Origin of the sequence: Synechococcus sp. Nb3U1, assembly GCF_021533835.1 — a bacterium.
Taxonomy (GTDB): Bacteria; Cyanobacteriota; Cyanobacteriia; order Thermostichales; family Thermostichaceae; genus Thermostichus.
Map to the genome: position 1 here is coordinate 55,538 of NZ_JAKFYQ010000003.1, position 57,671 is coordinate 113,208.

50 protein-coding genes and 1 riboswitch (2 of these 51 running past the window's edge) are annotated in these 57,671 nt (G+C 54.7%); of the genes, 25 read left to right on the plus strand and 25 right to left on the minus strand.

The window, feature by feature from the left end; all coding sequences use genetic code 11:
* A protein-coding gene (locus L1047_RS14705; RefSeq protein WP_235279755.1) for an RluA family pseudouridine synthase crosses the window boundary here: on the plus strand, positions 1 to 474 show its end. It extends 564 nt beyond the left edge of the window; only the last 474 of its 1,038 coding nucleotides appear in the window; its start codon lies off the left edge, out of view; it ends in the stop codon at positions 472 to 474.
* Between the two features lie 28 nt (positions 475 to 502).
* Here L1047_RS14705 and L1047_RS14710 read toward each other — a convergent pair whose 3' ends face one another.
* The 3 genes from L1047_RS14710 to L1047_RS14720 all read right to left on the minus strand — a co-directional run bounded on the left by L1047_RS14710 (position 503) and on the right by L1047_RS14720 (position 6,769).
* The gene (locus L1047_RS14710) at positions 503 to 2,059 is read right to left on the minus strand and encodes a B12-binding domain-containing radical SAM protein (protein ID WP_235279756.1); all 1,557 of its coding nucleotides are present in this window, start codon (positions 2,057 to 2,059) and stop codon (positions 503 to 505) included.
* A 129-nt stretch (positions 2,060 to 2,188) separates the two neighbouring features.
* Positions 2,189 to 5,377: an efflux RND transporter permease subunit gene (locus L1047_RS14715; RefSeq protein ID WP_235279757.1), complete on the minus strand. Its 3,189-nt coding sequence runs from the start codon at positions 5,375 to 5,377 to the stop codon at positions 2,189 to 2,191.
* Between the two features lie 84 nt (positions 5,378 to 5,461).
* Positions 5,462 to 6,769, minus strand: a complete 1,308-nt coding sequence (locus L1047_RS14720) for an efflux RND transporter periplasmic adaptor subunit (RefSeq protein ID WP_235279758.1) — start codon at positions 6,767 to 6,769, stop codon at positions 5,462 to 5,464.
* Between the two features lie 478 nt (positions 6,770 to 7,247).
* Between L1047_RS14720 and L1047_RS14725 the strand changes: the two genes are divergently transcribed.
* The 4 genes from L1047_RS14725 (at position 7,248) to L1047_RS14740 (ending at position 10,153) form a co-directional block, all read left to right on the plus strand.
* Positions 7,248 to 8,009, plus strand: a complete 762-nt coding sequence (locus L1047_RS14725) for a hypothetical protein (protein WP_235279759.1) — start codon at positions 7,248 to 7,250, stop codon at positions 8,007 to 8,009.
* A gap of 56 nt (positions 8,010 to 8,065) precedes the next feature.
* The gene (locus tag L1047_RS14730; RefSeq protein ID WP_235279760.1) at positions 8,066 to 8,545 is read left to right on the plus strand and encodes a tetratricopeptide repeat protein; all 480 of its coding nucleotides are present in this window, start codon (positions 8,066 to 8,068) and stop codon (positions 8,543 to 8,545) included.
* A gap of 177 nt (positions 8,546 to 8,722) precedes the next feature.
* The gene (locus tag L1047_RS14735) at positions 8,723 to 9,280 is read left to right on the plus strand and encodes a DUF2808 domain-containing protein (protein WP_235279761.1); all 558 of its coding nucleotides are present in this window, start codon (positions 8,723 to 8,725) and stop codon (positions 9,278 to 9,280) included.
* 39 nt (positions 9,281 to 9,319) lie between these two features.
* Positions 9,320 to 10,153 (plus strand): undecaprenyl-diphosphate phosphatase, encoded by an 834-nt coding sequence (locus L1047_RS14740; protein ID WP_235280091.1) that lies wholly within the window; start codon positions 9,320 to 9,322, stop codon positions 10,151 to 10,153.
* Between the two features lie 36 nt (positions 10,154 to 10,189).
* Here L1047_RS14740 and L1047_RS14745 read toward each other — a convergent pair whose 3' ends face one another.
* From L1047_RS14745 to sufB, 6 genes are all read right to left on the minus strand, one after another.
* On the minus strand, positions 10,190 to 10,543 hold the full coding sequence (locus L1047_RS14745) for an STAS domain-containing protein (RefSeq protein WP_235279762.1): 354 nt from the start codon (positions 10,541 to 10,543) through the stop codon (positions 10,190 to 10,192).
* 156 nt (positions 10,544 to 10,699) lie between these two features.
* Positions 10,700 to 11,929, minus strand: a complete 1,230-nt coding sequence (locus L1047_RS14750) for an S-layer homology domain-containing protein (protein WP_235279763.1) — start codon at positions 11,927 to 11,929, stop codon at positions 10,700 to 10,702.
* Between the two features lie 179 nt (positions 11,930 to 12,108).
* Positions 12,109 to 13,464, minus strand: a complete 1,356-nt coding sequence (sufD, locus tag L1047_RS14755; RefSeq protein ID WP_235279764.1) for a Fe-S cluster assembly protein SufD — start codon at positions 13,462 to 13,464, stop codon at positions 12,109 to 12,111.
* The gene (gene sufC, locus L1047_RS14760; RefSeq protein ID WP_235279765.1) at positions 13,461 to 14,282 is read right to left on the minus strand and encodes a Fe-S cluster assembly ATPase SufC; all 822 of its coding nucleotides are present in this window, start codon (positions 14,280 to 14,282) and stop codon (positions 13,461 to 13,463) included. Before sufC ends, sufD begins: the two co-directional genes overlap by 4 nt.
* A 109-nt stretch (positions 14,283 to 14,391) precedes the next feature.
* Positions 14,392 to 14,796 (minus strand): large-conductance mechanosensitive channel protein MscL, encoded by a 405-nt coding sequence (gene mscL / locus L1047_RS14765; RefSeq protein WP_235279766.1) that lies wholly within the window; start codon positions 14,794 to 14,796, stop codon positions 14,392 to 14,394.
* Positions 14,797 to 15,001: 205 nt separating this feature from the next.
* Positions 15,002 to 16,438, minus strand: coding sequence for a Fe-S cluster assembly protein SufB (gene sufB / locus L1047_RS14770; RefSeq protein ID WP_235279767.1), 1,437 nt, complete (start codon positions 16,436 to 16,438; stop codon positions 15,002 to 15,004).
* Between the two features lie 95 nt (positions 16,439 to 16,533).
* On the opposite strand from sufB, the gene sufR reads away from it, so the two are divergent.
* From sufR to L1047_RS14815, 9 genes are all read left to right on the plus strand, one after another.
* Positions 16,534 to 17,310 carry an iron-sulfur cluster biosynthesis transcriptional regulator SufR gene (gene sufR / locus L1047_RS14775; protein WP_328286085.1) on the plus strand — a complete coding sequence of 259 codons (777 nt, stop codon included), beginning with the start codon at positions 16,534 to 16,536 and terminating at the stop codon, positions 17,308 to 17,310.
* 320 nt (positions 17,311 to 17,630) lie between these two features.
* Positions 17,631 to 18,701 (plus strand): 3-deoxy-7-phosphoheptulonate synthase, encoded by a 1,071-nt coding sequence (locus tag L1047_RS14780; protein WP_235279768.1) that lies wholly within the window; start codon positions 17,631 to 17,633, stop codon positions 18,699 to 18,701.
* 213 nt (positions 18,702 to 18,914) lie between these two features.
* Positions 18,915 to 19,361, plus strand: coding sequence for a dihydroneopterin aldolase (gene folB, locus L1047_RS14785; protein ID WP_235279769.1), 447 nt, complete (start codon positions 18,915 to 18,917; stop codon positions 19,359 to 19,361).
* Positions 19,361 to 19,954 (plus strand): tRNA-(ms[2]io[6]A)-hydroxylase, encoded by a 594-nt coding sequence (locus L1047_RS14790; RefSeq protein ID WP_235279770.1) that lies wholly within the window; start codon positions 19,361 to 19,363, stop codon positions 19,952 to 19,954. The genes folB and L1047_RS14790 overlap by 1 nt, the downstream gene beginning before the upstream one ends.
* 40 nt (positions 19,955 to 19,994) lie before the next feature.
* The gene (locus tag L1047_RS14795) at positions 19,995 to 21,329 is read left to right on the plus strand and encodes a sensor histidine kinase (RefSeq protein ID WP_235279771.1); all 1,335 of its coding nucleotides are present in this window, start codon (positions 19,995 to 19,997) and stop codon (positions 21,327 to 21,329) included.
* A 364-nt stretch (positions 21,330 to 21,693) separates the two neighbouring features.
* Positions 21,694 to 23,943 carry a DUF1796 family putative cysteine peptidase gene (locus L1047_RS14800; protein WP_235279772.1) on the plus strand — a complete coding sequence of 750 codons (2,250 nt, stop codon included), beginning with the start codon at positions 21,694 to 21,696 and terminating at the stop codon, positions 23,941 to 23,943.
* A 149-nt stretch (positions 23,944 to 24,092) separates the two neighbouring features.
* Positions 24,093 to 25,985, plus strand: coding sequence for an N-acetylmuramoyl-L-alanine amidase (locus tag L1047_RS14805; RefSeq protein ID WP_235279773.1), 1,893 nt, complete (start codon positions 24,093 to 24,095; stop codon positions 25,983 to 25,985).
* Between the two features lie 93 nt (positions 25,986 to 26,078).
* Complete coding sequence (murI, locus tag L1047_RS14810) at positions 26,079 to 26,996, plus strand: glutamate racemase (protein ID WP_235279774.1); 918 nt, start codon at positions 26,079 to 26,081, stop codon at positions 26,994 to 26,996.
* 78 nt (positions 26,997 to 27,074) lie between these two features.
* Entirely contained in the window at positions 27,075 to 27,893 is an 819-nt protein-coding gene (locus L1047_RS14815; RefSeq protein WP_235279775.1) for an ABC transporter permease, read from the plus strand.
* Between the two features lie 42 nt (positions 27,894 to 27,935).
* Here L1047_RS14815 and L1047_RS14820 read toward each other — a convergent pair whose 3' ends face one another.
* From L1047_RS14820 to metH, 3 genes are all read right to left on the minus strand, one after another.
* Complete coding sequence (locus L1047_RS14820) at positions 27,936 to 28,289, minus strand: type II toxin-antitoxin system VapC family toxin (RefSeq protein ID WP_235279776.1); 354 nt, start codon at positions 28,287 to 28,289, stop codon at positions 27,936 to 27,938.
* 71 nt (positions 28,290 to 28,360) lie between these two features.
* Complete coding sequence (locus tag L1047_RS16830; RefSeq protein ID WP_443081733.1) at positions 28,361 to 28,531, minus strand: FitA-like ribbon-helix-helix domain-containing protein; 171 nt, start codon at positions 28,529 to 28,531, stop codon at positions 28,361 to 28,363.
* 64 nt (positions 28,532 to 28,595) lie between these two features.
* Entirely contained in the window at positions 28,596 to 32,291 is a 3,696-nt protein-coding gene (metH, locus tag L1047_RS14825; protein ID WP_235280093.1) for a methionine synthase, read from the minus strand.
* A 668-nt stretch (positions 32,292 to 32,959) separates the two neighbouring features.
* Here metH and rpoD point away from each other — a divergent pair.
* The 3 genes from rpoD to L1047_RS14840 all read left to right on the plus strand — a co-directional run bounded on the left by rpoD (position 32,960) and on the right by L1047_RS14840 (position 35,725).
* Positions 32,960 to 34,177 carry an RNA polymerase sigma factor RpoD gene (rpoD, locus tag L1047_RS14830; protein WP_235279777.1) on the plus strand — a complete coding sequence of 406 codons (1,218 nt, stop codon included), beginning with the start codon at positions 32,960 to 32,962 and terminating at the stop codon, positions 34,175 to 34,177.
* Between the two features lie 425 nt (positions 34,178 to 34,602).
* Positions 34,603 to 35,019, plus strand: coding sequence for a tellurite resistance TerB family protein (locus L1047_RS14835; RefSeq protein ID WP_235279778.1), 417 nt, complete (start codon positions 34,603 to 34,605; stop codon positions 35,017 to 35,019).
* Positions 35,020 to 35,389: 370 nt separating this feature from the next.
* Positions 35,390 to 35,471, plus strand: a riboswitch (Glutamine riboswitch).
* Between the two features lie 80 nt (positions 35,472 to 35,551).
* Positions 35,552 to 35,725: a DUF4278 domain-containing protein gene (locus L1047_RS14840; protein ID WP_235279779.1), complete on the plus strand. Its 174-nt coding sequence runs from the start codon at positions 35,552 to 35,554 to the stop codon at positions 35,723 to 35,725.
* 128 nt (positions 35,726 to 35,853) lie between these two features.
* On the opposite strand, the gene L1047_RS14845 is transcribed toward L1047_RS14840, so the two are convergent.
* The gene (locus tag L1047_RS14845) at positions 35,854 to 36,381 is read right to left on the minus strand and encodes a hypothetical protein (protein WP_235279780.1); all 528 of its coding nucleotides are present in this window, start codon (positions 36,379 to 36,381) and stop codon (positions 35,854 to 35,856) included.
* A gap of 249 nt (positions 36,382 to 36,630) precedes the next feature.
* Between L1047_RS14845 and secG the strand changes: the two genes are divergently transcribed.
* The 4 genes from secG to L1047_RS14865 all read left to right on the plus strand — a co-directional run bounded on the left by secG (position 36,631) and on the right by L1047_RS14865 (position 39,055).
* Positions 36,631 to 36,870: a preprotein translocase subunit SecG gene (secG, locus tag L1047_RS14850; RefSeq protein WP_235279781.1), complete on the plus strand. Its 240-nt coding sequence runs from the start codon at positions 36,631 to 36,633 to the stop codon at positions 36,868 to 36,870.
* A gap of 16 nt (positions 36,871 to 36,886) precedes the next feature.
* A complete protein-coding gene (locus tag L1047_RS14855) occupies positions 36,887 to 37,552 on the plus strand; it encodes a YqiA/YcfP family alpha/beta fold hydrolase (protein WP_235279782.1) in 666 nt (221 codons plus the stop codon).
* Between the two features lie 30 nt (positions 37,553 to 37,582).
* Entirely contained in the window at positions 37,583 to 38,275 is a 693-nt protein-coding gene (locus tag L1047_RS14860) for an HAD family hydrolase (RefSeq protein ID WP_235279783.1), read from the plus strand.
* 207 nt (positions 38,276 to 38,482) lie between these two features.
* A complete protein-coding gene (locus L1047_RS14865; RefSeq protein ID WP_235279784.1) occupies positions 38,483 to 39,055 on the plus strand; it encodes a response regulator in 573 nt (190 codons plus the stop codon).
* A 33-nt stretch (positions 39,056 to 39,088) separates the two neighbouring features.
* On the opposite strand, the gene L1047_RS14870 is transcribed toward L1047_RS14865, so the two are convergent.
* From L1047_RS14870 to L1047_RS14890, 5 genes are all read right to left on the minus strand, one after another.
* Positions 39,089 to 40,804 carry a succinate dehydrogenase/fumarate reductase flavoprotein subunit gene (locus tag L1047_RS14870; protein WP_235279785.1) on the minus strand — a complete coding sequence of 572 codons (1,716 nt, stop codon included), beginning with the start codon at positions 40,802 to 40,804 and terminating at the stop codon, positions 39,089 to 39,091.
* 93 nt (positions 40,805 to 40,897) lie between these two features.
* Complete coding sequence (locus tag L1047_RS14875) at positions 40,898 to 41,287, minus strand: bleomycin resistance protein (RefSeq protein WP_235279786.1); 390 nt, start codon at positions 41,285 to 41,287, stop codon at positions 40,898 to 40,900.
* Between the two features lie 37 nt (positions 41,288 to 41,324).
* On the minus strand, positions 41,325 to 43,085 hold the full coding sequence (locus L1047_RS14880) for an ABC transporter substrate-binding protein (RefSeq protein ID WP_235279787.1): 1,761 nt from the start codon (positions 43,083 to 43,085) through the stop codon (positions 41,325 to 41,327).
* Between the two features lie 48 nt (positions 43,086 to 43,133).
* Positions 43,134 to 43,610 (minus strand): 2-C-methyl-D-erythritol 2,4-cyclodiphosphate synthase, encoded by a 477-nt coding sequence (ispF, locus tag L1047_RS14885; RefSeq protein ID WP_235279788.1) that lies wholly within the window; start codon positions 43,608 to 43,610, stop codon positions 43,134 to 43,136.
* Entirely contained in the window at positions 43,588 to 43,911 is a 324-nt protein-coding gene (locus L1047_RS14890) for a TIGR02450 family Trp-rich protein (protein WP_235279789.1), read from the minus strand. Before L1047_RS14890 ends, ispF begins: the two co-directional genes overlap by 23 nt.
* A 289-nt stretch (positions 43,912 to 44,200) precedes the next feature.
* On the opposite strand from L1047_RS14890, the gene L1047_RS14895 reads away from it, so the two are divergent.
* The 3 genes from L1047_RS14895 to L1047_RS14905 all read left to right on the plus strand — a co-directional run bounded on the left by L1047_RS14895 (position 44,201) and on the right by L1047_RS14905 (position 45,982).
* Positions 44,201 to 44,491, plus strand: a complete 291-nt coding sequence (locus L1047_RS14895; RefSeq protein WP_235279790.1) for a hypothetical protein — start codon at positions 44,201 to 44,203, stop codon at positions 44,489 to 44,491.
* A gap of 152 nt (positions 44,492 to 44,643) precedes the next feature.
* On the plus strand, positions 44,644 to 45,480 hold the full coding sequence (locus L1047_RS14900; RefSeq protein ID WP_235279791.1) for an FkbM family methyltransferase: 837 nt from the start codon (positions 44,644 to 44,646) through the stop codon (positions 45,478 to 45,480).
* A gap of 64 nt (positions 45,481 to 45,544) precedes the next feature.
* The gene (locus tag L1047_RS14905; protein ID WP_235279792.1) at positions 45,545 to 45,982 is read left to right on the plus strand and encodes a heavy metal-responsive transcriptional regulator; all 438 of its coding nucleotides are present in this window, start codon (positions 45,545 to 45,547) and stop codon (positions 45,980 to 45,982) included.
* A 52-nt stretch (positions 45,983 to 46,034) separates the two neighbouring features.
* Here L1047_RS14905 and glmS read toward each other — a convergent pair whose 3' ends face one another.
* The 7 genes from glmS to L1047_RS14940 form a co-directional block, all read right to left on the minus strand.
* On the minus strand, positions 46,035 to 47,882 hold the full coding sequence (glmS, locus tag L1047_RS14910) for a glutamine--fructose-6-phosphate transaminase (isomerizing) (RefSeq protein WP_235279793.1): 1,848 nt from the start codon (positions 47,880 to 47,882) through the stop codon (positions 46,035 to 46,037).
* Between the two features lie 81 nt (positions 47,883 to 47,963).
* Entirely contained in the window at positions 47,964 to 49,178 is a 1,215-nt protein-coding gene (locus L1047_RS14915; RefSeq protein ID WP_235280094.1) for an MlaD family protein, read from the minus strand.
* On the minus strand, positions 49,178 to 50,038 hold the full coding sequence (locus L1047_RS14920) for an ABC transporter ATP-binding protein (RefSeq protein WP_235279794.1): 861 nt from the start codon (positions 50,036 to 50,038) through the stop codon (positions 49,178 to 49,180). Before L1047_RS14920 ends, L1047_RS14915 begins: the two co-directional genes overlap by 1 nt.
* A 114-nt stretch (positions 50,039 to 50,152) precedes the next feature.
* Positions 50,153 to 50,980, minus strand: coding sequence for a TerC family protein (locus L1047_RS14925; protein WP_235279795.1), 828 nt, complete (start codon positions 50,978 to 50,980; stop codon positions 50,153 to 50,155).
* A gap of 373 nt (positions 50,981 to 51,353) precedes the next feature.
* A complete protein-coding gene (locus L1047_RS14930; RefSeq protein ID WP_235280095.1) occupies positions 51,354 to 53,273 on the minus strand; it encodes an ABC-F family ATP-binding cassette domain-containing protein in 1,920 nt (639 codons plus the stop codon).
* Between the two features lie 105 nt (positions 53,274 to 53,378).
* The gene (locus L1047_RS14935; protein ID WP_235279796.1) at positions 53,379 to 55,382 is read right to left on the minus strand and encodes an ArsA family ATPase; all 2,004 of its coding nucleotides are present in this window, start codon (positions 55,380 to 55,382) and stop codon (positions 53,379 to 53,381) included.
* A gap of 56 nt (positions 55,383 to 55,438) precedes the next feature.
* Positions 55,439 to 57,223: a DUF1565 domain-containing protein gene (locus tag L1047_RS14940; protein ID WP_235279797.1), complete on the minus strand. Its 1,785-nt coding sequence runs from the start codon at positions 57,221 to 57,223 to the stop codon at positions 55,439 to 55,441.
* A gap of 170 nt (positions 57,224 to 57,393) precedes the next feature.
* Between L1047_RS14940 and L1047_RS14945 the strand changes: the two genes are divergently transcribed.
* On the plus strand, positions 57,394 to 57,671 hold the 5' portion of the coding sequence (locus tag L1047_RS14945; RefSeq protein WP_235279798.1) for a pentapeptide repeat-containing protein. The gene runs 916 nt beyond the window's last position; 278 of the gene's 1,194 nt are visible here — the first part of the coding sequence; its start codon is at positions 57,394 to 57,396; its stop codon lies beyond the right edge, outside the window.

Here is a 57,671-nt window from a genome sequence, read left to right on the forward strand (position 1 = left end):
CAAGCTCACCAACACCTACAAGCCCAAATCCAGTCCAAAACCGCCCGGCGCATCTATCTGGGGGTGGTGTTTGGTCGTCCGGCCCAAAACCAAGGTACCCTCTCGGCTGCGATTGGGCGGCACCCGGTGGATCGGCAGAAAATGGCCGTGGTGGAACCTCACAAAGGTCGCTCGGCAGTGACCCACTGGCGGGTGCTGGAGCGATTGGGCAACTACAGCCTGATGCAGTTTGAGCTAGAAACCGGGCGTACCCACCAAATTCGGGTTCATGCTGCCCATTTGCGCCTACCGATTGTGGGGGATCCCCTCTATACCCAGAGCAAAAGCAGCCCTGTCAAACTCAGGGGCCAAGCTCTCCATGCCTGGAAACTCTCATTTGTGCACCCGCGAAGCGGCCAACCGATGCAATTTACGGCCCCTCTCCCGGAAGAGTTTGAGCGGTTACTGCGTCAGTTGCGTAGTCAGAGCGGATAGGGGCATTACAGCCTTACAAAAATCAGCTTCAAGAATGGGTTGCCAACAAAGGATCATAACCCAGTTGTTGTGTAATCCGAGCACGGGCCAATTCTCGATATTCCCAAAAATGTTCCCCGGCAGCGCAGAGGCCCAAATACATATTCAACATATACGGTTTTTGTTGCAGAATAATCCACAACTGACGCCAGAATTGGCGGCGAATTTCTGGGCGCAGGATCCCTTGTCGCCAGATCAACTGAGCGATTAAGTGCAGCTCTTTACGCAGGGGCAGCTTCATGGTTTGTCGCTGGCTATTTTTGATGCCAATATTCAAGCATTGTTGCAAGCAGCGATATAAATATCGGTTAGGTTCATAGAGCTGCCAAAAGCTTTCCACATACTCTCGGGCGATCTCCGCCAAAGAACGGGTCGGGATAAAATTCATCAGTGTGTTCTGATCCCCAACCTCCGTAATGCCGATCCCGTCTACCAAGCGCTGCTGTGCCTTAAGGCGATTCCACAGTTGTGTATTCGGCAAAGCCTGTAAAATGCCCAACATTGGCTGTGGGATGTTGGTTTGCTCCACAAAAGCTTGGATTCGCTCTCCAGCCCCTGAACGCTCTCCATCAAACCCAAGAATAAAACCAGCGTAGATCAGCAGCCCAGCAGCATTGATCTTACGGCAGGCTTCTACCAGGGGATGACGAGTATTCTGAAGCTTTTGGGTGACGTGTAAGCTGTCTTGATCCGGGGTTTCAATACCCAAAAAGACGGAGTAAAACCCTGCTTCCACCATCAGACTGAGCAGTTCATCGTCTTCTGCCAAGTTAACCGAAGCCTCGGTCATAAAAGTAAACGGGTAATGGCGCTCCTTCATCCAAGGGATCAGCTCTTTTAGAAATTGCTTGACATTCCTTTTATTACCGATAAAGTTGTCATCTACCACAAAAACCGATCCACGCCAGCCCAAATCGTAAAGAGCTTGCAGCTCCACTAACATTTGATTGGGTTCTTTGGTGCGTGGCTTGCGACCATAGAGGGAGATGATGTCACAAAACTCACAGTTAAAGGGGCAGCCCCGCGAAAATTGTACCGACATCATGAAATACTGTTCCATCTGCAGCAAATCAAATCGCGGCAGTGGACTTGCGGTTACATCCGGCTTTTCGGTAGCACGAAAGATTCCTGACTCTTGACCAGCCTGAAGAGCTTGTACAAACAGAGGGATAGTCACTTCCCCTTCATCCAAAACCAGGTAGTGGGATCCCGAATCCAAAGCCTCTTGAGGGACGGATGTGGGATATGGCCCGCCCACAGCAACCTTTTTGCCCCGTTCCACAGCTTTACGGATCAGGGCATGGAAATCTTGCTTTTGCACCAACATGGCGGACAAAATAACCACATCACACCACTGCCAGTCTGCCTCAGTTTCAAGGGTTACATTGCGATCAAAAAAGCGAATTTCCCAGTTTTGAGGCAGTAAGGCAGCGACCGTGATCAGGCCGAGGGGGGGAATCACTGACTTTAACCCCACCATCTCAATCGTGCGATTGTAGGACCAAAAAGACTGAGGGAACTGAGGATAGAGCAACAGTGCCTTCATACCGCTTGGTTCCTGAATGGGGGGCTGACTCAGAAATAGGCCATGGGTTCAGACTGCAATTGCTTCGATTATAGGATGAGCCTTTGGGTTGGTAGGGCTTGCTGACTATCTTCCAAAAATCGGCTCTGCTTAGAGGGTTTCTTCCGGTAGCAATTCCTTCGACGGCGGGGGCAAATGAGCCAAATCCACAGGGGATCCCATGATTCGCGCCTGGATCCCTTTGATCAGAATGTAAAGCACCGGCACCACGAACAGGCTGAGAACCGTTGAGACGAACATGCCGCCAATCACCGCTGTACCCAATGACTGACGGCTGCCTGCCCCTGCTCCCACAGCTACTGCCAGCGGGAAAATACCCAAGATAGTGCTCAAAGCAGTCATGAGAATGGCCCGGAAACGAGTCTCTGCCGCTTGTACTGCCGCTTTGAAAATCGGGATCCCTTGTTCCACCAGTTGGTTGGCAAATTCCACGATCAAAATCGAGTTTTTGCTGGCCAGTCCGATCAACATCACCAGCCCTACCTGGCAAAAAATGTCGTTCTCCAATCCTCGCAACAACTGCGCTGAGAGTGCCCCCAAGATCGCCAGTGGCACCGCCAGCAGAATAATAAAGGGATCCACATAGCTCTCAAATTGAGCTGCCAACACCAAAAACACGAAGACCAAACCAAGGGTAAAGATAATCGGTGCTTGCCCCCCAGACTCGATTTCTTCTAGGGAAATGCCCGACCACTCGAATCCAAACCCCTGAGGCAACAGTTGTGCCGCCAACCTCTCCATAGATTGAATTGCTTGACCCGAACTGAACCCTGGCAGGGGATTACCCTGAATCTCGGCAGAACGGAAGAGATTGAAGTGATTGATAATGTTAGGGCCAGTAGTCTCCCGCACCTGAACCAAGCTGCTCAAGGGCAAGAGTTGGCCCGCGCCGCCGCGCACGTAAAACTGATTGATACTTTCTGGGTTAGAGCGGAAGGGTTGATCCGCCTGCACATACACCCGGTAGTTGCGATTAAACAAATCAAAGTTGTTGACGTAAGTGCCCCCCAACAGGGTTTGCAACGTGCCAAACACATCCGCAATCGGGATCCCCAGCAGTTGGGCCATGTTGCGATCCACTTGTACCTGGAGCTGGGGAGAATTGGCACTGAAGGTGGGCGGGTTAATTTGCAAGCCGAGGGGAGGTTGTCCTGGTTGCGGGGGGGAATTGCCTGCAAAAAAGAGAGTTTGTGCCGTTTGCTCCAACAAATTGAAATCGTTCACCCCGCGATCTTGAAGCTGGAAACTAAACCCGCCCGAAACCCCTAAATCGGGAATGGCCGGGGGCAAAATCGGGATCACCAGCGATTTGCTGATCCCTCCCAGAAAAGGCCCAAACAGTTGCCCGACAATCGCCTGGGCAGATTGATCCGGTCGTCGCCGTTCTTCCCAAGGTTTGAGGGAAGCAAAAATCAAGCCATTACTCGCCGAAGGGCCAGTAAAGCTAAAGCCCCCCACAATCGCCGTATCGCGGATTTCCGGGATCCCTTGCATGATCCCTGTGGCCTGCTGGATGACCTCGTCGGTGTAATTCAGGGAAACTCCCGGCGGCCCCTGAATGAAAGTGATGAAATACCCTTGATCTTCATCCGGTACAAACCCCGTCGGCACGATCTGAAACAGCCAGTAGGTGAGGCCCAAGCAGCCGATGAACAGGGCTACCACCAACAGCCGCAGCTTCACCACCAGCCCCAACATCCAACGATAGGCGGCGCGGATCCCTTCTACCGCCTGATCAAACCAGCGCAACAACCAAAACATCTGTTCTGATCGTGGGCGAATTAGCAGAGCCGATAAGGCCGGGGCCAAGGTAATGGCATTAAAAGTGGAAAGAGAAACCGATACAGCGATGGTGACAGCAAACTGCTGATAAATGCGGCCACTGGTGCCAGGGAAAAACGCCACCGGCAAGAATAAACCCAGCAGCACCAGCGTGGTCGCCAGCACCGCCCCAAACACCTCGTTCATCCCTGCCGAAGCCCCTTGCAGAGGCCGCATCCCTCGGTCGCGGATGTAGCGGGAGATGTTCTCCACCACCACGATCGTGTCGTCCACCACCAGACCTGTGGCCAACGTCAGGCCAAACATCGTCAGCGTATTGATGGAGAAGCCAAACAGGCGCACGAAAATAAAAGTGCCCAGCAATGCCACCGGGATCGTGATCGTCGGGATCAGGGTGATTCGCCAATCCTGCAAAAAGATGAACAACACCAGCACCACTAAGCCAATCGCCTGCAATAGGGTAAAAATGACCTCGCGTACCGATTCGTTGATGAACAAAGTGGCATCGAAGGGGATCTCATAAATCAGCCCTGGTGGAAAACTTTGGGCCAAATTCTCCAGGGTTTCCTTCACCCGCTGTGCCACTTCTAGGGCGTTGGCATCCGCCTGTTTGGTAATGGCGATCCCGACCGCTTCCTGACCCCCAATGCGGAAGAAGGTATCGTAACTTTGTGCCCCCAGTTCCACCCGCCCGACATCGGCAATACGCACCAAGCTGCCATCCGGGTTGGCCCTCAGAATAATTTGGGCAAATTCCTCCGGTTCCGACAGTCGCCCGACCGCCTGCACATTAATCTGAAACTGCTGATCGGGGGCACTGGGTTGGCTGCCAATTTGTCCGGCAGGCACCTGAATGTTCTGTTGGCGTACCGCGTTCACCACATCCTGGGCCGTCAACCCGTAGCTGGCCAGCTGAGAGGGATCCAGCCAAATGCGCATGGCATATTTGCGATCCCCAAACACGAGCACATCGCTCACCCCGCGGATGCGGCGTAGAGCATCTCGCACGTACAGCTCGGCGTAGTTGCTGACGAACAGCTCATCGTATTCCCCCGCCTGCGAGCGCAGCGACACCACCTGAATAAAGGCGCTGTCTCCTGACTTTTGTACGGTAATGCCGTTTTGGTTCACCTCCTCCGGCAACTGCCCCTGCACTTGGGAGACCCGGTTTTGCACGTCAATGGCGGCGGCATCGAGATCGCGCCCTGGGTTAAAGGTAACGGTGATTTGGCTGGTGCCGTTGCTGCTGCTCACCGAAGAGATGTAGCGTAAGTTCTCCACGCCGTTGATCTCTTGCTCCAACACATTGGTGACGGCTGTTTCTACCGTCTCGGCATTGGCTCCTGGGTAAACGGCCGTCACTGTCACCGCTGCAGGGGCCACCTGGGGGTAGTAATCGACCGGCAACAACGGGATACATACGGCCCCCACCAACACGATGATGATGGAGCAAACGGTGGCAAAAACAGGACGGCGAATGAAAAAATCAACAAACATAGGCCAGGGATCCGCTCCGAATGGGTGGGTCAGTTTAGGGGATCCTCAGCAAGCCAGGCTTGCCAAGGATCGGATCCGTAAAATCTAGGGCTGGGGCGGGGATCCCTCGGGTGGCCCCTCTTGTTGCATCATCATTTGCTGGAAGATCACCTCGTCCATAATCGGTGCGCCATCGCGGATTTTTTGAAGACCGGTCAGCACAATCGGTTCATTCGCCTCCAACCCCTCCAGCACTTCGTAGCTATTGCCCTGAATGGATCCCAGTTGTACTGGCCTCTGGACAGCAACCGCCCCCGGGGGCATACCTTCGGCTGGCGGAGCGGTCGTTTCGACGGTGTAAACAAAGTTTTGCCCCGCCACCCGCGCCACCGCGGTCACCGGAACTACTAATCCCGGTCGTTCTCCCCAAATGATGCGGGCTCGCACAAACTGTGCCGAACGCAACTGCCCACTTAAGTTATCTAGCAAAGCCTTGGCCAAAACCGACTGGGTGCTTGCTTCCGCCTGCGGGGAAATAAACGAAATTTGGCTGGTGCCGATCACCTGATTGCTGCTATCCAAAATCTGCACTGGGGTGCCCACCCGCAACTGGGGTGCCCGTTCCAGGGGAATATTTAGGCTGATCTCCAGCGATTGGCTTTGGCTGAGCGTAGTCAAAACAGTTTGGGGAGTTACATAGTCTCCCTGCCTCACTAACACATCCCCGACAATGCCAGAAAAAGGGGCATTCACCTGGAAAAAGCGCAACTGCACCTGCTGTTGTGTGGCATCCGCTTGGGCCCGTTGCACCTCTCGCTCTGCCCGCAAGATCGCTGCCTCCTGAGCGCGAATTTGCTCCTCCTGGGCTGCCAAAGCCGCTTCCGCCTGGCGCAAATCGCGGCTGGATTGATCCACCTGCAGTTGGGTGATCACCCCTTCTGCCAACAAACTTGTGTTGCGCTCGTGTTGTTGGCGAGCAAAGTCCACCTCCGCCTCTAGACGCAAACGATCCGCTTGCAGTTGGCTGAGGTTGGCCCGGCTACTTTCTACGTTGGCTTGCGCAGAGGCAATGGCGGCAGCTTGGCTGGCTACTACCGCCTGTTGCTGGCTGGAGTCAATTTGAAACATCGGAGCCCCAGCAGCCACAGGGGATCCCAGCTGCACGAAGACTTGGGTGATCTGACCGCTGACCTGCGGGTTAATGCTAGCCAACTGCTGAGATCCGAGACTGGCAATAAACTCTGAGGCCTCCTGGATCATCCGCTCTTCCACCGTGCCGAGTTCTACCGGGGTCGGGGGTGGGCCCTCTCCTCCACCCATACCTTCCATCCCCTCCGGTGGCCCTCCCGCTCGACAGGCCGCCAACAGCAAAGAAAGACATAGCACCGGCAGAGCTGTCCGCGATCGCATCATGAGGTTGCTCCAAAGGTTGCTCCAACGACTGGCATTCGGGCAGAGGGATCTCGCCACTGCACTTCTCGATGATTTAGAGTAGTGAACCTGAGTCGCCTCGCGCCTGCACAAAAACGCTTGAAATTCTTCCCAATACAGAACTACGCTGTATGCTTAACAAAATTTCCAGACTGTTCCAATCTCTGAGCACCCCCTGTGTCACGGGAAATTCCTCGCTAAACTGTCTTAGAGTTGGGCCTTTGCCTGCCCTCTCTGCCCAGGCACAATGGAGTCTGAACAGTTGCAGCCTTTTCCGACTTCACACAGGCCCTTGAGCTAGGCAAAAAACCTGATGGAGCAAGGGATTGACCTGAATCTGCTGCATCAGATAACGCTGGGAAAAGCTGCATCTCTTGAGTCAAGCTCCTTTTTAAAGAAAATCCTACAGAAATTGGCTAGAGCTACCCCTGTTTAAGAACATTGGATGAGGAAGACCGTCATGACCCGCTCCTGCCTACCCAAAATGGAATTTCACCCGCACCGCTGGCTATGGAGCTGTGTCGGGGGAATCGCCATCGCCGCCCTCAGTGCTGCTGCCGCTTGGGCACGGCCTGTGTTGGAAGTGCGCATGACCGTTGGCTTACCCATCAACTCGAACTACTGGTACATCGTTGCCCTCAGCCGTGCCGGTAGTCCTGGCCCTACCGCCAACCTGGTGGATCCAAACGTCAGTTTGGGGCCGAATGACTATGCTTTTGTGCGGGACTGGGACTACTTAGTTCGGGTCACTCCCCTCAACGAAGAGTCGGTATTGCAATCGACGATCCAGCGTTTTGGCGAACCGGAACGGGAATTTGCGGTGGGCTTCAACGAGGTACGGGTGGATCGCCTCAGCCGCGACCAAGATACCCTGAACTTTCAAATCGACATCTCCGAATTAGAGGGCCTAGATGGCCAAGAGCAGGATATTCAAGTGGCCTTGCTCACCGCCCGTGCCCCTTTCCGCGTCGCCTCTGAAGGAACCAACTTAGCTATCGATGCCACCCGAGGGGATTTGCCCAACTACTATCGCCTCAGTCTGTCCAACCAGCGGCAGGTGATCGTGGATGATCCCCAACGACAAGAAACGGTACGGCGTAGCCGTGAGCTGATTCAGACGGGCACTGGAGCCACCACCACCCGCGACATTATTGAAGGGGGAGCTTTAGAAATTCTGGCCGCCAACATCCTGACTTTTGATTTGCGCCTGGTGGATCGATAAAGGTCGATAAAGATTTCTTCAACCCATCTCACTTGAATGGCTGAGGGGAGTGGAGTATGGAAGAGTTCGACAAGACCCGGATCGAACAGCTTTTGGTTGCCCTCAAGCAAGAGCGGGCCGATCTGCGGCAGGAGGCCACTGAGGCCCTTTGGGAGCTGTGGTTTGGGCAAAAGGGGATTGCCGGTCGGGCCGCTTTGGAACACTCCCAACTGCTCATGGATAGCGGCCAACTGGGGGCTGCAGAGACCTTATTGAGCGAATTAATCGATCAGCTGCCAGATTTTGTGGAGGCCTGGAACCGGCGAGCCGTTCTGTACTACACCCTGAAGCGCTACCCCGAGGCAGTCCGAGATTGTGAGATGGTGGTGAAATTGTGCCCAATCCATTTTGGAGCCTGGCATGGATTGGGCCTATGCCGAGCCGCTATGCAGGATTATCGCGGGGCGATTGCTGCTTTTCAGAAAGCTCTGGACATCCAACCCTACGCGCTGATTAATCAACGGCTGCTGCTGGAGTGTACGGCTCTCCTGTCCTAGAGGTGCGTAAAACTGCGCACCTCCGCAACCTTGGCAGCAAGAAGCCCTCTCAGCCGGTGGGATCCCATCCTTTACAATGAACTACGATGCAGCCCCCTGTGCTGGCTGACGGTTGCAGTTTTGGTTTTTGAATGTGCTGAAGTGTTTTGGCGAACGGAGGTTCGGGTGTTGAGAGCAATGAAGCGTTCGCGCTGGCTGAGCTTTGCCCCGCTGGGGATGAAGCTGGTATTGACGGGTCTGTTGCTGGGTGGTTTGGGAGCCTTGATTCTACCTGTTGCTGTGAAGGCTCAGTCTGGTTTGGTGATCACCGGCAGCGAAGGAGTTCCTGTCCTTAGCTATCGGCTGGATTTTCGCGGTATTCGCGGTCGCCTCGATCGCTATCGCCTGACCATTCCCCCTCAGGATCTGGCGGTGTCGGAAGTGCAGATCAACGGGGACAGAAACTTTGATGCCCGCGTCGATCCGGAGAATGTGCGGCTAGAAGTGGAGGGCAACCCGGTCGATCTGGAGGAAGTGTACTGGAACGAAGAATTTCGCTCCCTAGAAGTGGTGGCTCGCCAACCGATCGCGGCTGGACAAGAGATGCGCTTGATCCTTTCCAATGTACGAAATCCTGCGGCTGCCGGAATCTATCGTGTGGAAGCGCGGGTGCGCGGCACAGAACCGAATCCCCTCTTCCGCAATGTCGGCAATTGGCTAATCACCATTGACGATCCCGAACGCATTGGATTTTAGGCTCGGGTCGGCGCTGGTCTGGGAGAGGGAGTGTTTTTTTTGCTGTTTGCCGATATTTGGTATCCCAATTGGTGGCAAGCTCTGATTCTGGGGATGGTGCAAGGAATCACCGAGTTTATCCCGATCAGCAGTACCGCCCATCTGCGGGTTTTCCCGGCTTTGGTGGGGTGGCCGGATGCGGGTGCCTCCTTTACGGCGGTAATCCAGTTGGGCAGTTTGGCGGCGGTGTTGATCTATTTTGCGGCTGATTTACGCAAATTGCTCCTAGACTCCTGGCAAGCCTGGTTAGAGCGAGATTTTCATCAAGAATCCTGGCGGCTATTGGTCGGGATCCTGGTGGGAACTGTGCCGATTGTGGGGGTGGGTTTGGCTGTCAAAGTACTCTGGGGATCCCCGCCGCGCCAATTGTGGGTGATTGCCGGGGCCGCCATTGGTCTTGCCCTACTGCTGGGCTGGGCAGAACGGACGGGCAAGCGGCAGCGAGATGTGCATAACCTCGGGATCTGGGATGGGATTTGGGTAGGCTTAGCCCAGGCCTTGGCCCTGATTCCGGGGGTATCGCGCTCGGGAGCCACCATTACCGCCGGTTTGTTCCTGAATTTGCAGCGTTCTGTGGCAGCTCGTTATTCGTTCTTGTTGGGGATCCCGGCGCTATTTTTGGCAGGAGTGTTGGAGTTTATCTCTGCTTTTGAGGTGGAGGCTTTGTTGCCTCAGGGGTTGGGCACTGTCTCTGCTTTTGTCTTTTCCTATCTCTCCATCGATTGGTTGCTTAAGTTTTTGCAGCGCAGCAGCACCTGGCTATTCATCTTTTACCGAATTGGGTTTGGCTTGTTTATTGTCTTGGGTTTGGTGCTGGGATTCCTGCGGCCCTAGTGGATACCAGTGGACAGGGGATCCCCACCCTAAGCCCTAGGGGGCCGGAAACGCGGCGAGCGCATCTGCAACTGATAAATAAGACTCGAAAATCGAATCTAGACGGGTGACGGCAAAAATCAGCTTGGCTTGTTCCTGTAGGCCAGCCAGTTTTAGTTGGTAGCCCGCCGAACGGCAGTTACGTTGGGCTGAGACCAAGACGGATAGTCCCATACTGTCGATGAGGGTGATCCTGCTCAGATCCAGTAGAAGGTGACCTGGCTGCTCCGTTAAAATGCGGCTCAGTTCTCCCCGGATGGTAGGCGCATTGACAGCGCTGAGGCTCCCTTGGGGAAAATGGACGACCGTGACTGGGGATCCCTTAGGGCTGATCTGAGTGGAGACATCCATAGATTGATTCACTTCGCTACAGGCAAAGGTACGGTAGAACCACATTGATTTTGAATCAATCTGGGTTCGTTGGGTTACCGCCTGCATGCATTTGGTTGAAGGAAGGGAATGGGTGCCTGGGAGGGATTCCATGCTGTCGCTTGCGATGGATTGAACCTATTGTCGGGCCAGAGCCAGATCTTGCGTTAGACGCAGCTCGATCACCTGATTGGGATCCACCACCACCACCTGCGGAGCCGTCACGTTGCCGATCACCGCCCCAGCCGCCCCGGCCCCCAACACTTCTTCGGTGGCAATGGCATTGTCGCCTGTCACCAGGCCGAGAATCGCTCCGGCTGCCGCCCCAATGGCCGCATCTTGGATGATCTTGCCGGAGGTGGTGTAGCGGGGATCCTTCACATCGTGGATCACATCCGACTGAGCTGCCAGAGGAAACAGCTGGTTGTTAACGATCACGCTTTCAGCCACGAAGCGAGTGCCCCCCGCAGCCGGTTCAAAGCGACCATCCACCCGAGAGCCATAGGGCACCACAATATCCCCTTGGGCGTTGCGGATCGGGTTGTGGACGATCAGGGAAATGGGACGGGTTTCGTTGGGGGCGATGTAAAGGCGCTCGTTGAAGGGACTGGTGGTTTGCATGAGGGTGCCTGCTGCCAGTGTGGAAAGGCGCAGGTTAAAGCCCGGCTGTGGGGCGGGGTTATAGGGGTTAAAGCTGCCCGGATTTTGTGCCACCAGGGATCCCCGATTGACCATGGCTTGGTAGGTAAAGGCGGCCACTTCCGCCCGGGTTGCGGCACGGTTGGGCTCCAAAAGCATTGGGTCAGGATAATTGACGATCAAGCCCGCCCGGTTGGCGGCGGCAATTTGGGGGACCGCCCAGTTGGGAATGGCGGCTGCATCGCGGTAACGGCTGAAAAGATCGCCGGGTTGTGCGGCTGGGATGGCACTGGTATTGCCGATGGCGTTGGTGAGAACCACCAAAGACTCGGTGCGGGTGACGGGCTGCTCAGGACGATAGGTCCCATCGGGAAAACCGGCCACTAAGTTGTTGGCTGCCGCGGTAGAAATAGCATTGGCGGCCCAGTGGGTATAGGGCACATCCCGAAAACCGATAGAGGTGCCGGCGGTATTGCTGAGGCGAAAAGCCGTATTGATGATGGTGGCAAATTGGGCGCGGGTCACCGGCTCGTTGGGACGGAAGGTGCCATCCGGGAAGCCATTCAACACCCCCTGTGAGGAGAGGGCCTCAATATAGGTTTGGGCCCAGTGGCCGGAGGTATCGCGGAAGGGGGCGGCCATGGCTATCTGACAGTGAATGCCTAGCATAGCCCCGGACAGAACCAGCCCTGTCCAAGCCGCACGTGGGGTCAAAAGGGAGGAAAACATGGTTCATTCACCGAGTTATTGTGATGCTCATTGCCTGGGCAATGGCTACTCTTATTCTGGCTATTTCCTCAGTGATGACAATGGCTGAAACCCTGATCCTGACGTGATTTGAGCCTTTCCAACCCAAGGTTTGCAACAAGGCGCAACCCCATAGTCTCCGCAAGGAAAACGCCGAATCTCTAACCCGCTAAGTCGAGAAGCTCTTGAGGGTAAAGGCGGTTTCGGGAAATCGCGCCTCCCTCTGGCACGCTCAACTGGGGCAGACTTGGGGACAGTGTGGCCAACGGGATCCCTGCCAAGACCTCCGCCGCAAACGCATAGGTGAGCAGCTGTCGGGCTTGTGCTTGGCCGATGCCGCGGCTTTGCAGGTAGAAGATCTCTTCCGTTTCCAGTTGGCTGACGGTGGCCCCATGGGCACATTTGACGTTGTCGGCGAAGATCTCCAGCTGCGGCTGGGTATCGACCCGCGCTTTGGGGGACAGCAGCAGGTTGCGATTGGATTGGGCGGCATCCGTCAGTTGAGCAGCCTGACAGACCAGAACTCGCCCACTGAACACCGCATGGGCGGTCTCATCCACAATGCACTTATGCAGTTGGCGGCTGCTGCCATGAGGAGCCTGGTGGACAAGGCGGGAATGGGTATCGCTGTGCTGGGATCCCCGCAGCAGGGTCAGCCCTTTGAGGTCGGTATGGGCCTGGGATCCGATCTGGGTGATTTCTAAGTTGTGGCGGGAAAACAGGGATCCCCACTGAAGGGCGTGCTGCTGGTAGTGGCTATCGCGGCTCTGGCGAACGGCAGTTTTGCTGATCTGAAGGGCTGAGGATCCCTGTCTTTGGAGAATGACATGGTGAAGGCGAGCGTTGTCCGCTAGGTTGATCTCGGTGACGGCGTTGCTAAAGGGGATCCCTGGTCCCAACGACACATGATCTTCGATCACGGTCAACTGGCTATGGGCTTCTAGAGACAACAGACAACGGGGTTGGGCCAAAATCGGCTGTACATCGGACACTAGGGTAAGATATAGCACCTGTAACGGTGGCACACCCCGCAGGTTTTTGGGTACCTGAATGCAGGCCACATCCCCCAAATGAGCCGTGTTCAGGGCCGTAAAACTATCTTCTGTAGCGATGGTTTGCAACTGACCTGTCACCCAACCCGCATCTGCCTGCGCTAGAGACCTAACCTGCAAAGCTTCCGGCAGAGCACTCAAATCCGAAAGCTGGGGGGCGAAGTAGCCGTTGACGAAAACGACACAACTGCGACGGCTCTCCGGCCAGACGTAGGGTTCTACATCAGACGGAGGGAGAGAACCCAACTGGGACTCCTTACTCAACTGAAAGTCATGGGCCAGCAACGACGAGAGGTCGCTATATTTCCAGTCCTCGTCACGGGGGGTCGGGATCCCCAATTCTGCCAATCGAGCGCGGGCTTGGGCTCTGAGGGAAGAGTAGGGATCCTGCGGATCCGACATCTGGGCAAGGATGTGATCGAGGAACAGGCGTCCATGGAGCGGCTTGTGCAGGGTGGTAGTCATCGAACGCCCTCCGGTTGCTGCGAAGAGGATCCCACTGCTGCCGGATCCTGATCCTGTTCACGGATCCAGTCGTAGCCTCGTTCTTCCAGTTCCAGAGCCAGGGTCTTATCTCCACTGGTGACAATGCGTCCCGCTTCCATGACATGCACATAATCGGGAGTAACATAGTCGAGCAACCGCTGGTAGTGGGTGATCAGCAGTATGGCGTTGTTGGGATTAGAGAGATGATTGATGCCATTGGCCACTGTACGCAGGGCATCGATATCCAAACCCGAGTCCGTTTCATCCAAAATGGCCAGGGTTGGCTGCAAAATAGCCATTTGCAGAATCTCGTTGCGCTTTTTCTCCCCGCCAGAGAATCCCTCATTCACCGAGCGATCTAAAAACGCAGGATCCATCTTGACGATACCTAATTTTTCCCGCACAAAATCATCGAAATCTAGGGCATCTAACTCCGGCTGATCCCGATATTTTTGTCGGGCATTGTAGGCAATCCGCAGAAAATCGATATTGCTCACCCCAGGGATCTCGATCGGGTATTGGAAGGCGAGAAACACCCCGGAACGGGCCCGCTCCTCCGGCTCCATCTCCAACAGGTTTTGCCCCAGATAGGTCACCTCGCCACCAGTAACGGTGTAGTCGGGGTGACCGGCGAGAATTTTGGAAAAGGTGCTTTTGCCCGACCCGTTGGGCCCCATAATGGCGTGGATCTCGCCCGAGCGGATGTCGAGATTTAGCCCCTTTAGGATCGGGGTACCCTCAATCTCGGCAGTGAGATCCTGCACAGACAAAATCAGGGAACTGTTCTCGCTAATCATGGTGGGGTTCCAAGGTTGACATCAAGGGGTTAGAGCTGTCGGCTCAAGGGATCCATCGCCAGCCATGGGGTTGTTTTCGGGCTGTGGGATCCCGGAAAATCCTGCTCCTTCAGCGGGATCCGCGACTGAGGATATCCCGGATTTCCGTGAGCAAAACCACTTCTGGCGAAGGTGGGGGTGGGATGGCGGGAGCTTCTTCTCGTTTCTCTTGCATGGTGTTGATCGCTCTCACCAGCAGGAAGATGGCAAAAGCGATGATCACAAAATCAAACACCGCCTGTAAAAAATTGCCGTAGTTGATCGTGACCGGCTCTTCAGGGGTACCGCCAATTCTCCAGACCAAGTCCTGAAAATTCACCCCACCGATCACTAGGCCCAAAATGGGAGTAAACAAATCCGCCACAAAAGAGGAAACGATCGTGCCAAAAGCACCGCCGATTACAACGCCAATGGCTAAGTCTAAGACATTGCCTCGGTCAATGAATTTTTTGAACTCCTCCAGAAACGCTCTCATGGAAAACTCCTCATACTCCATCGCGAATGAAAGCCTCTCGATTATCCCACCTTCTGTCTAGAGGCTGTCTACACTGTTTCGGGAACATCCGGGCAATATCCGGGCTTAGGGGCTAACAACCAACCCTGCCCGTCTGGGATCCACCCACCCATCCCTTTCATCTGCTCCTCGAAGCAGCTCAATCTCAGCGCAGATCACGCCCATTTCAGCCGACGGATCCCTCCAGTTTTAGGCTGAGCAGTCGGTCGGCTTCCACCGCAAATTCCATCGGCAATTGGTTAAAGACATCCTTGCAAAATCCGCTGATGATCATGGAAACCGCATCTTCCATACTGATCCCACGAGACTGGAAATAGAACAACTGTTCTTCCCCAATTTTGGAGGTAGAGGCTTCGTGTTCGACCTTGGCGCTGTTGTTTTGCACCTGAATATAGGGAAAAGTGTTGGCGCTACATTGATCCCCGATCAGCATAGAATCGCACTGGGAAAAATTGCGGGCACCCTCTGCCTTAGGTCCTATTTTCACCAAGCCGCGGTAGCTATTTTTAGAGTGCCCTGCCGAGATGCCTTTGGAAATAATCGTGCTGCGGGTGTTGCGGCCAACGTGAACCATTTTGGTGCCAGTGTCCGCTTGCTGATAATGGTTGGTCAGGGCCACCGAGTAAAATTCACCGACGGAGTTTTCTCCCACCAACACGCAACTGGGATACTTCCAGGTAATGGCTGAGCCAGTTTCCACCTGTGTCCAGGAGATCTTGGAGTTGACTCCCTGACAAAGGCCGCGCTTAGTAACGAAATTGTAGATCCCCCCTTTGCCGTTTTCATCGCCTGCATACCAGTTCTGCACCGTCGAATACTTGATTTCGGCATTGTCCAAAGCAATCAATTCCACCACAGCCGCATGCAGTTGGTTGGTATCGAACATTGGGGCAGTACACCCTTCCAAATAGCTGACGGAGGATCCTTCCTCGGCGATGATTAAGGTGCGCTCAAACTGACCCGATTCACCATTGTTAATGCGGAAATAAGTAGACAACTCCATCGGGCAATGAACTCCCTTGGGAATATAGACAAAGGAGCCATCGCTAAAGACAGCCGAGTTGAGGGCCGCGAAATAGTTATCAGAAATGGGCACTACGCTTCCCATATATTTCTGAACCAGATCGGGGCATTCCTTCAAAGCCTCCGAGATGGAGCAAAAGATCACCCCTTCTTTGGCCAGCTTTTCCCGAAAGGTGGTGGCCACTGAAACGCTATCGAAAATGGCATCCACGGCTACATTGCTGAGCCGCTTCTGTTCCGACAACGGGATCCCTAATTTTTCAAAGGTTTCTAGCAAAACCGGATCCACTTCATCCAGGCTTTTTTTCTTCTCTTTCAGCTTGGGGGCAGAGTAGTAGACGATATCCTGATAGTCGATCGGGGGATAGGCGAGGTTGGGCCAAGTGGGCTCGCTCATCTTCAACCATTGGCGATAGGCCCGCAGGCGAAAATCCAACATGAAGTCTGGCTCACCTTTTTTCACCCAGATCAGCCGGATTACCTCCTCGCTCAATCCCTTGCCGATGGAATCGGAGGCAATATCGGTGACAAACCCGTACTTGTAGGGCTGGCTGACTAGGGTGCGGACGCTGGTAGACATGGATTTCAACTCTTTGAGGGCGACGAGGAAAGGCGCGACAGCAGGAATTAAAGCAACAGGGTTGTTGTTTAACTCATCCTCAGGTTACTTTAGCAATGATTCCGTTGTCAAAGTGGCAGAGAGCTGTTCTGGCGGCAGAATCCACATTAACCATGGGGGCAAGGGTGAACAGCGTACACAAGACCACTCAGCAGGCTTCTAGCAAGCAAGCCATCTTGGTGTATCTGCGCAAGTCGGGTCAGGCCAACGCCCAAACCCTGGCGGAACACCTGCACATTTCTCCTCAGGCGATTCGGCGGCACCTCAAGGATCTGGAGGCGGAGGGGCTGATCATTCATATTCCTCAGCAGAACGGGTTGGGTCGTCCACAACATGTTTATCAGCTCAGTCGCTTGGGAGAAGAGCAATTCCCCGCTAGCTACGACGAGTTTGCTCTCGGACTTCTCAGCACCTTGGCAGAAACCATGGGATCCGAACAAATGGGATCCATTTTGCACCACCAGTGGCAGCGCAAGGCCCAGGAATACCAGTCCCAGATTGGTGCAGGATCCCTGCAGGAACGGGTAGAGCGCCTGGTGGAGTTACGGCAATTGGAGGGGTATATGGCGGAGTATTACCGCTACTCTGAGGAAATGGCTCCCCCAGAAAAAGCCACCCCACCAGAGGCTGAGCAATACGTGTTGATCGAACACAACTGCGCCATTGCCCAAATAGCCCAGACCTTTCCCAGCGTGTGTGGATATGAGTTGGAAATGTTTGCAGCGGCCCTGCCCGATTGCCAGGTGGAGCGCATCAACTGGCAGGTGAATGGGGAACATCAGTGCGGCTACCTGATTGCCAAGCCTGTTTCAGAATCGATCCAAGAACTGTAACTCTCCCCGAAACCTAAAGACCGAAACCTGAGACGACTGGCGGGCTACCAAAGAACTTAACCTTCCCAGGTGCAGTTCAGTGCTTTTTTCGGGTATAGTCATCTCATACGAGTTTCAAGTTTGTGCTGTCTATGTCTCTGCGTGCTGCCTTCTTTGGCTACTTTACCTTTCCCTGGCATCGACCAGGGCGGATGGGTGGCGCGTAAACGATAACCAAGGTTTACCGAAGTCAGTCCTGAAGCCCTGAGCCTAGTGCCGGGGCTTTTTTTAATGGTCTGATCCTGCCCAAACCCTACTTGCTCTCCATGAAGGACAAATCCATGCCCCCCCAAACTGACAACTGCAATATCCAGGAGGTGATGCCCCTGATCGCCCCTAGCCTGGTCAAAGCCAAGTTCCCCCTTACGGAAACGGCAGCCAAAGTCGTGCTCTCTACCCGGCAGGCCATCCGCAACATCATCCACGGACGGGATCCCCATCGCTTGGTGGTGATTGTCGGCCCCTGTTCTATTCATGACCCGGAAGCAGCCTTGGAGTATGCTCATCGTCTGAAACGGGTGGCGGATCAAACCCAGGAGCACCTGGTGATTGTGATGCGCACCTACTTTGAGAAGCCTCGTACCACAGTGGGCTGGAAAGGCTTGATCAACGATCCCCACCTGGATGGCTCCTGTGATATTGCGGCAGGCTTAGAGCTGGCCCGTACAATTCTGCTGCGGGTGAATGAGATTGGCCTGGCTTGTGCCACCGAAATGCTGGATCCGGTTACTCCCCAGTACACAGCCGACTTGGTTAGTTGGGCAGCCATTGGCGCCAGAACCATCGAAAGTCAAACCCACCGGGAAATGGCCAGTGGCCTGTCGATGCCCGTCGGCTTCAAAAATGGCACGGATGGTCGTCTGCAGATTGCTCTCAACGCCATTCTCTCCGCCAGCCATCCCCACAGTTTTCTGGGTATTGGGCAAGATGGCATGACCGCTTTGGTGAAAACCACTGGGAACCCGGATCGGCACATTGTCTTGCGGGGTGGGGGTGGCAAAACCAACTATGGCCCTGAGGATGTGGAGCGGGCGGCGCTGCTGATGGAGGAGCAAGGGATCCCCCGCTCGGTGATGGTGGATTGTTCCCACGACAACTCCAACAAGGACTATCGCAACCAGGGATCCGTCTGTCGGGAGGTGCTGCGGCAGTATCGGGCTGGCCAGCGGGCTCTGATGGGGGTGATGCTGGAGAGCAACCTTAACCCTGGCAAGCAAACCTGGTGCGAAGGGGCACCCCTCAAGCATGGCGTGTCTATTACCGATGGCTGCATTGGCTGGTTAGAAACCGAAGACCTGTTACAGGAGATGGCAGCTACGGTGGCGGGGGGAGCCTTAGCCCTCAGCCATTAGTCAGAGCAACCCTGAGTTTTACTTTATTACTTAGTATTGGATTTCTTGATTTCTTAAGGAATCCAAAAGGGATTGGGGAAATCGGGCAACTCGCTCCTATCGTCGAGTCATTGTCTCGTCATGCCCTGTGGAATCAGGCTTTGGGGATCCCGGTACTGGATCTGGATCCCGTCGGCTGTCCAGACAGTTTTCAGTCAGGGTGCGGAGGATGTGATGGAGCTACAAATCCCCACTAGTGTCAGCAGCAACGGTCGGCAACCCTACCCGGATCCCAGTCAAACCCCTCAACGCCCGCCTGAGCAGTTGCGGGATCGGCTGATCGTGTCAGGCCTGCGCTACTACGGCTATACCGGCTTCGATGAAGCGGAGCGGGCTTTGGGGCAATGGTTTGAGGTGGACTTTGAGCTGTGGGCAGATCTGCGCCCGTCGGCCATGAGCGGTCAACTGTGCGACACCCTTGACTACCGCTCTGCCGTAGCTGGGATCGCGGAACTGGTGAGAAGCAATCAGTTTGTCCTCATCGAGAGTTTGGCCGAAGCCATTGCCGAGATGGTGCTACGCGAGACGGGGGCCAGCAAGGCTAAGATCCGGTTGACCAAGTGCCATCCCCCGATCCCGGATTTAACGGGGCGGGTCACCCTGGAAATTGTTCGCCCCTAGTGTTGGCTGCTGTGGCTACCCTACAACTGGCTGCTCCCACCTCCGAGGCCTGGATCGAACAGGCCACCCAGCACATCGACTTGATCTTGCTAGACCACGCTAACTGCGAGAAAAAAGCAGCGGGCAATGCCCTCAGTCTGTTGTTTCGCTATCCTGCCAACGGGCAACTGGTGGAAGCTCTCTCCCCGCTGGCCCGCGAGGAACTGCAGCATTTTGAGCGTGTGCATCGTCACCTGCAACGGCTGGGGATCCCGGTGAAACCCCTATCTGCCGCCCCTTATGCCAGTCGCCTGAATCAGCACCTGCGCCGCCCCGAACCAGAGCATTTGCTGGATGCGCTGCTGTTGGCTGCGATCATCGAAGCACGGAGCCACGAACGCTTGGGTTTACTTGGGATCCATGCGCCAGAGGCGGAACTGCGACAGTTTTACCTGTGGCTGACAGCTGCCGAAGAACGACATTTGCAGCTTTACTTAGATTTGGCTTTAGCCCATTTTCCGGCTGAGCAGGTACAGCAACGTCTAGATGCACTCTTGCCCATAGAAGCCGAGATTTTGTCCACGCTTTACCCCGAGCCTCGTGTTCACAGCTAAGTCGGCCTCGAGCCTCTCCCACAACCTCAATGCAACCCAAATGTTCCAGTCGACGCGGCAGCGATTGGCTCTCTGGTACACCGGGATCACGGCGGTGTTTTTATTGCTGTTTGCAGCCAGCTTCTACTGGTACGTGCAGGCAACTCTGATCGAGCGGGTGGATGATACCCTCGGCCATGTGGTGGAAGTGGTGGAGCGGTCTTTGGTGGTGGATGAGAGCCTTTTGGATCCACAGCAAGCTCGCCATAGCCTCGAGGCCAGTTTTCGGGATGATCCCAGCACCCTAGAAGATGATCACATCGACTTGGAATGGTTTGGCCCGCAAGGGGAGCTGATCTGGTCTACGGTTCCGGGCGGGATCCCTGCCCCTTTGCTCACGGATGGATCCCTGCATACCGCCCGCATTAACCCTGGCTACTGGCTGCGGCAATTTACCGAACCGCTGCTGGCTGGAGATACGCCGCTGGGCTACTTGCGGGTGAGTCATCCCTGGTTTGAGGTTAGTAAGCCCACCCGACAGTTGATTTGGGATCTTTCTTTGTGGGGGGTGGCTAGTTTGGCCTGTGTTGGCTCAATTGGGTGGGTGCTATCGGGTTTGGCCATGCAGCCAGTGCGCCACTCCTATCAGCAGCTCAAGCAATTTACCGCCGATGCCTCCCATGAACTGCGCAGCCCTCTGGCTAGCATTCAAACCACGGTGCAGGTGGCTTTGGCCGATCCGCAGCTGGAGGCAGACACTCGGCAGCGTTGGCAGGTGGTGGAACGTCTGAGCTTGCGGTTGGGCCGCTTGGTAGATGATCTGCTGTTTTTGGCCCGTCAGGACAGCGGCATGGCCCCCTTCCAGCCCCGTTGCTGTGCCGTGGATGCACTGCTGCTGCAGGTGGTGGAAGAACTGCAAGGTTTGGCCCATCGAAAAGGGATCCGCCTGAGCCTGGAGATTGCCGATCCGTCACAGTTAGCACCCGCGGATCCCTTCGGCCTGTGGGGAGATGAAGACCTGCTGGCCCGTCTCCTGACCAATTTGTTAGAAAATGCCCTGCTGCACACTCCCGTTGATGGGCAGGTGCAGGTCAGGCTAGAGCAACGGCTGAAAGCCGGATCCCCAGACCTATTGATTCAGGTGCGAGATACTGGCACTGGGATCCCACCCCAGGCTTTGCCCCATGTGTTTGATCGCTTTTATCGGGTGGATCCGGCTCGCAGTGGGGATCCTGATCGGGTGGCCGGTTCGGGGTTGGGCCTAGCGATTGTGAAAAGTATTGCCGAGCAACACCAAGGGCAGGTGAAGGTGGAAAGTACCCTCGGCAAGGGATCCACGTTTCAGGTGATTTTGCCGCAGCGTCAGACTGAACTCTGTACTCCAGAGAATCTTTGACCAGAATAAGTGAAAGTGTTCTAGAAAACAGACAACCTCAAGCTAGTATGTTAGCTTCAAGCCAAAGTTAAATTACTCTTTACTCTACTCTTTACTCAGAACAGTATTAGTCCAACTGTGCTGATTTGAATGGATGGGTTTTATGCCTCTCGGCGTGTAGATCCATCCCGCTGATTTCTAGATTTAAGAATTTCTTGTTTTCCCAGAATAAATCCGCAGAGTTGGGATGCAACCGATCGCCGCTGGCGCGAACAGATCCCAGGCTCCAGTTTTTGATGAGCCAGTTGCTCCCAAGATCGGTTCATCAAGAGATCCCAAACGCAGCCAGAAGGCCCTACTTTACCCTCTTCTCTAGAGAAATCTTATGTATCGGTTCCAGGTTCATGCCACAACTCAGCCGGGTGAACGGATCGCGCTGGTGGGATCCAGTACAACAATGGGCTCATGGGATCCCCGTCGTTGTGTTTGGCTGAAAACGGATCCCGGTCGTTATCCACTTTGGTGGGTAGAGCTGGCTCTAAATGATGATCTAAATGGTGAAGATTGGGCGGCACGGATTGAATATCAATATCTGCGCGTCCAAGCCAATGGCCAAGTTGTCTGGGAATCTACCGGAGTGAATCGCTGGGTACCGCTTGAGCCTGAACCTTTACCAGCAGTTTTGATCGTCGAAGATGGAGACTTTGGCCGGATCCCTACCTTTCCCTATGGCTATTTTGCGGATCCTATTCCCCAACCCAAACCCCAGAAGGGGTTAAAAGTGGTCGTCTTGGGTAGCTCGGTCGCCTTGGGGTGCAGTGCCTGGTTGTTGCGGGGTTGGGCCTGGCATTTGGGAAAAGCCCTTCAGGAGCAGTATGGCTATCAACTGCACAATTACTCGGAGTTGGGGGCCAATGTTAGCCGAACGCTAACGCGGTTTACTCAAGTGGTTATTCCCGAACAGCCGGAGATTGTTATTGTTTCGCTGTCTTTGGGGAATGAAGGGTTGGCCTTGGCTTTGCCCCAACATCGTCGAGCCTTGCAAAGACGATTTGAAAATGGCCTACAGCAGTTGATCCAGCGCATCCAAGAGAGTGGAGCCCTGCCCATTCTGGGGGGGGTATACCCTCATGCAGACTATGGCCCAGAGCAATATCTTCTCCTCCAAGAAACTCAACAGCGCATGTTGGAGTGGGGATGTCCTGTGTTGAATTGGTTGCCCGCTCTAGAAGATGGTCAAGGCCGTTGGAAACCGGGCCTCTCTTGGGATGCTACCCATCCCAATAGTAAGGGCCACCAAGTGATGTTTGAGGCAATCAATCTCTCTATTTTTGATCCCCATCATGTCATTCGCCAAAGATGGATTCAATTGGCCATTGAACAGCCTATTTTTCAAGATGAGCACGGCTTTTGGATGACTGTGGAGAACACCAAGAATCAGTTTCGTGTGGTCAATATCTCTGCCTATACATACACCATCAACCCCACTTGGCAGGCTTTGCAAACGGCCTTCCAGAAGGCACAGGTACAAGCTGGCCTATATATGGCCAGAGGCTTCGAAAATAAAACCTTGTATGGCCTCTTTGTGCAGGAGGATGGAACCCTCAAAACCACCCTCTCCATTCCCCCCGATGCCGACCTCTGTTTTTATCCGGCAGCCCAGTTTTTTGCACAAGAAGCACTAGAAACAATCTTCGATGATGGATCTTTGGTCATTCTCAAGCTCAACGGCTTATCTAAGGGTTCCGACTCTGTGCCACGCCTATGTGTGATCAACCGAACCGATCATGAATACAACATTCACCCCATGTGGAAGGAAGTCCGGGCCGCCTTAAAAGCGATGCCAGCAGGTGTGTATGAGGATCCCAACCACCGCGATGCACCTTTCCGCACCCTGATGATCGGAGAAGCGGGTCTGGAAAGCCGGGTCAAGGCTGCTCCTAGATCGGTAATGCTGTTGGAGTATCAATGCAGATTGTCGGATATTCATCGCGTTGCCATTGTGCCTTTGGGGGATCGCTGCGCGGTGCGAATGCTTCTATATAAGTTGGAATATGACGGGCCTGCTTTTCCGTTTGATCTAACGCGCACCACTAATCTAGCTGATGTGGCAGATATGATCCAAAACGATTTTCAAGGGATGTGGGATCCCTGTCACTTACACTACAACCCCGAAGAAAAACGCATCTATCACAGCAAATGGACGGGTTTATCCTTTGGCCATGAAGTGGAAGACAGCGATGATCCCATCAATAATATGAAGTCGGTGTATGAACGGATGCAAACTCGGTACAGTGCCCGTGCTAAACGCTTTGGATATGTGTTGAAAAAAGCTGACAAACTCTTGTTTGTTCGGACGGGGGGTTGCCAACGAGGCGTGGTGCTCGACTTAATAGCTAAGCTAGAGGCCAAATGTCAGGGCAAGCCTTTTCTGCTCTTGATTATTTCTCTGCAACCTTCTGATGAATTTACAGGGATCCCGAATGTGCTGCATTACGATATGGAGTTCAATCCCGATCGCATGTATGCGGATCACGATCACTGGAAACACTGTACAGAGACTATGGGGAACATCCTCCGCTCGCTGGGAATTTCTAGCCAAAACCTTTTCTGGTGTCCTCCCCACCTGTCTTAGATGAGGATCATAGAGATCCACTCTACCTTACGACCATAAAAGATGGATTAACCTTCAAACAACGGTGAAATTGCGCTACCCCTCAGGCCGCCCCGAGAGGACGCTGGTATAGTTGAGAGCAGCAGGTGTGCTGGAGTTTGTGGGGTGTCATGCCTGAACTGGACAAGCTAGGGGCAAGACGGGATCCCGGAGCAAGGAGGCCACAGGCAAAGCAGGGCCGGATCGGTGTTTGGGGATCGATACTGTTGTTGGGTTTGGCTGGAGCAGGACTGTTTCCTCCCCAACCTGCCCTAGCCCAGACGACGACAACGACGGGCCTATCCCGGATTGAAAACTGGCAATATAACCCCGAGCAGGGACGCTTAGAGGTCAATACCCAAGGGGAGGTACGGCCTTTCCTGTTTATTTTGCAAGATCCACCCCGTGTGGTTTTGGATTTCCCGAACACCCGTTTTGGACGGGATCCGCAAACCCAAACTTTTTCGGGTCGAGTCGGATCCCTGCAGATCAGCCAACTCACCGATACGATCACCCGCTTCGTGCTGCACCTGCAGCCGGATCAGCCCCTTAGCCTCAACCAACTGCAACTGCTCACCGCCAATCCTTCCCGTTGGGCTGTGCAATTTACCCATGCCGGTAATCTCTCTTTATCTCCGCTGATCCCCTCCGTCAGTGGCTCATCGGCACCACCGCCGCTGCTCACTCCACCCCGGCAAAGCCAAACCCCCAATCTGCCCCTTCCTCCCTCAACCTCCCGCTCTGGCCATCAAATCTTGGAGGTATCCCCACAATCGGAAGGGTTTTTCATCCGCACTCAAGGCAGCCCCTCCACCACAGTGCGGCGGATTCTCGACCCGGATCGGGTGGTGATAGACTTTCTGCAAACCTCCCTCAGCTCTGCCCTCAGCCAGCGGGCCTACACGATCAACCGGCTGGGGGTTTCCCGCCTACGAATCGGGCAATTTGAGCCGACGGTGGCGCGGGTGGTGTTGGATGTGGATCCCTCTAGTGGTGACTGGGAAGCCCGCTATGACGCCCAGCGGGGTGGGATTTGGATTCAGCCGGCTGGGGGGGGGATGCAGGCCAGCCTTTTGCCGGATGCCACGGGTTCAGGAGCCAGTGGGCCGCTGGCAACGCTGCAATCGGTGCATCTGCAGGGCAACCAACTGACCATCAGCGCTGATGGATTCATGTTCTACCGGGCTGGATGGGATCCCGCCAGTGGTGGCTATCGCATCAGTGTGGCACCCGCTCGTCTGCCGCAATCGCTGCCGGATCCCGGTTTGCCTGCCAATGGGCCGGTGGAGCGGATTCGCTTTGTGCAGGAGGACGCCCGTACCGTCAGTATTCTGGTGCAGCCCTCTGAAGAATTTAATGTTTTTGAGCCCAATCCTGGCCAGGGATCCCGGCGTATTACCCTGCAACTGCAACCCCTGAACGCTCCTTTGCCGATTGCTCAACCACAACTGCCCACCCAGCCACAACAACCTCAACCCGTAGGACAGCCGATCATCGCCATTGATGCGGGACATGGAGGCCGGGATCCCGGTGCGATCGGGGTGGATGGAGTTCAGGAGAAGCACATCACCCTGTCCATCTCTAACCAAGTGCGACAACTGCTACAAGAGCGCGGCTATGCGGTGGTGATGACTCGTACTGATGACCGGGAAATTCTGTTGCAACCGCGAGTGGATATAGCGGTAGAGGCCAACGCCACCCTACTGGTGAGCATTCATGCCAATGCTCTGGATCGTTCTGGCATTAGTGGCATCGAAACCTATTACCTGCGGCCCGATAGCGCTGAATTGGCTACCACCTTGCACCGCAGCTTGGTCAGAACTGTAGGAGCCGCCGATCGGGGTGTGAGACGAGCGCGGTTTTTCATGGTGCGGGAAACCCCGACGGGCATGCCTTCTGTACTGCTGGAGCTAGGCTATCTGACCAATCCGACGGAAGGGCGAAAGCTGGCTACGGCAGAATATCAAGCTCTGTTGTCCCGGGCGATTGCCGATGGGATCGAAGCCTTTTTGCGCAACCGTTGAGCTTGCCTACGGAGAGAACTGTCGCCGAGACTCCAGAAAGGGCGATAGGATACAGCAGCCTATCCCTTGTGAAGGTGTTGAGGAGAGTGAGGCATGCAGTTTGAGTGGAAGGCGGGATCAGAGCCGGATCCCAGGTGGCCCATTGGCGTGTTTGATAGCGGCTTAGGGGGGTTGACGGTGTGGCGAACCCTGCGCAGACAACTGCCTCAAGAGCGGCTACTCTACTTTGGCGATACGGCACGAGTCCCCTATGGAGGACGTTCCCCACAAGAGATTTTGACTTTTGTGCGGCAGATTTTGGCTTGGATGCAGGCGCAGCCCGTCAAGTTGGTGGTCATGGCCTGCAATACCAGCTCCGCTTTGGCCCTAGACCAAGTGCGTCAGGACTATGCACTACCCATTTTCGGCCTGATTTTGCCCGGTGCTCAGGCAGCCTTGACTCAGGGATCCCGAATTGGGGTAATTGCCACAGCAGCCACGGTGAATAGCGGTGCTTATTCCAAGGCCATTCAGGAGTACAGCGCCCTTGATCCCAAAAGATTCCCTTACTCCATCCAGTGTTGGGAACAGGCTTGCCCAGAGTTTGTCCCCCTGATCGAAGCGGGAGAGTCGGATAGCCAAGCTCTACGCCAGGCTGCCGAATGCTATTTGCAGCCGCTGTTGCAACAGGGGATCGATACCCTCATCTATGGCTGTACCCACTATCCGGTGTTGGATCCAATTTTGCGACCCCTCTTGCCCCGCTCCGTCCGACGGGTAGATCCGGGGGTAGCATTGGTGGGATCCCTGGCCAAAGAGCTGGGACTGTGGGGGTTGCGGCATCCTGAGGGGAATCGCTGTGGTAGTTCTCATGCCAGGGTTTCTCAAGCGGATGGGCATCGCTTTTGTGTGAGCGGGGATCCGGAGCGGTTTGCTCAGTTGGCTACCCCTTGGCTGGGCTTTCGACCCCAAGTGGAACGGGTGGAATTGCCGGTGTTGGATGTAGCTGGCGAGCAGACGGCAAACTGTTAAAGCCCTGGAGGGTTCAACCCGCAGTTCCGGAGCTTCTAAAATCATGGGCAGTGATGCGTAAAGGGCCTGCTCTTGCCCATGCCAGTTCAGATTCCAGGTTGGTTGCGGGGAGTTAGCTACGCCATTTATGGCTTTCTGTATCTGCCGATCCTGTTGATTGTCATCTACTCCTTTAACCGCGCCCGCTTTGGCTTGGTGTGGACGGGCTTCACCTTTGACTGGTATGTTTCGCTATTCCAGAATCAGATAGCCTGGCAAGCCACCCAAAATACCCTGATCCTGGCCTTGGTCAGCACCCTGATCAGCACTGTATTCGGATCCCTGTTGGGGTATGGGCTGTATCGCTATCGTTTCCCTGGCAAAAATGCCTTTCAAGGGTTGATGCTCTTGCCGGTGATCATTCCCGATATCGTTATGGCAATCACGTTGCTGCTGTTCTACCAGTTTTTGCGCTACTACACGGGGTTGTTCGAGCTGGGCCTATGGACGATGATTCTTTCCCACATCACCTTTCAGGTGTCTTTTGTGGCCATCGTAGTGCGAAGCCGATTGCAACTGTTGGATCCCACCCTAGAAGAAGCGGCCCATGATCTCTACGCCAATACCTGGCAGAAGCTGCGCTATGTGACGCTGCCGTTGGCCATGCCTGGGATCCTAGCGGGGGCACTGTTGGCTTTTACCCTCTCGATTGATGATTTTGTTATTTCCTTTTTTACCAGCGGGCCGGAGAGCCTGACCTTGCCAACTTTGATTTACAGTACAGTGCGGCGCGGCGTTACGCCCGAAATTAACGCGCTTTCGACGCTGATTCTCTTGGTCACCCTAGCAGTTGTCATGGGAACCACCCTGCTGGGTCGTCCTCGTCAGGGATCCAGCTCCTCTAAAATCAATCAATAAATCAGCCCTCAGGGATAGTCATAGCCAAATTCGGGAAAGCGCCTAAAAGCTTTTTGTCCAGGGTAGCCAGTTTGGTGTCGAGGGTACAGCCAAGGCCACGAACTCGCAGTCGTAGGCGGAGCAGTCACTTTTATGGACAAGCTCCAAGACAGTCAGCAAGTCAACTTCAAATTCTGAACCTTCCAGTAAGCTCTCGGCCTCTCGCAGCAGGCACATAGCCTGCTCAAAAGAAAGATCCCCACGTCTCATGTAACCGGCCAGTATGTTGCGGAATTCACTGCGCCAGAGGAGCGGGACAGCCCAGTCTGACTCCTGCTCCAATAAGGATTCGGCAGCAGCGGTGTACTGCCCCGGAAGGTACAGGTACGCCAGAACATTGGAGTCAACCACGATCATGGACGGCTCTGCTGTTTAAAGGCATGAACGTCTTGTGGATGGAATTTCCCTTGGGGCAGGGTGGCCCGGATTTAGCGGGCTCTGGCTAGGCGTTCGCTAGGTGAGAGCTTGGCTGGCAGCAGTGCGGATTCCAGGCACACGATGGCTTCACTGTTCAAGCTGTGCCGATTCCTTTGCGCTGAAGCCTTCAAGCGCTCATAAACAACGTCGGGAATATTCTTCAAAGTCAACGTCGTGGGCACAGGAAATCACCATAAAGCAACCAATATGGTTTCATTCTGCTACGACTTGAGAGCTTGGCCAAGATCACGCACTAAAGTACCGAGCAGTCGGATGATAAGTAATGATGGCGGTGGTGGATTGTTCCGGATCCAATTGATCGCTTTCATCCATGATCAGGCCAATGCGATCCGCTTTAAGCAGATCCAACAAAATCCGTTGGTCAGGAATATGAGGGCAGGCGGGATAGCCAAAACTGTAGCGGGATCCACGGTAACCTTGGTGCAAAATCTTGCGGATATCGGAGCTATCTTCCTGGGCAAATCCCAATTCCCGACGAACGCGGGCATGACACCACTCTGCCAAGGCCTCTGCTAGGGTCACGGCCATGCCATGGAAATAGAGGTAATCGGTGTATTGGTTATTGGCAAAAAGATTCTGAGCATAGACGGTGGCCTCTGCACCAACCGTCACCGCTTGCATTGGGAAAACATCCACCAACCCTGTAGAGTGATCGGCAAAAAAGTCAGCAATACAATAGCGATTTCCGTTTTTTTGGCGAGGGAAAGTAAAGCGGGCTAGCTGTCGGGTTTGCGGGGTAAGTTGCGGCCGTTCTACTGTGGGCAGCTGAAAATAAGTAGTAGAATCGGGATCCAGCTGGAACAGCTCCGGAAAACTGGCGGGATCAAAAATAATCAAGCTATTCCCTTCTGCTTGGGTCGGGAAATAGCCATAGACGATCTCCGGGTGCAAGATATCTTCCGCGATAATCCGCTCTTTCCAGCGTTCGATCACCGGATCCACCTGCGTAGCCAGGAACTCGGCAAACTCTTCGGCAGATTGGTCGCGGGGCTTGCGGATTTGCCATTGCCCGGCTACCAGTGCCTGCTTATCGATGTAGAAAAAGACCTCCGACCAAGGAATCTCAGAAGAAGTGAGAATTTTGGATCCCCAAAATGGTGGGATCGGTCGCTCTGTATCCAAGGTCACAGCTTCGGAACGACGGGTATCTTGTTCCAATAGCTCAATTGTTTCAAGAGTGGAGCCAAACGTAACTTCTGGGGCGGGCAAAGTGGGATCCACTGCCTCGGATTCTGTAGATTGTAAGGATTTCAAACCAACCTGACCATTGGTTTTGGTGTTAGCATGGGATCCATTTTGCGAGCCATTCAAAAAGCCGAGGTGATCATCCCATTGTCCGGCAGCTTTGGCAGGCATGAGCTGATCCATAAAATGCAGATCGGCAAAAGCATCTCGCCCATAAATGACCCGACCTTTATAGGTGTTTTGGCAGTCTTCCTCCACAAAGCGACGGGTGAGGGCAGCGCCTCCTAAAATCACCGGAACACTAATGCCCCGCTCGTTAAAGATCTCCAGATTTTCTTTCATAAAGGCGGTAGATTTCACCAACAACCCACTCATGGCAATGCAATCAGCTTGATGCTTTTCATAAGCTTCGATGATGTTCTCCACCGGCTGCTTGATGCCCAGATTGATCACCTTGTAGCCATTGTTGGTGAGGATGATATCCACCAGGTTTTTGCCAATATCGTGTACATCACCCTTAACAGTAGCGATCAAAAAGGTGCCTTTGGCCCCATCTCCTTCTGCTTTTTCCATAAAGGGTTCCAAATATTTAACCGCTGCTTTCATGGTTTCTGCCGACTGCAGCACAAAGGGGAGCTGCATTTTGCCAGCTCCAAACAATTCCCCCACTTCCTTCATGCCATCTAGCAAAAAGGTGTTGATAATTTCCAAAGGAGGATATTTCTCTAGGGCAGCGGCGAGGGACTCTTCTAGCCCAATTCGTTCGCCATCGATGATGTGCCGTTGCAGGCGTTCTTCCAGGGGCAGATCCGCCAGAGATCCGGCAGAGCGTAAATCTTTCCCCGATACCCCCTCAAACAGTTGCGTGAGCTGGGATAAGGGATCGTAGGTGCAAATGCCCTCGGGGTTGAACTGGCGTCGGTCGAAGATCAAATCCCGACACACCTGCTGCTGCTGCTCCGGGATTTTGCTCAGGGGCAGGATCTTGGCGGCGCTGACAATGGCGGCATCCATGCCCGCTTCCCGACATTCGTGCAAAAACACCGAGTTCAATACCATACGGGCGGCAGGGGATAACCCAAAGGAGACGTTGGAGACCCCCAAGACAATATGGGCTTCCGGAAAGGCTTGGCGAATGCGGCGGATCCCTTCGATGGTGGCAGCTCCGTTGGCCCGGTCTTCCTCAATGCCGGTGGAAATGGGCAAGGCCAAAGGATCAAAGAAAATCTCGTAGGGCGGGATCCCGAAGGCCACAGCTTGATGGTAAGCTCGCTCAGCAATCTGAAACTTTTTCTCGGCAGTCCGGGCCATGCCTTCCTCATCAATGGTGCCCACCACCACCCCAGCTCCGTAGCGTTTGGCCAGTTCCAGCACCTTCAAAAAGCGCTCTTCCCCATCTTCATAGTTGGTGGAGTTGAGCAAACATTTGCCCCCAGCCACCTTGAGGCCCGCCTCCATTTTTTGCCACTCGGTGGAGTCGAGCATCAGGGGGATCTGAATTTGGGTGACCAACCGCGACACCAACTCGTGCATATCCCGCACACCATCGCGGCCCACATAATCCACGTTCACATCCAAAATATGGGCACCTTCCCGCACCTGTTCCCGGGCTAGGGCCACCAGGCCATCCCAGTCTTCAGCATTGAGCAGATCCCGCATTTTTTTGGAGCCGCTGGCGTTCACCCGCTCACCAATGATCAAGAAGGAGTTGTCCTGCTGGTAGGGCTGCGGGCTATAAATGGAGGCTGCCGCATGGATCCGCTCGATGGGTCTGGGTTTGGGTCGCAACCCCTGCACTGCTTCCACCAGAGCCGCAATGTGGTCCGGGCGCGTGCCACAACAGCCCCCCACCACCGCTACTCCCAGATCTTGAACGAAATGCTGCAAATGAAAACGCAATTGCTCGGGGGTGAGCTTGTAATGGGCTCGGCCACCGATGTTTTCTGGTAAGCCAGCGTTGGGAATGCAGGAGATCGGGAACGGGGAATGTTTGGATAGATAGCGAATATGCTCCGTCATTTTGTCGGGGCCAGTGGCACAGTTGAGCCCTAGCACATCAATCGGGTAGGGTTCCAAAATCGCCAGAGCCGCCCCCATTTCAGTGCCCACCAGCATCGTGCCCTGTACCTCAAAGGTGAGAGACACCACCACCGGCAAGCGGATCCCACCAGGCTCCAATGCGCCTTTTTCTGCAAAGACTTGTTGCACCGCTGCCAAGGCTGCCTTAGTCTGCAACACATCCTGGCAGGTCTCAATGATAAGTAGATCGGCTCCACCATCGATCAACCCCCGCACCTGTTCGGCAAAGCTAGCCTGCATCTCATCAAAGCCAATGTGCCCCAGGGTGGGTAGCTTGGTGGTCGGGCCAATGGATCCAGCCACAAAGCGAGGTTTGTTGGGGGTGGAATACTCTTGTGCAACCTGTTTGGCCAAGCGAGCCGCCGCCACATTCAGTTCATAGGCTTTTTCCGGGATCCCGTATTCCGCCAGGACAATCGAGGTGGCTCCAAAGGTATCCGTCTCGATTACATCCGCCCCCACTTCCAGAAAGCCCCGGTGTACCTTTTCCACCGCTTCCGGCTTGGTGAGCACTAACATCTCGTTACAACCCTCCAACTCCGGTTCGCCAAAATCCGCCGCCGTCAGGTTTTGGGTTTGCAGCGAGGATCCCATCGCCCCATCGAAAACAATCACATGTTCCTGGAGCCGTTGCAGGAAGGGATGCAGATGCGTCATGGCCATGGGATCCAAAAGGAGGGAAAGCCTGATTTAAGTTAGCATTGAGCCGTTTGTGTGAGCTATGCAGGCTCGTGCACAGCTGCCATGGGATCCCCATCTCTGGCAATGATTCGGTGAGATTAACATTTTCTTTGTCTGCCCCATTGCTGTTTGCCAAAGGGCGGGCTAACTTAGGAAGGACGTTTTGGTGTGAACGGCTACAGTTGCCTGCAAGGGCCTGATTCAAAGCCAGTTGCGGGTTGTTGTAGGAGAGCTTCTCCTCGCCTGTTAGGAGTTGTTGAGGTGCTGAATGTCCTGCCCTCTTAATCAAGTGCCTCGCACTGTATCGGAGGATCGGCGAAGGGAAAGTTTCACCTTTTGGGGTCTCAAGAGTTTTGGAGTCTCAAGAGGCCCTGCTCATCAAGACGAGTTTTGCGCTAATTTCGTTGAACCCTATGGGCGATATCTGCTTCGAGATTGACCCGAGCGATCGGCTGTTAAGAGGCGGGCAGGCTTGCCTAGAGCAGGCGAGGTTTTTGTCTGCGGATCTTTACTCTTTACAGGTTGACAGGTTGGCTCTATGGACATTGGCGAATGCAGGGATGGCGGTCGCTCTTTTCCCTCTGGCGTCTAGGTTCTCTTAGTCGCCTTTAGTTGTCTGTGATCAGGATCACGAGGAACTCAGCATGACTCAAGCAAAGGAATTGGTGAAGTCTGGTAAAACGGCTCTTCTCGAACCGGATTTGGAAACTCGACCTTCCATCCCTCTGGGCTCTGATCAGGACAATGGGGTGGACACGATCGAGATCGAACTGGCTGCCAGTGACACCGATGCTTTTGATGAGGAAGACGAAGAAGAGGAAGCCCTAGAAGAGGATGGCGAAGCTGCCAGTACCGGTACTAAGGGGCGCTCGAAGCGTAAAGCTGCCAGCAAAAAGAAGCACTACACCGATGACTCAATTCGGGTCTATCTACAAGAAATTGGACGTATTCGGCTATTGCGAGCGGACGAAGAAATTGAACTGGCCCGCAAAATTGCTGATTTATTGGAGCTCGAGCGGATCCGGGAGGCGATTTACGACCGCATGGGCCTCTGGGAAGACCCGGAAGAGGTGCCAGATGCCCTCTGGGCCGAAGAAGTGAAGATGGCGTTGCCGGATTTTCGGCGGCGGCTGCATCGGGGGCGGCGGGCCAAAGAGAAGATGGTGCAGTCCAACCTGCGGTTGGTGGTTTCCATCGCCAAGAAATATATGAACCGGGGTCTGTCTTTTCAGGACTTGATTCAAGAGGGATCCCTGGGTTTGATTCGGGCGGCAGAGAAATTTGACCACGAGAAGGGCTACAAGTTCTCCACCTACGCCACCTGGTGGATTCGGCAGGCCATTACCCGTGCCATTGCCGATCAATCCCGCACCATTCGTCTGCCTGTGCACCTCTACGAGACCATCTCCCGCATTAAAAAGGTGACCAAGTTGCTTTCCCAGGAATTGGGTCGCAAGCCCACCGAAGAAGAGATCGCCACCCGCATGGAGATCACTATCGAGAAGCTGCGGTTCATCGCCAAGTCAGCTCAGCTACCCATTTCTTTGGAAACCCCCATTGGCAAGGAAGAAGATTCTCGCCTGGGGGACTTTATCGAATCGGATGGGGAAACCCCCGAGGATCGGGTGGCTAAGGTGCTGCTACGGGAAGATCTCGAAAGTGTCTTAGAAACCCTCACCTCACGGGAACGGGACGTACTCAAGTTGCGCTACGGCTTGGATGATGGCCGCATGAAAACCCTGGAGGAAATCGGGCAGATCTTTAACGTCACCCGTGAACGGATCCGGCAGATCGAGGCCAAAGCACTGCGAAAACTGCGGCACCCCAATCGCAATAGCGTCCTAAAGGAGTACATCCGCTAAATCATCCGTCTTTATGGATGCAACTCACTCCCGCCTAACCCTAACTGCCTTCTATCTATCGGGAGAGGGCGGATCTGCTGGGATAGGGGAAAGGCTGCTGCTGGATATAGTGGGGGCGGATTTTTCTGGAGGTTGGTTGATGGTGGCGCAACCGCAAATCAGCAAGCCTCACTCCCTTGACTATCCAGATAGTGACGGTCAGCCGATCTTTTGTGGAACTTGCTCAACAAGCTGACCAGGCAAACCAACGAGCCGATGGCGCAAGAACTACAAGCCCTAAAAGCGCGTTTTGGGCTATCGGAGGAGATTTTTGGGGTTTTGGTATAACAGTATCCTCCTGCTTGAGGTGGCCCTGCTGAGGCATAGTTAAGGTGAACGAACTGACACCTTGTATCACCTCTTGTTTCTCTAGAAGGGATCCCACCATGAACCCCACGACCCAACACCAGTTGATGCTCAAAATTGTGGCTGGCTCGGCCTGGGCCGATGGACACTTAGAACCCCAGGAATCGGCCTATCTCGGATCCCTGCTGCGGCGATACAACCTGGAGCACGATACTGAACTGCGGGAACTCTTTCAGCAGCCCATCCCAACCGAACAGACGGAACTGTGGATGGCAGATTATTTGACGCAGGCTACTGAAACCGAACGGATGCAATTGTTGGGGGCAATTGGCAACCTACTGATCGCAGACGACAATGTCTCACCGGAGGAGCACAGCCTTTTAGACGACTATCACACTCTGATGGCCGGGATCCCGGCACGACCAGAATCAGCCCCTAGCTTAGTGAGGAGTATCGGGCAATTTTTCCGGCGGATGGCGAAAGCAGTATCCGGCTGACAGAGAGGGGGCTGAGGCATCGAACGATTCCATTCCCGGGTAGCACAGAGTTGCTCTTTGCCACCAGGGCTTACAGCCTTTTCCAGCGATACATACTACAGCCGATGCAGGCCAACCCCTTGTCCGACAAGAATTTCTTCTTTATCTTGTGTCGTCTATGAAGTCGGAAAAGGCTGTAACGTTTCCGAGCAATCCCAACAGTGACATCCTCTCGACGCTATGCAGGCTACGCCAAAACTCTAGGACTCGCCGCCAGCGGCAAGCTTTACTGCGTGGGACGGATAGCCCTCTGAACCCCCTCAAAAGTTAAATTTCTCTAAACCGCAGGAAAATCTCCAAAACCGTAAGATACGATACAGACATAGGATAAATCGTTCATCTCTGTGGTCGGCTCACCATTCATCTGGGGCTACGCAGAGACGGAAGTAGGGATCCCCCCGAAGGAACGCGCCTCAACTTAATCGCGCCATTTTCCCTTTGGCGTCATGTTTCAACGACATCAGATTCAACCATTCGTTGATGGAGGCGACTTATGAAACTCTCTTTCCGTGGCAACAACTTTGACTACGTCCCCGCTCATACTCAGCTCAGCGATGAAGAATTACAGGCTCAATATCGCGGCCAAACCCTGTTGGTACACCACACCAGCAAAAACGCGATGCCTCACCCCAATCAGCCTTTGATCTACCGGGGTGTGAACTACTGAGGTAGGCGATTCTTCAACTTCTTGGTGTTCTGAGTTAGAGATCTTCTAAGGATCAAGCGGCCCCATTGGGGTCGTTTTTTGGGTCAAATTCGGTATTTGCCACTCAACCCGCACTTAGGACAAGGATGTCAACCTAGCCAGTGAAAATCTTCGAGGTCGATGTCTTCATCGACCAGCTCCTCACCTTTGCTATGCACGGTGTTGGGGATGGATGTGGGAGTTGACTGGCCTGTGGTGCGGGGCTTGGTGACAAAAGGCGACTCAGTAACGCGATTGGGAGCCAAACCCTTCAAAAAGAAATCCACTGTATCCTTCTTCAACCAACCATTCAAGACAATCACCGCGCCGATGCGCATACCGTTGATGTGTTGTTCTCGAACCGCCTGTTGCACTTGCAAAGGTGTCAGTAGACCCGCAGCTTGCAAACATTCCCCCAGAGGCATTTTGTCGGGGCGATTCAGCAAGGCTGGCCACTGCTCCACCAAAAAATCTACGGTTTCTTGTTTAACCCAGCCGCGGGTAACCAAAATTTCGCCAAACCGTACCCCGCAATAGGACTGATCCTGCAGAGCAACCTGGACTTGGGCTTCCGTCAGCAAGCCAGCCTGCACCAATACCTGGCCAATCATCTGTGCGGAAGGTTTCTCAGAGGTCATCGGAGGGCCAGAGGGGAAAGTCACGGGTTTGAACCTCAATGAATCATGAAAAAGGTTGGAACCATCATAACTAGACTCCCTCAAGATGAATAGGAATGGGTATCAACATTTTTGAAGTGAGCGGATTCTTCTGTGTTTGCCGGTTTGCCCAAGCGGTTCAAGAGGGGCTCAGCTCAGGGACAGGGTGCAGCTTGAGAGGGATTCGGGTGATAATGGCTTTAGCAACTTGCCCTACTGGAATCCTCTGTAATGGAAGCGTTTTTCGAGTTTCTCTGGTCTGCTTCGGCCATCTTGTTGGTTATTTTGGTGCTGCTGCACAGCCCGAAAGGAGATGGGTTGGCAGGCATTGGCGGGCAGGCCCAGTTGTTCTCCAGCTCCAAAAGTGCTGAACAAAGCCTCAACCGCATCACTTGGACGGTGGCCACCCTCTTTCTGTCCATTAGCGTGGTGTTGGGGGCAGGTTGGCTCTCGGCAGCCACAGGCCAATAGAAGAGGCCGCACCCTCGTGGCGGTGATCTACCTGCATGGGTTCGGCTCGGGGCCGAAATCTACCAAGGCGGCCTTTTTTCAGCGGCGATTGCAGCAGATAGGGATCCCGCTCCTGGTGCCGGATCTGAACCAGGGTCAGTTTTCTCAGCTCACCCTTACCCGTCAAATCCAACAAGTATCCCAGCAGCTCGCAGAGTACGCTCACCCTCCTGTGACCCTAATTGGCTCCAGCTTGGGGGGGTTGGTGGCGGCTTGGGTTGCCGAGCAACAGGCTTGTGTGCAGCGTTTGGTGCTCTTGGCGCCAGCCTTTGGGTTTTTGAGCCATTGGTTGCCCCGGCTGGGAGCCGAGGCCGTAGAAGCCTGGCAAAGAACCGGATCCCTATCCGTCTTTCACTACGGGGAAGGTCGTCCACTGCCTCTGGAGTACCAATTTGTAACCGATGCTCAGGGCTATCCCGATGGAGCGTTACAACGGCCTATACCCACCCTGATCCTGCACGGGATCCGAGATGAAACCATCCCAATTCAGGCTAGCCGCAATTACGTGGCGCACCGCCCCTGGGCCCAACTCATGCCTTTGGAGAGTGATCATGCTCTGACAGATGTGCTGGAGCCGATTTGGCAAGCCAGCAGCCGCTTTTGTGGGTGGATCGACGCCCCCCGTGAGACAGGGCAGAATTGAGCCGGGTCCCCATCACCGCAGGCGCTTTTCATGCAATCCTTTGTCAGCCTCTTCTTCGATATGGACGGGGTGATCGTCGACTCCGAGCCCATCCATGCGCAGGCGGGGGCGATCGCCCTCCAACGGTGCAATCTTTCGATTGATCTGGATCCCATCTCCCTCCAGTTCAAGGGCCGCACCGACTGGGATATGTTCGCCTACATCGTCGAGCAGTTTAGCCCAGACGATGACCCTCCGGGTCGTGCAGAGTACGAACGCCGTGCTGAAGTTCAACGCCTGATTGACGAAAAGGCCACCGTGTTTCACGAGCTTTTAGAGGAGGTTCCCCTGGTGCCGGGGGTGCTGGAGTTTTTGGCCGCCAGCCGTCAGCAGTTTTCAACTCTGGCCCTGACCACCTCCGCCACCCGTCGGGATCAAGAACAGATTTTCAATCGTTTTGGCCTGCACCGCTGGTTTGATGGGGTGATCACCGCCGAGGATATTCAACGGGCCAAACCTGACCCAGAGCCTTATTTGAAAACCGCCGCCATCTTAGGCTTGGATCCGAAGCTATGTCTGGTGATCGAGGATTCCACCAACGGGATCCGCTCTGCCAAAGGGGCCGGATGTTTCGCAGTGGGTATCACCACGTCTTTTCAGCCAGAAGACTTGCGCCAGGCTGGGGCCGATGCGGTGGTGCAGAGCTTTGTGGAATTGGCGGAGCTGCTGAACTTGCCGATGTAAAAGTTTAGGGATCCCGGTTGAGGGTGTGGAAGTACCCTGTTGACTTGTTTGTCTTATTTAGTATAAAAATTAGCTTGTAGTAACCACCTTCTTTAAAAAAAAGAAAAGAACATGACCTTTGCCCAAGAACAAGAGGGATCCTTAACACAACCTCTCACTTGGCTCCGGTAATAATATGTGAGAAAACAAGAGTGAGAGATCCGACCTGTGCAAAGCGGCGACTTACTGGGTACCGTCCTACTAGTGGATGACACCCTGGAAAACTTGGATGTGCTGGATGAGTTGCTCTCTGAGCAAGGGTATGAGGTGCGTCGAGCCATCAATGGTTCTATGGCGCTGCGAGCCGTGGAAGCTGATCCGCCGGATCTGATCTTGCTAGACATCATGATGCCGGAGATGGATGGCTACCAGGTGTGTGAGCAAATCAAGAAAAATGAGGCCACTTGGGATATCCCGATCATTTTTATTAGTGCCCTCAGCGATGTGTTTGATAAGGTGAGGGCTTTTCAGGTGGGGGGTGTTGATTATCTCAGCAAGCCCTTTCAAACAGGAGAAGTGCTGGCTAGCGTCAAGACCCATCTGAACAACGCCTATTTGCAAAAAGAGCTGCAAATGCAAAAAGAACGCTGGCAGCAACGGGATGAGGAAGAACAACAACGCAGTGTTTCTCTAAAATTACAGCGGGATTTAGAGCGGAAACGGGCCGAACAGTACCTAGAGCGGATTATGGTGTTGGAAGATCGCTTACGTGAGTTAGGGTTGGATCCTGAACAACTATGAGCAAGGCTACGGAAGGTGCCACTCCCTAATACGTTAATACTTTCGTTCCTGCGGGGTAAATCGGGTGATCACCACCGGGCGATAGCTAATCTGGGGGGATCCCTCTCGAAAGGCGGCCAAGGTGTGGCGCAAAAACTGTTGATCATCCCGCTGGGGGAAGTCTTCCCGCGCATGGGATCCGCGACTTTCCCGCCGTTGCAAGGCGCTGTGCAGAATTAGGGATCCGACCGTGATCAAGTTATCCAGCTCTAGGGCTTCGATCAGCTCGGTATTCCAAGCGTTGCTCTGATCATCCAACCGTAGCTGTTGGTTGTAGCGCTGACGAATGTGTTGCAGTTGCCGGATCCCTTCCTGGAGGACAGATTCGGTGCGGTACACCCCACAGTGTGTGGTCATGCAATCCTGAAATTGCCGCCGTACCGTATCAATACGGCTATCCCCCGATTTTTCCAGGAGCTGACTGATTCGTTCAGTTGCCTGCTGGAGCAGGGATCCCTCATCCAGCTTCGGCAAGGACTGCCCTTTAACCGCCTCCACCAGCGCAGCCCCTGTCCGTCGTCCGTACACAATGCACTCCAAAAGAGAGTTGCTCCCCAACCGATTCGCCCCATGCACCGAGACACAAGCAGTTTCACCAGCAGCAAAAAGCCTCTCTACCGGAGTTTCCGGATCCCGCAACACCTGACCCTCGACCGTCACCGGGATCCCACCCATGCAGTAGTGCACCGTAGGCCGCACCGGGATGGGCTCTACCACCGCGTCAATGCCCAAGTGGCGATGGGCCTCTTCCCAACAAAAGGGCACCCGGCTGTGAATTTTTTCTGCCCCCAAATGGCGCAAATCTAAGTAAACATAATCTTTCCCGGCAATGCCCCGCCCGGCCCGCACCTCCGTTACGATCGCCCGCGAGGTAATATCCCGCGGGGCCAACTCCATACGACTGGGAGCATAGGAGGCCATGAAGCGCTCCCCCTCGTTGTTGATCAAATAGGCCCCTTCTCCTCGCACAGCCTCTGAGATCAGCACCCCCACCGGATACAGGCCCGTCGGATGAAACTGTACAAACTCCATATCCTGGAGCGGCAACCCAGCCCGCGCCACCATCGCCATACCATCCCCCGTGGAAGCGAAGTCGTTGGAGGTGGAGTTGTAAATGCGCCCGTAGCCGCCTGTAGCCAGCATCACCGCCTTGGCCCGCACCACCTCTAGCTGCCCGGTGGCCAGCTCCAGCATCACCACCCCTTTGGCCTGGTTCTCTTCCAGGATTAGCTGCAGCACGTACCATTCACTGTAGAGCTTCACCCCGAAGCGTTTGAGGTTATTCACCAATTCGTGCAAAATGGCGTGCCCGGTTTTGTCAGCGGCATAACAGGTGCGATGATGGCTGTGGCCCCCAAAAGCCCGCTGGGCAATTCGACCATCCGGCAAGCGGGAGAACAACACCCCCAAATGTTCCAGATCGATGATCACTTGCGGCGCTTCTTGGGTCAGGATCTCCACCGCATCTTGATCCGCCAGATAATCGGATCCCTTAACGGTATCGAAGGCGTGAGCCTGCCAAGAATCCTGTGGGTCAACATTTTGTAGGGCTGCGGCAATGCCTCCTTGGGCTGCTACCGAGTGGCTGCGAATCGGGTGAGTTTTGGCCACCAGTGCCAGATTGAGGCTGGGATCCCGTCGCAAGGCTTCCAAAGCAGCCCGACAACCGGATAATCCCCCACCGATGATGACAATGTCGTGTTCCAGCATGGATGCAAACTCAAAAAAGCCCCCTCGCGGGTCTTCCAATTATGGCCGCCTCCAATGGTTCTCTCAAGCAACCTGGACTCAACAGGGCATGGCTCATCCCTTGAGATCCTCCTCATCCAACACCTGACCAAAGCGGAGACGATTGCCATCCGGATCCCGTAAATGAATTTCTCGCACACCCCAGGGTTGGGTGATGGGGCCGAGATCGATTTGGGCACCCCTGCTTCTAAACTCCCTAGCCAAGGGATCCACCGCCGAAACGTAGAGGTAGATCAGCATGCCGAAAGCGCTTTCGGGGTGTTCGGTTAAAAACAGTCGAATCGGGCCCCGACCCATCAACACCAAGCGGGGGAAACCGGGTTCAAATTGGTGTTCCCATTCTTTAGTAAAGCCGAGGGCACCACAATAAAACTCGCAACTGAGTTCCGCCTGTCGAATTTGGAGGACGGGAACACAGCTCAACAGTTCAGACGACCCCTCCATGTCCCACCCTCCTGTGCCGTTTGAGGTTCTAATCTTTCTACTCTTGAATATAGAGCTGATCCAAATTCCACAATGGCCCTAGAATTGGTCGCGGATCCACCCCTTCAACACGGTTGCGTACCGCCGAGAGCACAAGGGGGTTAAAGGTGCCAATTTGAGGCAGTTGTTCCTGGATAATGATTTGAAACTGGTCGTAAAGCGCTTTGCGCTTCTCAAACTCTAGCTCTCGTACCCCCTCAATAAAAATGCGGTCAATCTCCCGTTCCCAGTCATAAATCTGAACGCCTTCAGCAGGGTTATTGGGCAGATCCCCCAGGTTAAACAGGTGTAAGCGGCCATCGCTACGCCAAATGTTGGAGCCATTGTTGGGCTCAGTCCCCCCCCCGCCAAAGCCTAGTAACAGGGTTTCCCAATCGCGGCTATCGGTGCGTTGAACCAGGGTATTGAAGGCAATTGGGCTGAAGTCCACCGTCATGCCGATCCGCTCCAGATCCGCCTTGATCAGGGCTCCCGTTGCTTCCCGCTGGTTGTTGCCGGCGTTGGTGATCAGGGTAAAACGCACTCGGTTGCCCTCGGGATCCCGGAGATTGCTCTCGTTGTCGTAGGTGTAGCCGGCCTCCAGCAGCAGTTGCCGGGCTTTGTCGGGGTTGTACTCGTAGGTGGGCAGTCCTTCTTCTGGGCTGAGATAAAAAGGGTTAGCCGGAGAGAGCACCGATTGCTGGATTTCTCCCAATCCTTGTAACACACTGTCCACATAGGATTGGCGATTCATGGCATGAGCCACAGCTTTGCGAAAGGCCAAGTCATTAAACCAGCGACTTTTGATCGGATCTACAAAAGGTCGCCCAGTTTGGGGGTTACGGGCCTGGCTCAGGTTGAATGCGAAGAAATTGTTGTTCAGGGTGGGGCCGAGATCGTAGATGGTGAACTGATCCCGTTCTTCTTCTCGCTTCAGCAATTGAAAATCGCCCCCCCGCACCGCCACCCAATCCGTCTCGCGGGAGCGAAACTGCAACAGCGCCGTATCCTCAGAATCGACAATGCGCAGGATCAGTCGTTCAATGCGCGGGATCCCTTCCCCTTTCCAATAATAAGGATTGGGCCGATAGACCAGCCGCTGCCCAGGGATATATTCCTGCAACACGTAGGGGCCCGCCCCCACCAGCTCCTCTACCGGCGTATCAATGCCCCAAGTTTGCAAAAAAAGCGGGTTACCCTGGCTATCCACCTGCTCGACAGTGGACTCCAAAATGTGCTTGGGCAAGATGGGGGATCCCGCCTGAATCAGGAAAGGGGCAAAAGGCTCGGGCAGCACAAACTCCACCCGCCGTTCATCCAGAGCTCGCACCTGGGGCAACGCCCCCGACTCGCCAATCCGCTTCACATCCCGCGCAGAAGTGGGGATCCGCTCATCGAAAATGATGCGATTGAAGGTGAAGTCCACATCGGCTGCTGTCAGAGGTTCTCCATCCGACCAACGTAAGCCCTCCCGCAAGGTAAAGACATACCGCAAGCCCCCGTCAAACACATCCCAGCCTTCCGCCAGCTCAGGTTTGGGCAAGAGAGTCTCTTCATCGAGGGTGACCAGCCCGTTTTCAAAGTAGGTGATGGCGTCGCGGCTGGAGCTTTCGGCGGCTAAGTAGGTATTGAAGGTTTTCGGGTCGGAGGTGACCGTGCCGATCAGGTGGGGCTGGGTCGGGGCCGCACAAGCACTCAACCAGAGGATCCCCAACCAGAGGATCCCCAACCAGAACATCCCTCCCCGCATTTTGGGGGTTCTGCCTTCTACAACCGCCATCCGTTTGTCCCCAACCCTGTGCTGGGCCTCTAGTTTGGCATTAACCCCCTACTCGGCGGCCAGCAACAAGGCCACTGCAAAGGCCGCGATCGCCTGGCCTTCTCCCACGGGACCGAGTTTTTCGTTGGTGGTTGCTTTAACCGCCACCTGCTGGGGTGAGATCTGCATGGCTTCTGCCAGACGGGCCTGCATGGTGGGAATGTGGGGTTTGAGTTTCGGTTGCTCGGCCACCACCACCGTGTCGATATTGCCGATTTGCCAGCCCTCTTTGCCCACCAATTGCACCACCTGCTGCAACAGCAGAATACTATCCGCCCCTTTCCACTGCTCATCTTCAGGGGGAAAGTAATAGCCAATATCCCGCAGGGCTGCCGCCCCCAGCAGGGCATCCATAATTGCGTGGGTGAGCACATCGGCATCGCTATGGCCCAAAAGCCCTTTTTCGTAAGGGATCAGGATCCCTCCCAGGATCAGGGGGCGATCCGGTACCAACCGATGAATGTCATATCCCTGCCCAATCCGCACCGCCTTCCGCCTCCTTTATGGGGTTGTGTTCAGGATACTCTGACCCACAAGGGATCCCATCCTGCAAAGGTGCCCAGCCCGCTTGCCAAAGAGCTCGATTTTTCAAACTGGCGGCATTCACCCAGATGCGAACCTGGGGATCACAAACCGCCTCAAGCTCAGCAAACACCAGCCCGCCTTCCCCCTGCTGACGTTCTTTCACCTGAAAGTGTCGCCAGCCCAGCATAGGGCGTACCGATGTCCATTTGGAGCCCAGCAGGTGAGGAAAACGCTGTTTGTGGCGGGATTTTTGGCGAGCCATGGGACGGAGTGCGCGGAGTAAGCTACAGCTTTCCAGAAACACTCACTGCAGCCAATACAGACTCATCTCTTGCGTAGCAAGGATCCTGTTCAGCCTCAAGTTTTACATGAAATCGCAGAAAGCTGTAAGCCTTCCACTATGATCAAGGAGTCTACTCTTCCCTCCACCAGCCTATCCAACTATGGGGCAATACTTGCAAATGCGTTGGGCTTCTTTCTCTGAGCGGATCTTAAGAGCAGGCCTTGTGCTTCTGTTCATAGCTTCCTTTGTTTTGGCAACTGGATTGCCGATGTTGGCAGCTACAGGCCCCACATTATCGGGTAAACTCACCGGCCCAGAGTGGTTACAGGTGGATCCCGAGGCCAAACAAGCGTTTTGCCGCAAAGCCTTTCAAACCTTTCGCGCTTCTCCTGCCCAAAGTTACATCATCAGCTCTAATGTACAGGCCCTGACTCCGGAAGGGTTGTGTCAGCGGTTAGATCAGTTTTATCAGTACGCCATCAACGACGAAATCCCCATCAACCAGGCGGCCAATATCGCTCCATTGCTGTTCTCAGACTTACCCCTAGAGCAGCCCTGACTCTTCTAATCTTCTAATCAATTAATCAATGCCCAACAGATGGCAGAAGCAATTGCAGACTCCTCAATCTCTTGAGATAATACTTAGACAGAAGATTGGCAAAGGCTTTAGTCCAGCTAACCAATTGACTTTGCACCTCAGGAGCTTAAGCCATGTCGAATGAATCTATAAACACAGATATCCCTCAACGGAGTGATTGGCTATTGAGTCATAGAAAATCAATTACTTCGCAGTTGGGAGAAGATGGCATCCTGGAAAAAATATTTGAAATCATTCCGAAAGGGAATAAATGGTGTGTGGAATTTGGTGCGGGAGATGGAAAATTATTGAGTAACACCTATAACCTTATTGTCAATCACAATTGGTCTTCTGTCCAGATTGAAGCCAACCCAGATCGATTTGCTGTGCTTTCAAGCAGGTATTCTGAACGTGAAGATGTATATTGCCTTAATAAGGTTATCAGTTTCGAGGGGGAAGGGAAGCTTGATGATGTCTTGTGTAACACTCCAATTCCAGAAGACTTTGATCTCCTCTCAATCGATATCGACGGAAATGATTTTCATGTATGGTCGTCCCTAGAGAAATATCGTCCAAAAGTTTTGGTTATAGAATTTAATCCAACAATTCCTCATTATGTAAACTTCGTTCAGAAAAAAGATATTAATGTCAATCACGGCTGTTCTTTAGCTGCTCTTGTTGAGCTTGGCAAGGAAAAGGAATATGAGTTGATTTGTTCTACTCAGTGGAATGGGATTTTCGTCAACAAAAGGTATTATCCACGGTTCAATATCTCAGACAACTCAATCTGGAAAATGAATCACAATTATCAGTTCTGGACTTATGTTTTTCAAGCCTATGATGGAACCCTATTTTTAGGAGGCATGAACAAGCTACTATGGCACGATATTACAGTTGACCTTAAAATGATGGAGGAGATGATACAGGTTCTCTCTCCCGAAGAACGTGTCTTCCCGGATCATTTAAGGTAAACAGGATTCAATCTTCTTTCAGCAAGATCAGTTTCTTCACTTCGTCAGGGATCCGGCTCTACCCATGGTTAATTCTGTGTTGGCGGACAACTCGCCTTCTAGTTTGAAGATTGGCCAAGTGGCGCTATCAGCGGGTTTGCCCGTACGGACGGTGCGCTACTACGAATCGATCGGGCTACTGGCCCCGACGGTGGAACGGGCCGAGTCTAGCTATCGGTTGTTTGATCCGGCGGTGTTGGGGCGGTTGGCTTTTATTCGCCGTTGCCAGAGCTTGGGCTTGAGTCTAGAGGAGATCCGGGAGATTTTACAAGTACACGATCAAGGGGCACTGCCCTGCCAAGAGATTCGGGATCATCTGCAGAAAAAGCTCCAGGAGATCGAACAGCGGATCGCCGATCTGCAAACCCTGAAAGGCCAAATTCAAAGCCTACTCTCCGCCTGGCATATTCCAGAGCAATCTCTGGCCGAAAGTACAGTGATCTGCCCAATTTTGAAGCTCTGATGCAGATCAGAGTTCGTCCCAACACTCCATTTGAACACTGCACTTGACAGAATTACTCTACCGTCACCGACTTGGCCAAATTACGGGGCTGATCCACATCTGCCCCTCGGCGTAAGGCCATTGCGTAGGAGAACAACTGCAATGGGATCGTATTCAAGATCGCTGATAACAGCGGTGTGGTGCTGGGAACTTCGATGATGTGGTCGGCTTTCTCCCGCACCTGCGTGTCTTCTGGGTTAATTAGGGCGATCACCCGTCCCCCTCGTGCCCGCACCTGTTCGATGTTGGAGAGCATTTTTTCGTAGACGGGATCCCGGGTGGCAATACAGACCACAGGCATACGCTCGTCGATGAGGGCAATCGGCCCATGTTTCATTTCTCCTGCCGGGTAGCCTTCCGCGTGGATATAGCTAATCTCTTTCATTTTCAGGGCCCCTTCAAGGGCAATCGGTGCATTCACCCAGCGGCCCAGGTAGAGCATATCCGTGACGTGATGGTACTGATCCGCCAGGTGGTCGTAGAGGGCGGTGTCTTTCAGAAGCAGGCTAATTTTGCCCGGTAGCTCGATCACCGATTGCAGGTGGGTTTGCATTTGGGCCGGGGTAAGGATCCCTTTTGCCTGGGCGATTTGCAAGGCCAACAGGTACCCCGCCATCAACATGCCCGTAAACACTTTGGTGGAGGCGACGGCGATCTCTGGCCCCGAGTGAATGTAGATCACCCCCCCATCAGCCAAACGGCTGGCCTGGGATCCGATGGCGTTCAAAATGCCCAAAGTCGGGATCCCTTGTTCGCGGGCTTCTGCCATGGCCGCCAGGGTATCGACGGTTTCGCCCGATTGGGTTAGGGCTAGCAACAGGCTGTTGGGACGCAGCACCGGGCTACGGTAGCGAAATTCAGAGGCATAATCGACCTCCACAGGGGTACGGGCGATGCTCTCGACGAAGTACTTGAGCACTAGGCAGGCGTGCCAAGCTGTACCACAGGCCACGGCATGAATTTGCTCAATTTGGGCCAGTTGCTCCTCAGACAGCGCTAGTCCCTCCAGCAGGACACGACCATGTTCGATATCCACCCGCCCCCGCAGAGTATCGGTGGTGGTGCGGGGTTGCTCGAAGATCTCCTTCTGCATGAAGTGCTTGTAGCCGCCCTTGGCCGCCGAGATCGGATCCCAGGCGACGGTGGTGCTGGATTTGCGTAGTTCTTCGCCGGTAATGCGCTGGTAACGCACGCTCGACTCGGTAAGGATGGCCATTTCCCCATCCTCTAAAAACACCACCTTGCGGGTATGGCGCACAATTGCCGGCAAATCAGAGGCGACAAAGTTTTCCCCTTCGCCTTCTCCAACCACCACGGCTCCGGCATTGCCCAAGCGAGCGGCAATCAGTTGATCCGGGGAGTCCCGATCCACGGCTACCACCGCATTTCCCCCCCGCAGTTGCCCCATCACCTGGCCAAAGGCAGCTGTAAAGGATCCCAGCTCTTGGGTATAGAGGCCGAGCAGATGGGCGATCACCTCCGTATCGGTTTGGGAGCTAAACGGGATCCCGCGCTCCAACAAGTGTTCTTTGAGCTCCAGATAGTTCTCGACAATGCCGTTTTGAATGACAACAATGCGCCCGCGCTCATCGCAGTGGGGGTGGGCATTCTCTTCGGTAACGCCGCCATGGGTGGCCCAGCGGGTATGGCCGATCCCCAATTTGGCGGTGGGCATGTCGGCGGTCAGTTTCACCAGCAGATTGTGCAGCTTACCGGTGGAACGGGCGATTTTTAAGCCCTGCTCTGGATCAACAGTGGCAATTCCGGCGGAGTCGTAGCCCCGATATTCTAGGGTGCGTAAGCCTTCCAACAGAATCGGGGCAGCCCATTGGAAGCCGATATAGCCGACGATGCCACACATCACTCACCTCACCTACCGGAATATCCGCAAAGCCTATCTTAGCTTCGGGATCCCTTCAACGGTTTTGGGCGTAATCGTGCTTCACAGCCTTGGTGTGGTTTCCTCCTCTACATCTACAAAGGAAACGGGGGCAAAGCGGAAGTGGTACTCTGCTGCTGCAGGCTGAATCTGATCACCGGAATCGCCGGGAACGCTAGAAACCAACCCACTTAACCCCAACACCAGATCTCGCAAGCCCCGCCGAAATTGAGGATCCCCGGTCAGTTCATCGATATCGGCAGTGATTTTCTGGGTGTTTTGAAAGGTGACACGGGCGGAATCGAGGGTTTGGCGCAGGGTAGCCATGGTGCCCGGATCATTGAGATTGGCGGAAATCTGTCTCAGATCGTCGGTGGCCTGAGCCACATTGCTGGAGGCAACGCGCACATCCGCCACAATCTGCCGCACATCGCTGTGCAGCTGGGGATCCGTAATCAGGGGGCGTACTGCGCTGGAGATAGCCTGCAGATCTTCGCTGACCTGTTGCACATTTTCCAAAGAGGCATTGAGGGAAGTGCGGTTTTGTTCCAGTAGGCCGGTGAGCTCATCGGCAGCCGACTGAAAGCTGCGGGCCGTCTGGTTGACAGAACCAGCAGCCTCTTGGATGGCAGTGGCGGCCGTGGTGAATTGGGACAGATCCAGATCTTCGGTGCGGAGGGTGGAGACGCGATCTTCTACGGTTTCGGAGAGATCGGCTACGCTGTTGGCCACACGGGTAATCCCTTCCAGGGTGGAGTTGAGGTTGTTGAACAACTGGTCGTCGTTGACCCGCGTGATCAGCCGATCCATTTGGGTGAGCAACTGGCCAAAATCCACGCCGGGGGTGCCCTCCACCACATCCCCATCACAGACGATTTGGCTGCTGTCGCAATCTTCTGCCAAGGGGGATCCCTTCAGGGCCTGCATATCGCCAGTAGTTTGGGGAAAAATATCCATTACGGTTTCTCCCACCAACCCCGTTTGGCTGGTAAAAAACAAGGCATTGCGGGGAATGGCCAAGGGCTGATCCACCGCTACCTGTACCTCCACCAAGCCAAGCTGCGGCAAAATGCGCTCCACCCTGCCCACATTCACCCCTCGCAGCCGCACGCTGGATCCCTGAGCGAGTCCGGCCACATTCGTGTAGGTGACGGTGAACCGAAAACCCTGGCTGCCAAAGCGCAAATTGTAAATCCACAGAAATAACCCAGCAAAGCCCAAAGCCCCCGCCAGGATCAAGAGCCCTACCGCCCCTTCTCGTACCGCCCGTGAACGCATCACACCTGCCCCGCCACTTGAATTGGCCCATCGACGCTACCACTGAAAAATTGCCGCACGAAGGGGTTGTCACAGGTTTCGATCTGCTGCACGGATCCCTGCCATTGCACCTGCCCCTGCGCCAACAGCACAATCCGATCAGTGGCTCGCCAAATGGTGCTGTGCTGGTGGGTAACGACGATGTAGCTCTCGCAAGCCTTCTTCACCTGTTGTAGATCCCGAATCAGATCTTCGATCACCGTGGAAGCGATCGGATCCAATCCCGCCGTCGGTTCATCGTAGAGCAACAGCTGCGGCTCATCCTGGGGTAAGGAGGGATCCTCCATAATGGCGCGGGCGAAACTGGCCCGTTTGCGCATCCCCCCTGAGAGTTCCTCTGGCAATTGCTGCTCCTTGCCCGCCAGCCCGACTGCCTCTAGCTTAGCGGCTACCAATTCCCGAATGCGAGAGCGGGGTAAGCGCGAGTGTTGGTAGAGCAAAAAGCCGACATTCTCTTCCACCGTCAGGGAGTCGAACAGAGCTGCCTGCTGAAATACCATGCCCACGCGCAAAGGGGGAGTTTGATGTTGGGCTTGAATCTCCGGCAGAGGGATCCCGCACCAAAAGACTTCTCCAGAATCCGGTTCCGTTAGGCCAGCAATGATGCGCAGCAGCGTCGATTTCCCGGTACCCGATGGCCCTACCAACCCAAGGGCTTCGCCACGATACACCTTTAGATCCACTTGGTCGAATACTACCGTCGAGCCGAAGCGCTTGGAAACCTGGCGCAACTCCACTAAAGGAGTGACATCCGCAGATTTCCCCGAGGACTGAAGCTCCCCCACCGTCGAGGAATGGATTGGTTGGCTGCGACCGTTCATCCTGTTGCGCTTTGCCTACTGCTGTTCAGTCAGGATGTCCCCTTCCATTGCTAGTCTAGGGATCCCTGGGGGGCAACGCAACGCGGAATTGGGTAGAGATCCCTAGACGAGAGGTTAATCCGGCTGGGGTTCCGGGGTGGGGTCTCGGTCAGGAACGGGGCCAAACCCAGAGGGGATCCCTGCCTCCGCCTTCGGTTCGATCAGGTTGGGCACCGATAACTCCAGTAACTCCGGGGTTTCCTCCTCCTCAGGCTCGGATCCCATGCGTCGTGAGAAGCCCCAGACAAATAGGGGGATTACGGCGATCATCACCCCCCACTCCGGGATCTCGATGTGCGGGAAAAACACCTCGAACAGCATCGTGCTCCCCACTAGGGCGATGATGGCAAAAGCAGCATCTTCTAGGCGAGAGAACTCATCCAACCAGCGCAAAAACAGAGAGGCCATGTAGCGCATTAAAGTAATGCCGAGAATACCCCCGAGGATGATCACCCAAGCCTTGCGGGAGACGGCGACGGAAGCGGCGATGCTGTCGAAGGAAAATACCAAATCCGTCAGCTCCACCATCACCAGAGTCTGCCAAAAGTTGGCATGGCGGGTGAGATCTTGCTCTTCGCCTGCTTCTTCTCCCCGAAAATGCTGCCAAGCCAGCCAGAGCAAATAACAGGCCCCGACAAACTGTGCCGGCGGATACTCCACCAACCAAATCGCCGCGAAGATGATGGCAATGCGAAAGCCATAGGCCCCAACAATACCCCAGCGCAAAGCCCGGTTTTGTTGTTCGGGGGTAGGCAAATGTTTCACCAAAGCAGCCAGGGCAACGGCGTTATCGGCAGACAGGGCCGCTTCCAAAAACACCAAAGCCACCACCAAAAAGAGATCCGTCCAGGTGAAGGAGTAAATCACCCCTTGGGCAAAAGCCAAGACTGCATCCATTGACATATCCGCGCGTTTTATCCACCACAGAAAAAAATTCCGCTCTTCCCCGCAAGAAACTCACCCACTCAATACCTAAGGAGCACCCCAGCGAGGTATCCTACATCATGCCATCTGTGGCCCAAAGGTGTATAGCTGAAGATGAAAAGAACCCCGCCAGGACGGGATCCAAACTGGATATGGCCCGAGTATAGCCTTTATCCCTGGGATCTGTTGACACTACCCGACAAGGAGTTTGCTTGTCTGACCCTGGCTCGCAATTCGTCGCTCCCATTAGCCATGGCTGCTTCTGGTTTGGATGATCGGCCCGAGCGGCCAGTATGAACCCTGGTTTTTTAGGTGCTGTTGCAAATGCATGCCCAGGGATCCGAGATGCCCCCTAATCGAGCCGTTCTGCCAACTCCAACCAACGGGCGGTGCCAGAGTCGATGGCTGCGGTTAAATCCGCCAGTCGCTCTGCCAACTTTTGCACTTCGCTATAGCCGGTAGGGGGAGTGTGATACAGGATCCGTTCAATTTCGGTTTTTTCGGCCTCCATTTGCGGAATCTGGCTTTCTAGCTGTTCATATTCTCGTTTTTCCTGGAAGGAGAGTTTTTTGCTTTTTGTGGCGTTAATAGGCTTTTTCCCCAGTATAGCCTGGGGTATAGGAGTGACCGGCTCGGCACTTTTCTGGGCGGCTTTGTTCTTGCTCTCTTGCTGTTGTTGGTGCTCGAGATACACAGAATAGTTGCCAGGGTACTGACGAATTTGGCCGGATCCCTCGAAGGCAAAAATGCGATTCACGGTGCGATCTAGAAAATAGCGGTCGTGAGAGACCACGATCACACAGCCGTTGAACTCCTCTAGATAATCTTCCAAAACGGCCAAGGTTTGCACATCCAGATCATTGGTCGGCTCATCCAAAATCAACACATTCGGCGCTTGCATCAACACCCGCAGCAGAAACAGTCGTCGTCGTTCGCCGCCGGAAAGCTTGTGGAGGGGAGCATATTGCTGGTCGGGGGGAAACAGAAAGCGCTCCAACAGTTGCGAAGCGGTGATTGTCTCACCCTCCACCGTTTTCACCCGTTCTGCCACCTCCTTCAGGTACTCGATCACCCGTTGGTCGGGATTCAGGCTGAGATCCTCGGAATGTTGGTCAAAATAGCCAATGTGGATGGTGGGGCCCATTTCAACGCGACCGGAGTCTGGAGCTAAACTGCCGGTGAGGATATTCATCAAGGTGGATTTCCCCGCACCATTGGGGCCGATAATCCCCACTCGGTCATCCGGAGCAAAGGTATAGGAAAAATCTCGGATCAGGGAGCGGTCGCCATAGGATTTGTGGATCCCTTCTAGCTCGATCACCTTTTTGCCAATGCGCCGCCCGGCTGTAGCAATTTCTACTTGGCCGAGGGCTTGCTTGAATTCTTGGGTTTGTAGCGCCTCGATCCTTTGTTTGCGGGCTTTTTGTTTGGTGCTGCGGGCTTTAGCGCCCCGTTTCAGCCATTCCAGTTCCCGCCGTAAGAGGTTGGCATATTTGCGTTGGGATCCTGTTTCAACCGCTTCGGCAGCCGCTTTTTTCTCCAGGTAGTAGGAGTAGTTGCCGCTGTAGGCATACAGATCGCCGCGATCCATTTCTAAAATGCGCTGGGTGACCCGATCCAAAAAATAGCGGTCGTGGGTGATCAGCAGCACGGCCCCGCTAAAGCGCTTCAAGTAGTCTTGAAGCCATTCCACCGATTCCGCATCCAAGTGGTTGGTGGGCTCATCCATTAGCAGAGCATCCGGCTCCGCCAACAGAGCAGCCGCAATGGCAATCCGCTTGCGATAGCCCCCGGATAAATCTCCCACGCGGGCCTGAAAGTCTACAATACCCAATCGACTGAGAAGGGTTTTGGCCTGAGTTTCCAGATCCCAAGCGGCTTCTGCCTCGATGCGTTCGTTCAGACTGGCCAACTGCGCCAACAGCACGGGAGCCCCATCCTGATGCGCGAGTCGATGGGAAAGTTCTTCGTAGGCCCAGATCAGACGCATCTTTTCTCCGGTAGCGGCGAACACCTGCTCCAGCACCGTATGCTCAGGCTCCATCTCCGGCTGTTGGGGGAGGTAGATCATCCTTGCCCCGGCACTCACCCACAGCTCGCCTCCATCGATGGGCTCTAGGCCAGCGATCATTTTCAACAGAGTGGATTTCCCGGAGCCATTGGTGCCAATGATGCCAACTTTTTCGCCTTCTTCTAGGCTGAAACTGGCACTCTTCAGGATCTCCTTGATGCCAAAATCTTTGCGAACGGAGTTGAGGGTGAGCAGGGCCATGGGCAAAACAAATCTGGGAAACAGCAGGAAGGGGTTGGCAACGCGGATAGGGTTTGCCTAGATGGGATCCATCTCAAGCCTTGTGGAAGAAGGGCTACGGAAAACTCATCCGAGCTCAGCCCTGTAGGGTTGAGGGGAGTTTGTCTCTGCTGACTCAAGAAGATAGGCACCTATGGATTCCAGGCTGGGTGGATGTAGAAACGGGATGCGCACCATGAGTTGCTGAGCCAGATGTTCGGGGAGTTGGGCCAAAAGCTCTTGGTGCCGTTGGGCCACGGTTTGTCCGAAGACATCGGAACTGTCCACCCAAATCCGGTTTAGCACGGCATAGGGATGCGGGATCCCCAGTCCATCCAGTTCGGTGAGCAATCGCTGTGTTTCTGCCAATACCGCTTGTTCTGGGTTAAAAACTGGAATAAAAGTAACGAATTGGGGATCCTGTAGTTGCTGCCGCAGTTGCCGCACCTGAGCCAATAGCCCGCGCAAGCGCTGGGCCAATTCCGGCCTGCCCACCACATCCCGATACTTCAGCCACAGTTTTAGGGCTAAGCTCACCCATCCTTCCAGGGCTTGGGGCATCTGCAAAAATCGCAGCATATGGCCGGTGGGGGCCGTATCCAGCACCACCAAATCAAACTGGCCAACAGAGCTTTGTTCCAGAACCGTCAACAGGGCCATCACCTCATCCAAGCCCGGTGGGGGCATTTGCAGCAGTTGCCGCCAGGCTTGCGGGTCGTATTGCACCTCCACTCCGGGGGTCGATTCTCCGGCCAAAATGGCGACAATATCCTCCAAATAATCCTGCCGGAATTGCTCCAGCACCACTGCTGCATCGATCTCTTGTCCCATCAGGTTGGGTAACAATGGCAGCGGATCCTGACCCAACTTCACCTCGAACAAATCCCCTAAGGAATGGGCCGGATCAATCGAAACCAGTAACAGGTGCTTGTCGGGATGCCGCTTAGCCAAGTTCCACGCCAGTGCCCCGGCCACCGTTGTTTTGCCCACGCCCCCCTTACCCCCCGTCAGGGCCAGTCGGATCCCTTGGTTGAGTAGATCGGGAATGCGGAGCTCTGTGTTCAGTTGGGTAGGGATCCCTTGTGAATGGGCTGGGACAAAGTTGACCTCGGGCAGATCCCGCAGGGGCAATAGCTGGGTCACCAAATAATTCAGGGCATTGGCTCCAATCGGCTCCTGCAGTTGGTAGGGAGAAATCCAGATGGGGTAGCCAGACAAGCCTTCTGTGAGGGCCCTGAGCAGACGATGTTGTTCCTGCTGACGGGCTTGGTAGAGAGGAGAGGGCTGCGGGGATCCCAGCAAAACCTGATTGACGAGGATGCCGCCGATGGGCAGGCGGCGATACTGTAATTGCTGACAAAAGCGCCGGGTTTCCTCCAGGCTCAAATGCTCCGGCAGCATTACCAACCAGACAGAAGTACTCTCGGGATCCGTCAGCCGTGCTTTGCCAGCTTGTAATTCCTCCCGCAGTTGGGCCAGAAAGGCATCTGCCTCATCAGCTCGGTAGGTGCCGGTTAAGGCTTGGGAGAGCTCACGGTGTTTGGCCTGAAAGGTGGCAAAAACCGCCAACACATTATCCAAAAAGTCCGGCAGCTCCAGCAGACGCAGGGTATGCCCGGTGGGAGCCGTATCCAGAATAACCGTATCGAGTTCTCCACCCGCCAGCAGCCGGTTCACCTCCAAAATTGCCATCAGCTCATCCACCCCCGGCCAGGCCAAATCCCAAACCGGCAGCAGATCCTCCCGACCAAACCAACTGCCGCGCTCGGCGATCAGTTCCAGTGCCGCCCCGTAGGTTTGCTTAAAGGCTGCCAGCAACACCTCAGCCTGTAGCGCGCGCACCTGCAGATTAGGGCAATCCGGCAAAGGCTGAGCCTGCTCCGTAACCGGCACATCCAACACATCCCCCAGCGAATGGGCCGGATCCGTGGAGATCAACAGCAGCCGCCGTTGGGGATCCGCCTGGGCCAATTGGCGAGCCAAGGCACAGGTGAGGGTGGTTTTGCCCACCCCCCCCTTGCCGCTAAACAGTACAAGGCGGTGGGCGGCGGAAATCAAAGGGCGATCAGGGTACAAAGGGATCCCTTCCAAGGTGGGTCATCCCCATTTTGGCTTGGATCCCGTTTGGGCCACAGTCTAGGAGAAGCTCAGCGGAAGATCATCTCGGCAACAGCTTCAAAGCCAGCATCCAACAGCTGATCCAACACCGACTGGGCTTGGCTGCGGCTGTCGTAGAGACCGGCTTGCAGCACATTTCTACCGTTGAACACGGTTTCCACTGCACCGGGGATAAGCTGTTGCAAGCGGTTCAGATCTTCACTGCTTCTGGGGGTGACCAAGACGCGAAACTGAGTGGCGGAATCGGCAGCAGCCACCGTAGTGGCTGGAGAAGCTACGGATACAGGTGCAGCTTGAGATTGGCGCTGGGCGGGAGGAGGCAGCAGGGTGGTGATATCCGTTAGAGGAGCGGAGCTGGAGTTGCTGGTGGTGGTGGGCGGAACCACTGGCTGAGCAGGGGTGGTGGATCCATCCGGAGTAAAGGGAACAGCAGTAAACTCCTGGGCTGAGGGCTGCGGGGCAGGTTCGGCGGCCGTGACCGGGGCAGTGGGTGAAGTCTCAGGGCCGCTCGCGGGAACATCAGGTAAAATGCGCCCTCCGGATCCCTGGGTGGGGGAAACAGCGGTGGGAGCAGTGGATTCTGGCACCGTCAAAATCGGTAAGGTCGGAGTGGTCTCGGCTGGAGTGGCCGAAGCAGGTGCAGGCTCTGTCACAGCAGCAGGGGCAGCAGGCAAAGCTGGGGTGCTGGGCAAGGCAAGAGCACCTGGGGAAATCGGGTTGGGTGCAGCGATAGGGGCAGCCGCGACGGTGGTTTGGCCCGCCAGATCCAAATCCCCTTTGGTTTGGCCCCGCAACTGGTTGCCGTTGGCATTGATGCGCAAACCGCGAGTGGAGTTGTTGATGTCGTACTGGCCGTTGCCTTCGAAGATGTTGTTGCCGGGATCCGAAGCCGTACCCAAATCCGGTAGAGCTGTCGTGATGGCGGTGAGGCCGGTTTCTAGGTTTTGAGCGATCAGGTTGTTGCGCAGCATCGGCTGAGAACTGCCCCCAACAATCACGCCGGTGCGATTTTGCAGAATGCGGTTGTTGCGCACGATCGGGGTAGAGCGCTGATCAAGGGTGAGGCCGAAGCCGGTTTCTTGAAACAGGTTGTTGACGATGGTGGGCTGAGAGGTGCCTAAGACGGAAATGCCATTGGCCCCATTCTGGTAAAAGCGATTGCCCTCTACCCAAGGGTTGGAAGCACCGGTGATGAAAATACCATCGTGAATGCTCCCGACAAAGCTATTGTTAAGAACACGCGGAGAAGCAGATTCAACCCAAAGAGCATAGCCCCGCCGACCTTCATTGCGCATAGAGATCCCCCGCACTTCTGCCCCCGTTTCCGCCAACATGGTGACGTTCTGTCGGGCCACCGTCGGGCTAATGTAGGTGCCGCCTCCCGTGATCAAGTAGCCTTCTCCCAACGTGGATTCGTCCCCCCGCAGGGTGAGGCCGCCCCTGAGACGAATCGGGAAAATCTCGCCACTCTGCTCGCTATAAACGCCGGGGAAAAGCTGAATGACACTGCCGGAGGGGGCCCGCTGGGCGGCGTGGGTGATGGTTTGGAAGGGGTTGTTACGGGATCCATCACCACGGGTATCGCTGCCATTGGCGGCATCCACAAAAATGGCGGGGCGATTGTCGGGTAGCGGCGGGGCACCGGGTAGGGTTTGATCGCCAGAAATACCCGTATCCAAAGAGGTTTGTGCCCAGCCAGGATCAAAGCCTGCTGCCAGCAGTAAGGTGGTGCTGAGGAGCAATGAGGAGGTGAGGCGCCGAACACGTAAGCTGGACTTGCCAGTCATCAACCGGCCAGACAATAAAAAGATCATAGTTGTCACCCTCACACCGGGTTTGGCTAGAGAAGGAAGGTCGAAGTTATCCTAACAAACCTAGGGGACGGGATCCTGCCCTGGCACTCAGCCCCAGATACGGAGAAACGCAGGCTTCTTTTTCCGGCCCCAACACTAGCCCTGGAGTTTCATCCCGCCCAAAGGATCCCATGACCGCCAAACCTCTTGCCCCCGAATTTCTTGCTTGCGACTCCGGCTCTCCGGCTACTGATTCTGGAGGAAGGACGCTGCTGAATCTACTGTTGCTGGGGATCCCGGCTGGGCTGCTAGGTCTAGCTTTGCTATGGGATCAGCAGGGAGTGGGTTGGGTGGCAGTGCTGCTGCTGCTGGGTCTGGCGGGTTGGTGGGGGCGACCGTTTTGGATCAGAATTGGGCGCGGCCTTTGGCAGCAGTTGCGTACCTGGCCAGGGTCTTTGTGGATGGTTTT

Excerpts from the sequence above, each read along its gene's own strand:
- L1047_RS14840 (WP_235279779.1), top strand. The coding sequence starts at position 35,552 with ATGAAACTCTCTTTCCGTGGCAACAACTTTGACTACGTCCCCGCTCAT.
- L1047_RS14815 (WP_235279775.1), top strand. The coding sequence starts at position 27,075 with ATGCCAGTTCAGATTCCAGGTTGGTTGCGGGGAGTTAGCTACGCCATT.
- folB (WP_235279769.1), top strand. The coding sequence starts at position 18,915 with ATGGAGCTACAAATCCCCACTAGTGTCAGCAGCAACGGTCGGCAACCC.
- L1047_RS14750 (WP_235279763.1), bottom strand. The coding sequence starts at position 11,929 with ATGTTTTCCTCCCTTTTGACCCCACGTGCGGCTTGGACAGGGCTGGTT.
- L1047_RS14795 (WP_235279771.1), top strand. The coding sequence starts at position 19,995 with ATGTTCCAGTCGACGCGGCAGCGATTGGCTCTCTGGTACACCGGGATC.
- sufC (WP_235279765.1), bottom strand. The coding sequence starts at position 14,282 with ATGATTAGCGAGAACAGTTCCCTGATTTTGTCTGTGCAGGATCTCACT.
- L1047_RS14845 (WP_235279780.1), bottom strand. The coding sequence starts at position 36,381 with ATGACCTCTGAGAAACCTTCCGCACAGATGATTGGCCAGGTATTGGTG.
- L1047_RS14780 (WP_235279768.1), top strand. The coding sequence starts at position 17,631 with ATGCCCCCCCAAACTGACAACTGCAATATCCAGGAGGTGATGCCCCTG.
- L1047_RS14730 (WP_235279760.1), top strand. The coding sequence starts at position 8,066 with ATGGAAGAGTTCGACAAGACCCGGATCGAACAGCTTTTGGTTGCCCTC.
- L1047_RS14925 (WP_235279795.1), bottom strand. The coding sequence starts at position 50,980 with ATGTCAATGGATGCAGTCTTGGCTTTTGCCCAAGGGGTGATTTACTCC.
- L1047_RS14905 (WP_235279792.1), top strand. The coding sequence starts at position 45,545 with ATGGTTAATTCTGTGTTGGCGGACAACTCGCCTTCTAGTTTGAAGATT.
- L1047_RS14800 (WP_235279772.1), top strand. The coding sequence starts at position 21,694 with ATGTATCGGTTCCAGGTTCATGCCACAACTCAGCCGGGTGAACGGATC.
- L1047_RS14710 (WP_235279756.1), bottom strand. The coding sequence starts at position 2,059 with ATGAAGGCACTGTTGCTCTATCCTCAGTTCCCTCAGTCTTTTTGGTCC.
- L1047_RS14920 (WP_235279794.1), bottom strand. The coding sequence starts at position 50,038 with ATGAACGGTCGCAGCCAACCAATCCATTCCTCGACGGTGGGGGAGCTT.
- metH (WP_235280093.1), bottom strand. The coding sequence starts at position 32,291 with ATGACGCATCTGCATCCCTTCCTGCAACGGCTCCAGGAACATGTGATT.
- L1047_RS14930 (WP_235280095.1), bottom strand. The coding sequence starts at position 53,273 with ATGGCCCTGCTCACCCTCAACTCCGTTCGCAAAGATTTTGGCATCAAG.
- L1047_RS14835 (WP_235279778.1), top strand. The coding sequence starts at position 34,603 with ATGAACCCCACGACCCAACACCAGTTGATGCTCAAAATTGTGGCTGGC.
- glmS (WP_235279793.1), bottom strand. The coding sequence starts at position 47,882 with ATGTGTGGCATCGTCGGCTATATCGGCTTCCAATGGGCTGCCCCGATT.
- L1047_RS14895 (WP_235279790.1), top strand. The coding sequence starts at position 44,201 with ATGTTGGCAGCTACAGGCCCCACATTATCGGGTAAACTCACCGGCCCA.
- L1047_RS14915 (WP_235280094.1), bottom strand. The coding sequence starts at position 49,178 with ATGCGTTCACGGGCGGTACGAGAAGGGGCGGTAGGGCTCTTGATCCTG.
- L1047_RS14900 (WP_235279791.1), top strand. The coding sequence starts at position 44,644 with ATGTCGAATGAATCTATAAACACAGATATCCCTCAACGGAGTGATTGG.
- L1047_RS14940 (WP_235279797.1), bottom strand. The coding sequence starts at position 57,223 with ATGATCTTTTTATTGTCTGGCCGGTTGATGACTGGCAAGTCCAGCTTA.
- L1047_RS14870 (WP_235279785.1), bottom strand. The coding sequence starts at position 40,804 with ATGCTGGAACACGACATTGTCATCATCGGTGGGGGATTATCCGGTTGT.
- L1047_RS14720 (WP_235279758.1), bottom strand. The coding sequence starts at position 6,769 with ATGATGCGATCGCGGACAGCTCTGCCGGTGCTATGTCTTTCTTTGCTG.
- L1047_RS14890 (WP_235279789.1), bottom strand. The coding sequence starts at position 43,911 with ATGGCTCGCCAAAAATCCCGCCACAAACAGCGTTTTCCTCACCTGCTG.
- sufD (WP_235279764.1), bottom strand. The coding sequence starts at position 13,464 with ATGACTACCACCCTGCACAAGCCGCTCCATGGACGCCTGTTCCTCGAT.
- L1047_RS14875 (WP_235279786.1), bottom strand. The coding sequence starts at position 41,287 with ATGGAGGGGTCGTCTGAACTGTTGAGCTGTGTTCCCGTCCTCCAAATT.
- L1047_RS14860 (WP_235279783.1), top strand. The coding sequence starts at position 37,583 with ATGCAATCCTTTGTCAGCCTCTTCTTCGATATGGACGGGGTGATCGTC.
- L1047_RS14735 (WP_235279761.1), top strand. The coding sequence starts at position 8,723 with ATGAAGCGTTCGCGCTGGCTGAGCTTTGCCCCGCTGGGGATGAAGCTG.
- L1047_RS14880 (WP_235279787.1), bottom strand. The coding sequence starts at position 43,085 with ATGGCGGTTGTAGAAGGCAGAACCCCCAAAATGCGGGGAGGGATGTTC.
- mscL (WP_235279766.1), bottom strand. The coding sequence starts at position 14,796 with ATGAGAGCGTTTCTGGAGGAGTTCAAAAAATTCATTGACCGAGGCAAT.
- secG (WP_235279781.1), top strand. The coding sequence starts at position 36,631 with ATGGAAGCGTTTTTCGAGTTTCTCTGGTCTGCTTCGGCCATCTTGTTG.
- L1047_RS14745 (WP_235279762.1), bottom strand. The coding sequence starts at position 10,543 with ATGGATGTCTCCACTCAGATCAGCCCTAAGGGATCCCCAGTCACGGTC.
- L1047_RS14715 (WP_235279757.1), bottom strand. The coding sequence starts at position 5,377 with ATGTTTGTTGATTTTTTCATTCGCCGTCCTGTTTTTGCCACCGTTTGC.
- sufB (WP_235279767.1), bottom strand. The coding sequence starts at position 16,438 with ATGTCTACCAGCGTCCGCACCCTAGTCAGCCAGCCCTACAAGTACGGG.
- rpoD (WP_235279777.1), top strand. The coding sequence starts at position 32,960 with ATGACTCAAGCAAAGGAATTGGTGAAGTCTGGTAAAACGGCTCTTCTC.
- murI (WP_235279774.1), top strand. The coding sequence starts at position 26,079 with ATGCAGTTTGAGTGGAAGGCGGGATCAGAGCCGGATCCCAGGTGGCCC.
- L1047_RS14820 (WP_235279776.1), bottom strand. The coding sequence starts at position 28,289 with ATGATCGTGGTTGACTCCAATGTTCTGGCGTACCTGTACCTTCCGGGG.
- sufR (WP_328286085.1), top strand. The coding sequence starts at position 16,534 with ATGATTCCGTTGTCAAAGTGGCAGAGAGCTGTTCTGGCGGCAGAATCC.
- L1047_RS14725 (WP_235279759.1), top strand. The coding sequence starts at position 7,248 with ATGACCCGCTCCTGCCTACCCAAAATGGAATTTCACCCGCACCGCTGG.
- L1047_RS14805 (WP_235279773.1), top strand. The coding sequence starts at position 24,093 with ATGCCTGAACTGGACAAGCTAGGGGCAAGACGGGATCCCGGAGCAAGG.